The 55,492-nt window shown below is 35.4% G+C and carries 71 protein-coding genes, 1 pseudogene and 1 other annotated feature (2 of these 73 running past the window's edge); of the genes and pseudogenes, 19 read left to right on the top strand and 53 right to left on the bottom strand.

Annotated features, from left to right (window positions below):
- From NHG49_RS02525 to NHG49_RS02435, 19 genes are all read right to left on the bottom strand, one after another.
- Positions 1-147, bottom strand: partial view of a hypothetical protein gene (locus NHG49_RS02525; RefSeq protein ID WP_242289963.1) — the 5' portion only. Its footprint begins 24 nt before the window's first position; 147 of the gene's 171 nt are visible here — the first part of the coding sequence; its start codon is at positions 145-147; the stop codon falls past the left edge of the window.
- A gap of 106 nt (positions 148-253) precedes the next feature.
- A complete protein-coding gene (locus tag NHG49_RS02520) occupies positions 254-436 on the bottom strand; it encodes a hypothetical protein (protein WP_193635800.1) in 183 nt (60 codons plus the stop codon).
- Positions 437-456: 20 nt separating this feature from the next.
- Positions 457-579, bottom strand: coding sequence for a DUF3983 domain-containing protein (locus NHG49_RS02515; RefSeq protein ID WP_242289962.1), 123 nt, complete (start codon positions 577-579; stop codon positions 457-459).
- A 24-nt stretch (positions 580-603) separates the two neighbouring features.
- Positions 604-963 carry a hypothetical protein gene (locus NHG49_RS02510; RefSeq protein ID WP_258125502.1) on the bottom strand — a complete coding sequence of 120 codons (360 nt, stop codon included), beginning with the start codon at positions 961-963 and terminating at the stop codon, positions 604-606.
- A 104-nt stretch (positions 964-1,067) separates the two neighbouring features.
- The gene (locus tag NHG49_RS02505; RefSeq protein ID WP_258125501.1) at positions 1,068-1,322 is read right to left on the bottom strand and encodes a hypothetical protein; all 255 of its coding nucleotides are present in this window, start codon (positions 1,320-1,322) and stop codon (positions 1,068-1,070) included.
- A 43-nt stretch (positions 1,323-1,365) separates the two neighbouring features.
- Positions 1,366-1,665: a hypothetical protein gene (locus tag NHG49_RS02500; RefSeq protein WP_258125499.1), complete on the bottom strand. Its 300-nt coding sequence runs from the start codon at positions 1,663-1,665 to the stop codon at positions 1,366-1,368.
- A gap of 258 nt (positions 1,666-1,923) precedes the next feature.
- Positions 1,924-2,103 carry a hypothetical protein gene (locus tag NHG49_RS02495; protein WP_258125498.1) on the bottom strand — a complete coding sequence of 60 codons (180 nt, stop codon included), beginning with the start codon at positions 2,101-2,103 and terminating at the stop codon, positions 1,924-1,926.
- Between the two features lie 39 nt (positions 2,104-2,142).
- Complete coding sequence (locus tag NHG49_RS02490; RefSeq protein ID WP_258125497.1) at positions 2,143-2,598, bottom strand: nucleoside triphosphate pyrophosphohydrolase family protein; 456 nt, start codon at positions 2,596-2,598, stop codon at positions 2,143-2,145.
- Between the two features lie 17 nt (positions 2,599-2,615).
- Positions 2,616-2,867 (bottom strand): helix-turn-helix domain containing protein, encoded by a 252-nt coding sequence (locus NHG49_RS02485; RefSeq protein WP_258125496.1) that lies wholly within the window; start codon positions 2,865-2,867, stop codon positions 2,616-2,618.
- 25 nt (positions 2,868-2,892) lie between these two features.
- Positions 2,893-3,060, bottom strand: a complete 168-nt coding sequence (locus NHG49_RS02480) for a DUF3954 domain-containing protein (RefSeq protein WP_087985222.1) — start codon at positions 3,058-3,060, stop codon at positions 2,893-2,895.
- An 18-nt stretch (positions 3,061-3,078) separates the two neighbouring features.
- Complete coding sequence (locus NHG49_RS02475; RefSeq protein WP_258125495.1) at positions 3,079-3,438, bottom strand: cell division protein SepF; 360 nt, start codon at positions 3,436-3,438, stop codon at positions 3,079-3,081.
- Complete coding sequence (locus tag NHG49_RS02470) at positions 3,431-3,709, bottom strand: AbrB/MazE/SpoVT family DNA-binding domain-containing protein (RefSeq protein WP_258125494.1); 279 nt, start codon at positions 3,707-3,709, stop codon at positions 3,431-3,433. Before NHG49_RS02470 ends, NHG49_RS02475 begins: the two co-directional genes overlap by 8 nt.
- 16 nt (positions 3,710-3,725) lie before the next feature.
- Positions 3,726-3,920, bottom strand: coding sequence for a hypothetical protein (locus tag NHG49_RS02465; RefSeq protein ID WP_258125493.1), 195 nt, complete (start codon positions 3,918-3,920; stop codon positions 3,726-3,728).
- Positions 3,921-3,935: 15 nt separating this feature from the next.
- Positions 3,936-4,811, bottom strand: coding sequence for a P-loop NTPase family protein (locus tag NHG49_RS02460; RefSeq protein ID WP_258125492.1), 876 nt, complete (start codon positions 4,809-4,811; stop codon positions 3,936-3,938).
- Complete coding sequence (locus tag NHG49_RS02455; RefSeq protein WP_258125491.1) at positions 4,750-5,637, bottom strand: DnaD domain-containing protein; 888 nt, start codon at positions 5,635-5,637, stop codon at positions 4,750-4,752. Before NHG49_RS02455 ends, NHG49_RS02460 begins: the two co-directional genes overlap by 62 nt.
- A gap of 6 nt (positions 5,638-5,643) precedes the next feature.
- Positions 5,644-5,820, bottom strand: a complete 177-nt coding sequence (locus NHG49_RS02450; RefSeq protein WP_258125490.1) for a hypothetical protein — start codon at positions 5,818-5,820, stop codon at positions 5,644-5,646.
- A 29-nt stretch (positions 5,821-5,849) separates the two neighbouring features.
- Positions 5,850-6,014 carry a hypothetical protein gene (locus NHG49_RS02445; RefSeq protein WP_258125489.1) on the bottom strand — a complete coding sequence of 55 codons (165 nt, stop codon included), beginning with the start codon at positions 6,012-6,014 and terminating at the stop codon, positions 5,850-5,852.
- Positions 6,014-6,364, bottom strand: a complete 351-nt coding sequence (locus NHG49_RS02440) for a helix-turn-helix domain-containing protein (protein ID WP_258125488.1) — start codon at positions 6,362-6,364, stop codon at positions 6,014-6,016. Before NHG49_RS02440 ends, NHG49_RS02445 begins: the two co-directional genes overlap by 1 nt.
- Entirely contained in the window at positions 6,361-6,612 is a 252-nt protein-coding gene (locus tag NHG49_RS02435; protein WP_254915237.1) for a helix-turn-helix domain-containing protein, read from the bottom strand. Before NHG49_RS02435 ends, NHG49_RS02440 begins: the two co-directional genes overlap by 4 nt.
- A 212-nt stretch (positions 6,613-6,824) precedes the next feature.
- On the opposite strand from NHG49_RS02435, the gene NHG49_RS02430 reads away from it, so the two are divergent.
- Positions 6,825-7,178: a helix-turn-helix domain-containing protein gene (locus tag NHG49_RS02430; RefSeq protein WP_000172107.1), complete on the top strand. Its 354-nt coding sequence runs from the start codon at positions 6,825-6,827 to the stop codon at positions 7,176-7,178.
- Positions 7,179-7,196: 18 nt separating this feature from the next.
- On the opposite strand, the gene NHG49_RS02425 is transcribed toward NHG49_RS02430, so the two are convergent.
- The 3 genes from NHG49_RS02425 to NHG49_RS02415 all read right to left on the bottom strand — a co-directional run bounded on the left by NHG49_RS02425 (position 7,197) and on the right by NHG49_RS02415 (position 8,835).
- Positions 7,197-7,319: a hypothetical protein gene (locus NHG49_RS02425; RefSeq protein WP_000237931.1), complete on the bottom strand. Its 123-nt coding sequence runs from the start codon at positions 7,317-7,319 to the stop codon at positions 7,197-7,199.
- A 230-nt stretch (positions 7,320-7,549) separates the two neighbouring features.
- Positions 7,550-7,699: a hypothetical protein gene (locus NHG49_RS02420; protein ID WP_258126895.1), complete on the bottom strand. Its 150-nt coding sequence runs from the start codon at positions 7,697-7,699 to the stop codon at positions 7,550-7,552.
- Positions 7,696-8,835, bottom strand: a complete 1,140-nt coding sequence (locus tag NHG49_RS02415; RefSeq protein WP_258125487.1) for an AimR family lysis-lysogeny pheromone receptor — start codon at positions 8,833-8,835, stop codon at positions 7,696-7,698. Before NHG49_RS02415 ends, NHG49_RS02420 begins: the two co-directional genes overlap by 4 nt.
- A gap of 536 nt (positions 8,836-9,371) precedes the next feature.
- Here NHG49_RS02415 and NHG49_RS02410 point away from each other — a divergent pair.
- From NHG49_RS02410 to NHG49_RS02390, 5 genes are all read left to right on the top strand, one after another.
- Positions 9,372-9,725 (top strand): helix-turn-helix domain-containing protein, encoded by a 354-nt coding sequence (locus tag NHG49_RS02410; protein ID WP_258126818.1) that lies wholly within the window; start codon positions 9,372-9,374, stop codon positions 9,723-9,725.
- A gap of 188 nt (positions 9,726-9,913) precedes the next feature.
- Positions 9,914-10,258 carry a DUF4064 domain-containing protein gene (locus NHG49_RS02405; RefSeq protein ID WP_258125486.1) on the top strand — a complete coding sequence of 115 codons (345 nt, stop codon included), beginning with the start codon at positions 9,914-9,916 and terminating at the stop codon, positions 10,256-10,258.
- A gap of 134 nt (positions 10,259-10,392) precedes the next feature.
- Entirely contained in the window at positions 10,393-10,956 is a 564-nt protein-coding gene (locus tag NHG49_RS02400) for a DUF4352 domain-containing protein (protein ID WP_258125485.1), read from the top strand.
- Positions 10,957-11,352: 396 nt separating this feature from the next.
- Positions 11,353-11,862 (top strand): hypothetical protein, encoded by a 510-nt coding sequence (locus NHG49_RS02395; RefSeq protein ID WP_258125484.1) that lies wholly within the window; start codon positions 11,353-11,355, stop codon positions 11,860-11,862.
- A gap of 147 nt (positions 11,863-12,009) precedes the next feature.
- Positions 12,010-13,134, top strand: a complete 1,125-nt coding sequence (locus NHG49_RS02390; protein WP_258125483.1) for a site-specific integrase — start codon at positions 12,010-12,012, stop codon at positions 13,132-13,134.
- 60 nt (positions 13,135-13,194) lie between these two features.
- Here NHG49_RS02390 and rlmD read toward each other — a convergent pair whose 3' ends face one another.
- The 5 genes from rlmD to NHG49_RS02365 all read right to left on the bottom strand — a co-directional run bounded on the left by rlmD (position 13,195) and on the right by NHG49_RS02365 (position 18,326).
- The gene (rlmD, locus tag NHG49_RS02385; RefSeq protein ID WP_097907602.1) at positions 13,195-14,574 is read right to left on the bottom strand and encodes a 23S rRNA (uracil(1939)-C(5))-methyltransferase RlmD; all 1,380 of its coding nucleotides are present in this window, start codon (positions 14,572-14,574) and stop codon (positions 13,195-13,197) included.
- Positions 14,575-14,584: 10 nt separating this feature from the next.
- Positions 14,585-15,448, bottom strand: coding sequence for a DNA-3-methyladenine glycosylase family protein (locus tag NHG49_RS02380; RefSeq protein ID WP_149173994.1), 864 nt, complete (start codon positions 15,446-15,448; stop codon positions 14,585-14,587).
- Positions 15,449-15,507: 59 nt separating this feature from the next.
- Positions 15,508-16,290, bottom strand: a complete 783-nt coding sequence (gene pdaA / locus NHG49_RS02375) for a delta-lactam-biosynthetic de-N-acetylase (protein WP_064477249.1) — start codon at positions 16,288-16,290, stop codon at positions 15,508-15,510.
- A gap of 126 nt (positions 16,291-16,416) precedes the next feature.
- A complete protein-coding gene (gene fumA / locus NHG49_RS02370; RefSeq protein WP_088046941.1) occupies positions 16,417-17,937 on the bottom strand; it encodes a class I fumarate hydratase in 1,521 nt (506 codons plus the stop codon).
- Positions 17,938-18,143: 206 nt separating this feature from the next.
- The gene (locus NHG49_RS02365; protein ID WP_000513547.1) at positions 18,144-18,326 is read right to left on the bottom strand and encodes an SE1561 family protein; all 183 of its coding nucleotides are present in this window, start codon (positions 18,324-18,326) and stop codon (positions 18,144-18,146) included.
- A gap of 213 nt (positions 18,327-18,539) precedes the next feature.
- Between NHG49_RS02365 and yfkAB the strand changes: the two genes are divergently transcribed.
- The gene (gene yfkAB, locus NHG49_RS02360) at positions 18,540-19,667 is read left to right on the top strand and encodes a radical SAM/CxCxxxxC motif protein YfkAB (protein ID WP_000156029.1); all 1,128 of its coding nucleotides are present in this window, start codon (positions 18,540-18,542) and stop codon (positions 19,665-19,667) included.
- Positions 19,668-19,738: 71 nt separating this feature from the next.
- On the opposite strand, the gene NHG49_RS02355 is transcribed toward yfkAB, so the two are convergent.
- A complete protein-coding gene (locus NHG49_RS02355; protein ID WP_033662157.1) occupies positions 19,739-20,536 on the bottom strand; it encodes a YfkD famly protein in 798 nt (265 codons plus the stop codon).
- A gap of 81 nt (positions 20,537-20,617) precedes the next feature.
- On the bottom strand, positions 20,618-21,673 hold the full coding sequence (cax, locus tag NHG49_RS02350) for a calcium/proton exchanger (RefSeq protein WP_064477247.1): 1,056 nt from the start codon (positions 21,671-21,673) through the stop codon (positions 20,618-20,620).
- A 179-nt stretch (positions 21,674-21,852) separates the two neighbouring features.
- Here cax and NHG49_RS02345 point away from each other — a divergent pair, with 179 nt between their 5' ends.
- From NHG49_RS02345 to NHG49_RS02335, 3 genes are all read left to right on the top strand, one after another.
- The gene (locus NHG49_RS02345) at positions 21,853-22,269 is read left to right on the top strand and encodes a pyridoxamine 5'-phosphate oxidase family protein (RefSeq protein ID WP_048559739.1); all 417 of its coding nucleotides are present in this window, start codon (positions 21,853-21,855) and stop codon (positions 22,267-22,269) included.
- Positions 22,270-22,423: 154 nt separating this feature from the next.
- The gene (locus NHG49_RS02340) at positions 22,424-22,570 is read left to right on the top strand and encodes a BH0509 family protein (RefSeq protein ID WP_064477246.1); all 147 of its coding nucleotides are present in this window, start codon (positions 22,424-22,426) and stop codon (positions 22,568-22,570) included.
- A 156-nt stretch (positions 22,571-22,726) separates the two neighbouring features.
- Complete coding sequence (locus NHG49_RS02335; protein WP_000100307.1) at positions 22,727-23,155, top strand: EamA family transporter; 429 nt, start codon at positions 22,727-22,729, stop codon at positions 23,153-23,155.
- A gap of 11 nt (positions 23,156-23,166) precedes the next feature.
- On the opposite strand, the gene NHG49_RS02330 is transcribed toward NHG49_RS02335, so the two are convergent.
- The gene (locus NHG49_RS02330) at positions 23,167-23,760 is read right to left on the bottom strand and encodes a DedA family protein (RefSeq protein WP_048559737.1); all 594 of its coding nucleotides are present in this window, start codon (positions 23,758-23,760) and stop codon (positions 23,167-23,169) included.
- 429 nt (positions 23,761-24,189) lie between these two features.
- Here NHG49_RS02330 and NHG49_RS02325 point away from each other — a divergent pair, with 429 nt between their 5' ends.
- Complete coding sequence (locus NHG49_RS02325) at positions 24,190-26,952, top strand: tetratricopeptide repeat protein (protein WP_064477245.1); 2,763 nt, start codon at positions 24,190-24,192, stop codon at positions 26,950-26,952.
- A 41-nt stretch (positions 26,953-26,993) separates the two neighbouring features.
- Here the strand turns inward: NHG49_RS02325 and lepB are convergent, their stop codons facing one another.
- Positions 26,994-27,530, bottom strand: coding sequence for a signal peptidase I (lepB, locus tag NHG49_RS02320; RefSeq protein ID WP_064477244.1), 537 nt, complete (start codon positions 27,528-27,530; stop codon positions 26,994-26,996).
- 188 nt (positions 27,531-27,718) lie between these two features.
- Between lepB and NHG49_RS02315 the strand changes: the two are divergent.
- Positions 27,719-28,006 (top strand): annotated as a pseudogene (locus tag NHG49_RS02315) (hypothetical protein).
- 60 nt (positions 28,007-28,066) lie between these two features.
- On the opposite strand, the gene NHG49_RS02310 reads toward NHG49_RS02315, so the two are convergent.
- On the bottom strand, positions 28,067-28,747 hold the full coding sequence (locus NHG49_RS02310) for a lysoplasmalogenase (protein WP_064477243.1): 681 nt from the start codon (positions 28,745-28,747) through the stop codon (positions 28,067-28,069).
- A gap of 122 nt (positions 28,748-28,869) precedes the next feature.
- Positions 28,870-29,820, bottom strand: coding sequence for a DMT family transporter (locus NHG49_RS02305; RefSeq protein WP_064477242.1), 951 nt, complete (start codon positions 29,818-29,820; stop codon positions 28,870-28,872).
- A 269-nt stretch (positions 29,821-30,089) separates the two neighbouring features.
- Between NHG49_RS02305 and NHG49_RS02300 the strand changes: the two genes are divergently transcribed.
- Positions 30,090-32,015 carry a heavy metal translocating P-type ATPase gene (locus NHG49_RS02300; protein WP_258125481.1) on the top strand — a complete coding sequence of 642 codons (1,926 nt, stop codon included), beginning with the start codon at positions 30,090-30,092 and terminating at the stop codon, positions 32,013-32,015.
- A gap of 184 nt (positions 32,016-32,199) precedes the next feature.
- On the opposite strand, the gene NHG49_RS02295 is transcribed toward NHG49_RS02300, so the two are convergent.
- The 3 genes from NHG49_RS02295 to NHG49_RS02285 are packed head-to-tail and all read right to left on the bottom strand — an operon-like array spanning position 32,200 to position 34,109.
- Positions 32,200-33,069, bottom strand: coding sequence for a YihY/virulence factor BrkB family protein (locus NHG49_RS02295; RefSeq protein ID WP_001226522.1), 870 nt, complete (start codon positions 33,067-33,069; stop codon positions 32,200-32,202).
- A gap of 6 nt (positions 33,070-33,075) precedes the next feature.
- Positions 33,076-33,591, bottom strand: coding sequence for a DUF4075 domain-containing protein (locus NHG49_RS02290; protein WP_016133535.1), 516 nt, complete (start codon positions 33,589-33,591; stop codon positions 33,076-33,078).
- A 53-nt stretch (positions 33,592-33,644) separates the two neighbouring features.
- Entirely contained in the window at positions 33,645-34,109 is a 465-nt protein-coding gene (locus NHG49_RS02285; RefSeq protein WP_000250910.1) for a low molecular weight protein-tyrosine-phosphatase, read from the bottom strand.
- Positions 34,110-34,283: 174 nt separating this feature from the next.
- Between NHG49_RS02285 and NHG49_RS02280 the strand changes: the two genes are divergently transcribed.
- On the top strand, positions 34,284-34,508 hold the full coding sequence (locus NHG49_RS02280) for a DUF1128 domain-containing protein (RefSeq protein ID WP_000366197.1): 225 nt from the start codon (positions 34,284-34,286) through the stop codon (positions 34,506-34,508).
- 192 nt (positions 34,509-34,700) lie between these two features.
- Positions 34,701-37,367 carry a cation-translocating P-type ATPase gene (locus NHG49_RS02275; RefSeq protein ID WP_064477240.1) on the top strand — a complete coding sequence of 889 codons (2,667 nt, stop codon included), beginning with the start codon at positions 34,701-34,703 and terminating at the stop codon, positions 37,365-37,367.
- Between the two features lie 82 nt (positions 37,368-37,449).
- Here the strand turns inward: NHG49_RS02275 and NHG49_RS02270 are convergent, their stop codons facing one another.
- The 7 genes from NHG49_RS02270 to NHG49_RS02240 all read right to left on the bottom strand — a co-directional run bounded on the left by NHG49_RS02270 (position 37,450) and on the right by NHG49_RS02240 (position 44,031).
- A complete protein-coding gene (locus NHG49_RS02270) occupies positions 37,450-38,532 on the bottom strand; it encodes a toxic anion resistance protein (RefSeq protein ID WP_001064414.1) in 1,083 nt (360 codons plus the stop codon).
- Positions 38,533-38,550: 18 nt separating this feature from the next.
- The gene (locus tag NHG49_RS02265; protein ID WP_064477239.1) at positions 38,551-40,182 is read right to left on the bottom strand and encodes a YceG family protein; all 1,632 of its coding nucleotides are present in this window, start codon (positions 40,180-40,182) and stop codon (positions 38,551-38,553) included.
- Positions 40,183-40,293: 111 nt separating this feature from the next.
- Positions 40,294-41,085 carry a TerC family protein gene (locus NHG49_RS02260; protein WP_064477238.1) on the bottom strand — a complete coding sequence of 264 codons (792 nt, stop codon included), beginning with the start codon at positions 41,083-41,085 and terminating at the stop codon, positions 40,294-40,296.
- Positions 41,086-41,158: 73 nt separating this feature from the next.
- Complete coding sequence (locus tag NHG49_RS02255; RefSeq protein ID WP_048559725.1) at positions 41,159-41,737, bottom strand: TerD family protein; 579 nt, start codon at positions 41,735-41,737, stop codon at positions 41,159-41,161.
- An 82-nt stretch (positions 41,738-41,819) separates the two neighbouring features.
- The gene (locus tag NHG49_RS02250) at positions 41,820-42,404 is read right to left on the bottom strand and encodes a TerD family protein (protein ID WP_000146727.1); all 585 of its coding nucleotides are present in this window, start codon (positions 42,402-42,404) and stop codon (positions 41,820-41,822) included.
- A 23-nt stretch (positions 42,405-42,427) separates the two neighbouring features.
- Positions 42,428-43,024 (bottom strand): TerD family protein, encoded by a 597-nt coding sequence (locus NHG49_RS02245; RefSeq protein WP_064477237.1) that lies wholly within the window; start codon positions 43,022-43,024, stop codon positions 42,428-42,430.
- 137 nt (positions 43,025-43,161) lie between these two features.
- Positions 43,162-44,031, bottom strand: coding sequence for an ROK family protein (locus NHG49_RS02240; RefSeq protein WP_064477236.1), 870 nt, complete (start codon positions 44,029-44,031; stop codon positions 43,162-43,164).
- A gap of 307 nt (positions 44,032-44,338) precedes the next feature.
- Here NHG49_RS02240 and NHG49_RS02235 point away from each other — a divergent pair, with 307 nt between their 5' ends.
- On the top strand, positions 44,339-45,421 hold the full coding sequence (locus NHG49_RS02235) for a cell wall anchor protein (RefSeq protein WP_258125479.1): 1,083 nt from the start codon (positions 44,339-44,341) through the stop codon (positions 45,419-45,421).
- A gap of 114 nt (positions 45,422-45,535) precedes the next feature.
- Here the strand turns inward: NHG49_RS02235 and proS are convergent, their stop codons facing one another.
- Both proS and NHG49_RS02225 read right to left on the bottom strand, forming a co-directional pair.
- Entirely contained in the window at positions 45,536-46,966 is a 1,431-nt protein-coding gene (gene proS / locus NHG49_RS02230; protein ID WP_098110756.1) for a proline--tRNA ligase, read from the bottom strand.
- Between the two features lie 46 nt (positions 46,967-47,012).
- Positions 47,013-47,219 (bottom strand) — a binding site (T-box leader).
- A gap of 93 nt (positions 47,220-47,312) precedes the next feature.
- Entirely contained in the window at positions 47,313-47,606 is a 294-nt protein-coding gene (locus NHG49_RS02225) for a YesK-like family protein (protein WP_064477233.1), read from the bottom strand.
- A gap of 154 nt (positions 47,607-47,760) precedes the next feature.
- Between NHG49_RS02225 and NHG49_RS02220 the strand changes: the two genes are divergently transcribed.
- Positions 47,761-49,074 (top strand): alkaline phosphatase family protein, encoded by a 1,314-nt coding sequence (locus NHG49_RS02220; RefSeq protein WP_098110757.1) that lies wholly within the window; start codon positions 47,761-47,763, stop codon positions 49,072-49,074.
- A 108-nt stretch (positions 49,075-49,182) separates the two neighbouring features.
- Positions 49,183-50,466, top strand: coding sequence for an MFS transporter (locus tag NHG49_RS02215; protein WP_000738835.1), 1,284 nt, complete (start codon positions 49,183-49,185; stop codon positions 50,464-50,466).
- Positions 50,467-50,510: 44 nt separating this feature from the next.
- Here the strand turns inward: NHG49_RS02215 and NHG49_RS02210 are convergent, their stop codons facing one another.
- From NHG49_RS02210 to NHG49_RS02175, 8 genes are all read right to left on the bottom strand, one after another.
- The gene (locus NHG49_RS02210) at positions 50,511-50,783 is read right to left on the bottom strand and encodes a hypothetical protein (RefSeq protein ID WP_064477231.1); all 273 of its coding nucleotides are present in this window, start codon (positions 50,781-50,783) and stop codon (positions 50,511-50,513) included.
- 12 nt (positions 50,784-50,795) lie between these two features.
- A complete protein-coding gene (locus NHG49_RS02205; protein WP_002070345.1) occupies positions 50,796-51,047 on the bottom strand; it encodes a helix-turn-helix transcriptional regulator in 252 nt (83 codons plus the stop codon).
- Positions 51,048-51,118: 71 nt separating this feature from the next.
- Positions 51,119-52,336 carry an MFS transporter gene (locus NHG49_RS02200; RefSeq protein WP_149173996.1) on the bottom strand — a complete coding sequence of 406 codons (1,218 nt, stop codon included), beginning with the start codon at positions 52,334-52,336 and terminating at the stop codon, positions 51,119-51,121.
- Positions 52,337-52,402: 66 nt separating this feature from the next.
- Complete coding sequence (locus NHG49_RS02195; protein ID WP_258125478.1) at positions 52,403-52,984, bottom strand: TetR/AcrR family transcriptional regulator; 582 nt, start codon at positions 52,982-52,984, stop codon at positions 52,403-52,405.
- An 80-nt stretch (positions 52,985-53,064) separates the two neighbouring features.
- Complete coding sequence (locus NHG49_RS02190; RefSeq protein ID WP_000817976.1) at positions 53,065-53,208, bottom strand: hypothetical protein; 144 nt, start codon at positions 53,206-53,208, stop codon at positions 53,065-53,067.
- Between the two features lie 127 nt (positions 53,209-53,335).
- Positions 53,336-53,587 carry a hypothetical protein gene (locus NHG49_RS02185; protein WP_064477228.1) on the bottom strand — a complete coding sequence of 84 codons (252 nt, stop codon included), beginning with the start codon at positions 53,585-53,587 and terminating at the stop codon, positions 53,336-53,338.
- A 13-nt stretch (positions 53,588-53,600) separates the two neighbouring features.
- Positions 53,601-53,915, bottom strand: a complete 315-nt coding sequence (locus tag NHG49_RS02180; RefSeq protein WP_064477227.1) for a thioredoxin family protein — start codon at positions 53,913-53,915, stop codon at positions 53,601-53,603.
- A gap of 10 nt (positions 53,916-53,925) precedes the next feature.
- Entirely contained in the window at positions 53,926-54,297 is a 372-nt protein-coding gene (locus NHG49_RS02175; RefSeq protein WP_088046931.1) for a DnaJ family domain-containing protein, read from the bottom strand.
- Positions 54,298-54,669: 372 nt separating this feature from the next.
- On the opposite strand from NHG49_RS02175, the gene NHG49_RS02170 reads away from it, so the two are divergent.
- Positions 54,670-55,492, top strand: the 5' portion of a protein-coding gene (locus NHG49_RS02170; RefSeq protein WP_098110761.1) for a glycosyl hydrolase family 18 protein. The gene runs 1,202 nt beyond the window's last position; only the first 823 of its 2,025 coding nucleotides appear in the window; the start codon lies at positions 54,670-54,672; its stop codon lies beyond the right edge, outside the window.

Here is a 55,492-nt window from a genome sequence, read left to right as displayed (position 1 = left end):
TCTGCGTTCATAACGTGGTCCATGAATCCCCATTAAATCTTCAATATCACGAGTGCTTAACTTCTCTTTTCGTTTTTTCTTAGTTTTCTTTTTTGCTTGATTCGATTGCTTTTTCCACTCGCGTAATTGATCTTTTAGTCCCTTCATATTTCCCCATCTCCCTTTTCAAAATAAAAAGGACACCTATTCCTAAAACAGCTGTAATTGCCGCTTTAATGAATTGGTGTCCTCTAGTTTTCTAGCCGGACTATATTTATTTGTTTTTAGCCTTCTTGCTTCCCTTATAAAATCCATACCGATGATCGACCTCTGAAATAAAAATTACAAGTACCATAACAAGTCCTGCTTGTATGAAGCTTTTTGTGTTACTAAAGGTCACAAACATAATGATTAAGTAAAGAGCCCAATACATTCCGAAAAACTGTTTACTATTCATTTTCTATTCCTCCAGTATTGCTATTTTATAATTCCAGCTTGTACAAAAATGTTTCTCCAAGCTTTATTAACTTGATGCTTCTCCACTTCTTTTGTGCGACGAGCAATTGCTTTTCTAATTTTTCTTTTCTTCGAAGCTTTCATTCTCCCAACCTCGCTTTAAAAGGATTATTTTGTTAAAATGATTTCTTTAATTCTTTTAAGCTTGTCTAGGTTGTTATCATTTAATGCTTCTCGATCAATACCGATACTTGCTCTTCTACGTGTATTCAATGCTTCAATATAACAAGCGTGATTATTTTCGGTGTCTTTAGCTAACATTTGAATGCCTTGGAAAGAGGCATCGCATACATATCTAGTGTTTTCGAACAACTCCTTCCAATTTTGCTCGAGATATAATTTCATGTAATTCTCTATATCCTCACCACAAGAAATATCTATTTCTACTTCAAATTGGTCATCCATTGTCATTACAAGAAAAAGCATATTTGCTCTAACCTCATTTAAGTTACCGATGTTTTCTTTCATTTCTCTTCCCCCCTGAATAAAACTCAATATTCCGTCAATACTGTAGATGACACGGTAATCTTTTCTCCTTGTTCCCCCTTGGAGAACCGAGCAGTTAGCTTTTGCTAGCTGCTCTTTTGATTTGCATCCCAACCATGGATGCAGTAGTTATATAACTTTCCATCAATATGCTCTGTACGTCCGTTGTATTTAGCTTTTGTCCCACAAACTTCATTAACTTCTAGAACACTACTTCTTGCTGTGAAAATATCATCTGAGCTTGCGAGGTAAATATAGAAATGTCCTAATCCTGCGTTACGTACCATCGCTTTTCCTTTGCAATCTTTCTTCAGTTTATTTCTTAGTGTTTCAATATACATTTATCACACCACTTTTCTACAAAATGAAATTTTTATTAAGAAATTAGTCATTCCACTTAAAACGGATGTAATGTTCGTAGTAAGATCCGCCTAAAATATTTTTCTTTTCTTCTTCCTTAAATTCAACCTTCACACCGTCCAGCAATTCTTGTAACTTTTCTATAAATATTTTTGAACACATCATATGCCGATTTGGATGCTCATTATGGATTTTATATCTATGACCTGAATATCCGCTTTCGGCACTTTTAGTTATTACGCTTTCCATTTCTTCCGCAAATTCCAATACCTTTTCATCGATGGCTTTTTCTTGGAGTTCCTTTAAATTCCCTACAAGAGACATATCCATTCCCCCTTTTCTACTAAAATGAAGTTTTTATACTAATTTCCTTCATCTCTCATAATCCAATTCAATCTCATAAGCACCTGGTCCAAGATACCCATTTGATTATTAACACCATCACGATATTCCTCACTATGAATTCTTGAAAAACCATTCTGGATCCGTTTTAAACCTGATTTCCTTCGTTCCAAATCAGTGATAAGTTGCTTAACTTCTTCCGACTTCAAACCGCACATCCTTTCTATTCAAATAACGCTTTTATTCACTTATGACTTTTACAATATCCCAACTATATTTCCATTCATTATAATCAGGGTCTTTTTCCCTTTGTAATTTAGCTACTTGTTCTTTTGCTATTTCCTTTGTTGGGCAAACGCACTCTATATCAAAGTAAGCTTCATCCGTATAATGTCTTAATGTAACTACATACATATTCATCTCTCATTCCTCTTTTCTTAACAAAATTCAAATTTGGTCTTACTTCACATCCACACGCTTTTGACTAGCTTCTCTGCTAAATCCATCTGGGTATCTTTTTGCCAACTTAGAGATATTCATTTGAGCGATATCTTCTAATGTATATCCCATCTCGTGGGCCATAATGGAGATATAGTACATGATGTCCCCTAACTCTAATGCCAACTTATGAGTATTCCCGTTCTCTTCTCCTGGACAATGCGCCGGATCAAATCCATGACCATGAAAGATAGCTTTTTTTACGATATCAGCAACCTCACCAGCTTCTCCCGTAAGCCCTAATGCTGCATTTAAAACGCGTCCACCGAAATCATTATTTGCATTCCATGTACGTAATGTTGCTTCCTGATATTGATCTAATTCACAGATTTGATTGATATCCATTACAGCTTGTCCTCCCTTTGATTCACTAACTAATTTAGTTGTTGCATATACACCGTTTCCCATTGCTTTCATTTTGTTTTCCCCTCTCTTTAACAAATTCCTAATCCTATCGGACGATTTTCAATTAAATACTTATCAGCCTGATCTATTATAAGGAGCGCAACCTCCGCTTGGTGTCTCCTTAACGCTTTTGCCATCTTCGGTAAGCTCATACCTTGACTCCACATTTCACGAAAACGTACTACATCTCTTTCATCCCAAATGAAGTTAGCTTCTTCTAAAGCGATGTAAATTTTCAATCTTGATTCCTTCATCGCCTCATGATTTCTTGCTACACTCATAAGCGAACCTACTTTCTAAAAATGATTATTTTATCTTTTCAGTAAACTTAGTATCCACACGATCAACTTTACCGTTTACCCAAACCGCGACTTGCTCACCAAATCCGCTCATTGGTGGATTTACTGCTGTTACAGTTCCGTCCTTCACTATTAAAAGCTTGTTGCTGCTAACATCAATTTCTATTTTTTTCATATGTCCCTCTCCCTTTTACTACCGCATGTACTCAACAACATCAGGTTTAAAGCCGCTTCCTAAGTAAACCCTTACCGGAATAGCTTCTTTTTTATCCCTTGCTGCCTTACACAACTCTTCAGCTGTATCCCAATTGAAAAACTTATCTACAGCTCTTTGAAATCTCCAAATTGCCATTACATATTGTTCAAAGATGTCATAACGATCATCTTGTTTAGTTGTGCGTGGTAATTCATCTGTACCCTTTGCATTTCTCGGAACTTGGACACGTACATCTGCATATGTAACGCGTCCCATTCCTCTTTTTACATTTGCTTTCATTACATCAAACTCGCAAATCGCTGGCTCTACATCGAAAATATTCAATTGTTTAGGCATGTTCCTTCACACTCTTTTCAAGAGAATTAAGTAACTCAAGTGCCCCTTCCTTACTCAAAAACATTCTGCCACCTAACAATTCGATGTTGGAATCAGATACTTCACCAGTTACAAAGCATGACTTTTCTTGTTTTCTTAAAACGACATTTTCCCCATCAACATGAAAGTCTATTGCTGTTCCTTCAGCAATCCCCAAAGTTCTGCGCAACTCTACCGGAATTACTACACGCCCTAGCTCGTCCACTTTTCTTGCAACACCTGTGTTTTTCATACCTTGCTCCCCCTTGTTAACTAGCTTTTTGTTGTTTTTTTCTTTCTAATTCTTGTTTCATTGATTCAAATTGTATTAACCATGCTTGCCAACGCTTATCGTTTTCTGCTTGCTGTTGCTTTGCTACTTCACAATTACAACCGTTCGTTTCGATTACACCTGGATACGTTTCTTTACGGATAATTCCTGTATCATGACATAATACACACATGCTTATTCCTCCTTATTAGAAACCTAAATTAGCAAGCCTTTGATCAGCTGTCGTAAATTTCAATACCTTTGAATCACCTAGTAAACGACTAACTGTTTTAGCATCGTATTTATTAAAAAGTTGTTTTCCAGTAAAGTTCGTTGTTGTAAATGTACTCATTCCTTGTCTAGCATTTGATACCGCATATAACAGCCGTTGTATGAAATCGGAAGCTTGTCTATTTGAATCTGTTGAACCACTTTCTGCCCCAAGATCATCTAATACTACAAAATCAGCTTGTCCAATTAATTGAACGAAATATTGAAGTGTATATTTACTGCTCTTATCATCGAAAGAATCCATAATCATTCTTGTTATCGCTTCTAATTCAACGTATAAGCAACTTTTCATAAGATGGTAATTTTCTTCTCCCTGACTGATATCCCAGAAATATTGATTTAATTCATGAAGCATACTGTATGCTAGGAAACTTTTCGCCGTCCCTTGATTTCCTGTAAATACAACTTTTCTAATTTCCCCGTTCTTTAAATCCTCCAAAGTCTCTTCTACAGCCTTCTTGTGACTAATCGTTTCATCACAACCGATTCTGTAATCAGATAATCTTGAAAGAGGAATTTTCTTATTTGTAATAACACTTGCCTTTTCCAACATGTTAAATTTCTGTAAACGGCTAATCTTCTTATAATGAGCATTAGCTTGTTCTTCCAAAACCTTGTTGTTTTGTTCAACTACACATCTAGGGCAAACAACTTGTCCTTTGTATTCAATCATTTGAACTGGCTTAATGATTTTTTGTCCACCTATTTCATAAGAGTGATTCATACATTGATCAGAATGGTAAGTCACCTTCGATTCCAGGGATTCTGCTAGCTTTTTCATTGGTGTTGCCATTTCTATTCGCTCCTTTTTTACCTTTGTTTTTAAACTCTATTTCTGCTGCATTCACATCAGCTAAATTACGAATGTTTTTGTTAACCCACTGTTTTAAAATACCCTCCGCATAATTCCACTTCTTCTGCTGTTTCAAAGCACGTTCCATAGCTGCTTGTACAAGTTCTTCGTTTGTATCATTTACCCATTGCGAAATACTTTCAGCTATGAATGAATTTAAAATACCGAAATTATTTTCGTAGAAAGAGAAGATGCTACTACTACTTACATTCTCTGTAGTAATCCTTGTAGTAATCTCTGTATTTGTCTTTACTTTGAAGTCAGGAGACTCCTTACTTGTAAGTGAGGAGGGTGTTGACTTAGAAGTACCCACCCTATTTACTTCTAAGTAACCAGGGTCTTCTTTTATTGTTTGATACATACTAGAAATTTTCTTGATTTCTGTTGGTACAGGTTCTACAAACATTACGTTATTTAAAATTTTCCCATCAGCATTAATAGTCCTGAACTCGACCTTTATAAGTAGCATATCCGTTAATAAATCACATGCTCTTTTGACTTGTAATTTTGTAAATCCAAAAGTATCCGCTAACTGTCGATAGTTTTTTTGTAATTTATCAGCTTTAAATTTTTTCTTGTAAGTTACTTTTCCATTTATTTCATCACGGATAACTGTTGGTCTATACCAGTAAACAATTTCACTCAAAACCATAATTGCTACAATGTGAGGCTTACCATTACTAAAAGTGATGTAATTAAACCATTCATGATCTACCACATTGCCTTTGAAATTTAACCCACCAATTTCAGTTACTATATTTGACATAAACATTTACCTCCTTATACAAACCGCCACATATGCTTGTCCACTTTCGATAATTCGTTGAATTTCATAATGCGGATAACCAACATTGAAATACTGTTCAATCATTTTCTTTAATTCATCCTTGTTCTCTGCTAAGTCCCAGAATTTATTAGGTAATAGCACTTGATATTCGTTTAAATCCATGTACTATACCCCTACTTTCCGTGATATACTTATAACAAGTTGTTTTTTCTTAAGGACCCACTGCCATGGGTCTTTTTATTTTGTTTCACATCACTCCAAGCCCATTTTTTTATTGGCTCATAAGTGATGTAAAGCAACCATGAACCACCTGTGATTGAAAATCCGAATATAGCTAATGCTGTTAAATCTTCCATTATGCTGACACCCCCTTCTCTAACCAATTAAAGAATGCATCCCTTGGAACTACTTTTTTTCTCCCTAGTTTCACTAAAGGGAAACCCTTTTGATCCATAATCTCGTAAGCTGTTCTTTTCGCTACTCCTAATATTTCTTCTAGGTGTGTCACGTTTAACATAATTGGATAATCCTTTGTACTATCATTAGTGACTGGAATGCTATCTAGCTTTTCTACAGTTGTTTGCCTTTCATCTTCTTTATTGAAACGAAGTAACTCAATCGCCTCCCAAAATTCTTCATCGCTCCATCCTTTTTGAGCTGAAAACTTTGTGACTGCTAACGCTATTTGAACTGTTGAATTTTTCATGATTCTTCATCCTCTCTTTTTATGTCGTCAATTTGACGAATATCATTCAAAAAAATTTCTTCAATAGTTACCCCTAGGCTTTCCGCTAATTTTGGAATTTTATCAGCGTTTAGTTTGCGCTGACCATTTTCAATATAAGAGATAGCCGAAGAACCGCTAAAACCAAGCATTCTTGCTAATTCCCCCTGAGTTATTTTCTTTTTTTTACGTATATCACGTATTCTCATGCCTATAGACAAATGTTTCACCTCCAAGTCGTCATTTTGACGATTTGTTATTTTTATTATATGTCGTCATTTTGAAGAAGTAAACATGTTTTTTGTCATTTTGTTATATTTTTTTTATCAATTTGATAAAAAACAGTGTAAAGTCGTCAGAAAGTATATATACTGTAATTAACAACAATTCGAATGTAATGTAAAACACACATAGAAATTTTTTTATAAAGGGGAATAAATTTATGACTCTAGGAGAAAGATTGAGAGCCTGCCGTGAAAAAAGCGGCTACACACAAACGTATATAACTGAAAAACTAGAAATACACCGTGGGACTCTATCTAGTTACGAATCCGGGAGACGAAAACCAGACTATGATACTTTATCTAAACTAGCTGATATTTATAAAGTATCTGTAGATTTTCTACTAGGAAGATCCACTGATGAAAGATTAACTGCAGAACAAGATAAACAAGCAACAGCAATGGGGAAAAAGATTGAACAACTAATCTCTAAACTATCAGAAGAAGAACAGAAAAAAGCTTGGGAACAGTTAGAAATGTATGTACAGTATCAACAAAACAAAGAACAAAAATAAAAAAGCTAACCTCTATGGTTAGTCTTTTTTATTTTTAAACACATCGTCTAGTAAATGTTTTAATTGCTCCTCAGTATTAGGAGTATTTCCCTCTAATAACAACTTAACTGCTGCTTCTTTTGCTACTTGCTCTTTTACCATTGTAATTTCCCCCTACACCCTCTGTATATTTTGTTTGTAATTTAATATTTTTTTAGAATTTCACTTTATAGCAGATTATAATAACCATTAAATTCTTTATAAGAATAATAATTGGAAAAAAATAGGTGTCGATTTTTTATCACTTAGCTAAAAACCAACATTCCCCAAAAAGTACGAAAGGACGCTGCGATGTACGCAACGTCCCTTTTTTATTATTTATATTTTTAATATTAATGTCCACCCGGTTCAACCATCATATATTGCACTTGATTTTCAACTGGTTGTTCTTTAATTTCCTTAGTTGTTGCTCCAACATTTACTGATAGAGTGAACGCACTCATAATACATAAAATTGCCATACTTAATTTTTTCATCCTCATCCCACTCTCTCTTCTGTTCTAGCTAATATACGCTTTACAGCATTAGCATAATGATAATTTCCAACACGTTCAAAACGCTTCAAAGCTTCTCTTAATCCCAGTATATCATTGTTAATTCTGGAAATATAGTACATTATGAACGGAGATACAAATTTTCGTTCTTTGGCTAGTTCTTCAAACATTTTTAAAGCTTTTTCTTTATCACCATATAAACCTTCATAATAAGCTATTTCAGATGTATCAATAGATGTAAAGTCTATTTTGTCGAGATTGAACCCGTTATCAATATAAAGAAAGGCTAGTGTGGATTGAAACGATTTATACTTTCTACCATTTTTAGAAATGCCATTGTCTTCTAAATACTTTAGACTTTCTAACAAGTACTTTTCAGCCTTAAGTACGTCTGTAAATAAAAAACTCTCACCAAGGCAACATAATGCTGTTGCTTTTATAACTGGCACTTCGATATCAGAATTCAATATTTCTTCACACTTCTTTCGGCAAACCGCCACATCTTCATTAAAAAGATTAATATAAGCAATTCGATCATTATAATGCATCTCTAGACAAGATTTTATGAATCCTTTGTTTATCTCGTTAAGGTTTTTTTCTACTTTATCAGTATAAGGAAGCATTGCTCTATAATTAAAAATATCATACATTGAAAAACTGTAGAGCATATTAACTAAAACTTGAATTTCTGAATCACTAGAAAAAGATATTTCATCCATTTCGTCGATCATTAACTGTCCACGTTTTTTATTTTGATTTCTAAGGTTATATAATTCATAAATTTTAAAGTATTTTATTAACTTTTTATTTTTTTGATGCTTCTCTATCAATTTGTCTATAACCTCGTATTCACCAATTCCTTGGCAATAGCATAGAGCTTTACGAATATTTAAATCTCCCCTACACAACATGATGAACTCGTTTAAAATACTTTTTCTTTCTTCCGTATCCTCAAAAAGAATCGAAACTACTGGTAAAAATTTATCAAATTTCATTTCTGATGTTTTACCACTTACTGCATCCGTTATAACAACTCGATCTACTCCAGTTTTTCGTTCAATATCCGGAAATGTTAATTCTCTTCTATCAGCTTGTTTTTTAATACGATTCATCAACTTCTTCATTTTTGCTCCTCCTATTTGGAACAAAGACGCTTCGCTTTTTCTCAAATTAAACAATAGGAAAATCATACCATAGTAATGATTTAGTATTATCGGCATGTTATAATGTAAGTGTTACTCGTGTAGTAACCGAAAAGAGACTTATGGCAGATGTTCCCCCTCGTGAGTCGGGCGAACGGTGTAAGAGTGGGCCAAATCACTCTTACACACGCTGTGAGTCTTTTTTTCGTTCCGCTTATTTCATTATCATAATAACACAAATTTCCCAAAATTCGGTCATGCAATTATCAGACAAGTGTTGAGAAAGTTAAAAAACCGTTCTACAACAATGTTTCTCGTATTCAACGGAACAGAATATGCAATTCTACATATTTTCATTTTAAGAATCCATATGAATATTTTACCACTAACCAGCAAAAATAGGAACATAAGTTCTTGTTTTTATTCATTTTTATATCATTCAACAATCACAACATGTAATAATGATTGTTTCACAATCATATATAGTATGTTGAATGCTTAAAGACTATACTCGAATTATGAAAGCGTTAGAAGTATTTGGTCAAAATTTAAAGAAGCTTAGAAAATCTAGAGATTTAACACAAGAACAGCTCGGTGAACAACTAAACCTCAGTCGCAATCAGATAAATAATTATGAGAATGCAATGTTTGAGCCGAGCATGGAAACACTTCTTCAAATCAGCTCCTTTTTTGATGTATCGTTAGACCTACTATGTAATGGGTATAGCAATACAAACGACAAGATGTTACGCAATACTCTCGAAGAAGTTCAACAAACGTATGCGGCGTTAGATGAACCTCGAAGAGAGCGTTTCTGCAAACAACTCGTATTTTATTCTAAAGTCTTAGCCGAGACTGACGAGTTGTTATGATTTGATTGTAGAAGAAATGTTTTCCAATTTCAAATTGTAAAATATTCATTTTTTTACAATTTGAGAAAGAGAGCTATTTAGCTCTCTTTTTTTATTTGTTCTTTCGACAAAATATGACAGAATAGTTGTAACTGTTTCTGTTATGATGTTCTAGAAATCTTACATTTTACATAACTGGAGAGATTATAATGAAAAGAACAACTGAATTTGTATTAGGTCTTATTGGTGGTATTTTTGGTATTATTTGCGCATTTATCGCTTTAATGATCGGTGGGATGGGTGCTGCCTTTGAAGCTGAAGGAGCAAATACGATCATCGGATTAGGTTGGGGTGCTGTAGGCCTATCAACCTTAGGAATCGTTGGTTCTGTTATGGTAAAAAATAAAGCGAAAGTTGGCGGCATTATGATGACTGTTGCTGCTATCGGTGGATTTATTTGTATATCTGCATTTTACTTATTACCAGGAATATTATTGTTAATCGGTGGATTAATGGGTATCTTCCGTAAAGACAAAGCTGCTGTATCAGCTTAATTACACATTATGTTAAATAAAAATAGAGGGCGAAGCTCTCTTTTTTTGTATATTCAAAATATCTTGTACTCAAATACTGGAAATTTTGATACTATTTTATTATTAAAATCTAATATATAAGGGGAGAAATACGGGTGGAAGTTGAAAAGAAATCAAAGGTTTGGGAGTATATCGGATGGGGGAGCTTCATTTTAGTCGGTTCTTTCTTATTTTTTTGTGCTTTGATACTAGTATTTGGTGATCCGAAAACTAAATACCAAGCTCAAGAGGTTACAACTGAAGGGCAAAAAGTTAAAGATGCTGAAAAAGATACTAAAAAGGAATATTCGATTGGCGAGACTATTAAAATGGGTGATCACAGATTGACTGTAACTGATGTGAAAAAATCTTCTGGTGGAGAATACGATAAACCAAAACAAGGCTATGAATACGTATTGGTAGCAGTAAATATCTATAATGGCGGTAAAGACGATATCTCATACAATCCGTTTGATTTTGAAATGAGGAATAGTCAAGGTAATATCACCAGAGCCGTACCGTCGATAATTAACCAAAATACACAATTAAGCGCTGGTCAACTTGCACCAAATGGACAAGTAGCAGGAACTGTTGTATTTGAACAACCTATAGGGGAGAAATTAAAATTACAATTCACGCCTAATTTCTGGAGTAAGAAAAAGATTATCATTAATCTTTAAAATAAAAAAGCACAAGGAAAGGGAATCCCATGTGCAATAATAACTTAGGTAATTCCACAATAACATGAAAGCCCCCATATTTAGGGCTTTTCTTTTTGGTTAAAATACTGATTTTGTATAAAAAAATAAGCCCACAAATTAAGTGGACCTAGAAGTATGGATACATATATTTTAACATAAAGACACTTAAATGAATTTATTTAAGTGTCTTTATGTTAAAATATAATAAATTATTTAAATAATACATTAATAATATGTGAAGATAGTCTATTTATTTTATAATTTTTTACCTTTATATTATTTTAAATTTTTAAAATTTTAAAAGTTTCGTATAACCTTAAAATATCTGGTTAACATTATAATCGTAACTACAAAACTAAAAAGGAGTGTATTTTAATGTCAATTGAAATCACAGATCATGTTGTAAATTATTTAGCTCAAAATTTTGTTGGCAGAGAAGTATTTGAACATGACAAAGAAATAGATAAACATAAAAATGCTCTTGGTATTGGTGATCGAACTAACGCTTCTGGAGACGCTAAAATAACTGCCGCTTCAGATCATAATGGAAAAATAGAAAAAGAAAAAATGTTTAGTGGTTATGGTTATCAAGCAGAATTGAATGTATCATATAGATACGAGAGTCATACAAGTTCAGAAAAATATTCAATCCCTGGGGGCGCATTAATCGATCATCCTTGGGGTAATCTACATCCTTCTGGAGAAATAGAATTTCATATTCATGCTGGTGAGGATAGTAACTGGAAAGTTGAAATATCTCGTATGACTTTTGATACTGGTGATGACAGACCAAACTCATTTATTAGGGATTATGTCGCTGTTAAGTTCCGTGATGTTATGGAAGAACTTCTAAAAGAAGCGGTAAGCAGCTCACCGAATCCTTAACTAAGCCAGCTAAACTTGTTTTGCAAGAAGAAATCAGGCTAAATAATATTGTAATAAAAAAGACGCTCACTGAGTGTCTTTTTCCTTTTTCTAATACTGGAATTATTTGTGATATTCGAATACTATTGATTCAAGGAGGTATGGATAATGAAAGGATATTTTAGAAAACGTGGTGAAAAGTGGTCATTTACAATTGATATTGGACGTGATCCTCTTACTGGAAAAAGGAAACAAAAAACAGCATCAGGCTTTAAAACAAAGAAAGAAGCCGAACGTGCATGCAATGAGCTTATCCACCAATTTAACACTGGAAGTCTAGTTGATGATAAGAATTTCACTCTTAGTGAGTATTTACAAGAATGGCTAGAAAACACAGCGAAGCAAAGAGTAAGGGAAACTACATTCACCAATTATAAAAGAGCTGTAAATAGTCGAATTATACCTGTGCTTGGTTCGCACAAATTAAAGGATCTAAAGCCCTTACACGGACAACGATTTGTTAAATCCTTAATTGATGAAGGGTTGTCACCTGCATATATTGAATATATTTTCATTGTTTTAAAAGGATCATTAGAAGATGCTGTTAGATGGGAACTTCTGTTTAAAAACCCATTTCAACATGTGGAAATACCTCGACCACGAAAAGTGGTCAATGCTACGTGGTCAATTGAAGAAACAAAAAAATTCTTAAATCGTACAAAGTTTGAAAATGTAATCTATTATCATCTTTTCTTATTAGCATTAAATACAGGTATGAGACGTGGCGAAATACTTGGTCTGAAGTGGAAGAATTTCGATTTGAATGAAGGTAAAATAAGCGTTACAGAAACACTTATTTATGATGAAAATGGATTTAGATTCACGGAACCCAAAACACACGGGTCAAAACGTTTAATTTCTATCGATCAAAACTTATGTAAAGAATTTAAGTCTTATAAAGCTAAACAAAATGAGTTCAAATTATTATTTGGGCAGTCATACGAGGATAATGATTTAGTTTTTGCTAAAGAAACTGGACAGCCAATATTACCACGAACTATGACGACTACTTTTAATCAATTTATAAAAAAAGCCGATGTACCTCAAATTAGGTTTCACGACTTACGACATACACATGCAACAATTTTATTGAAGCTGGGTATTAATCCGAAAATCGTAAGTGAGCGTTTGGGACACAGTTCAATTAAGACCACATTAGACACTTACAGTCATGTTACTATAGATATGCAAGAAAGTGCTGTTTTAAAGCTAAGTGAGGCGTTAAAATCATAAAAAAATTGTTGATGTGGTCAGAATGTGGTCAAACCCATCAACAATCTTATTAAAACCCCTTTATTTCAGCGTTAATTTAACCACGTTCTCAACATGAGCTGTATGTGGGAACATATCAACTGGTTGTACATATTCCACTTCATAACTCTTCATTAATGCTTGTACATCACGTGCTAATGAAGAAGGATTACAAGATACGTAAACAACTTGTTTTGGTTTCACTTTTAAAATTGTTTCCAGTAATTTATCATCGCAACCTGTACGAGGTGGATCGACAACAATTACATCTGGACGCCATCCTTCTTTTACCCATTTCGGTAACCATTGTTCAGCTTTACCTGCTTCATATTTCGTATTTGTAAATCCGTGACGCTTCGCATTTTTTCTTGCATCTTCAATCGCTTCTGGAATTACATCCATACCACGTACTTCCGCTGCATCATTTGCAAGCCAAAGACCGATTGTACCAACACCACAATACGCATCTACAATTTTCTCATCGCCTGTTAAAGCAGCTGCTTTTTTCGCTTCATCGTATAAAACAACTGTTTGTTCTGGATTTAACTGGAAGAATGCACGTGCTGATAATTCAAATGATAAATCACCTAGTGTTTCTTGAATTACTTCTTTTCCAGCTAATTTAAATGTTTTATCACCGAAAATAACAGATGTTTTACGCCAGTTTACGTTTTGCATAATTGATTTAACAGCTGGCATCTGTTTTTGTACTTCTGCGATAAATTGATCTTTATTTGGTAATTCTTCTTTTGTTGTAATAAGTGTAACTTGTACTTCCCCTGTTTGAACTGCAGTACGTGTCACAATTGTGCGTACTAAACCTTTTTGTTTTTTCTCATTGTAAATAGAAACATTTAATTTTTCTAATATACGTCTTACAACTTTTGTCGCTTCATTCGTTGCTTTATGTTGAATCATACAGTGAGCAATATCAATTAACTGATGTGAGTTTTGCTTATACAGCCCTGTAATAACCTTTTCGTCTTTACGTCCCACTTGTAATTGACTCTTATTACGATAATGCCATGGGTTTTCCATACCAAGCGTTGGACGAATTTTTTCTTCCAAACTGTTGTTCATATACTTCTCGAATGCTTGTACAACGATATCACGCTTTTGATTTAATTGTTCTTTATAATCTAAATGTTGCAGCTGACAACCGCCACACTCTTCATATACCGGACATGGTGCTTTCACACGATGTGGTGAAGCTTTACGAACTTTTTTCACTTTCGCTTCAGCGAAGCCACGCTGAATTTTCGTTGTTTCAGCAACAACTTCTTCTCCTGGTAATGCCCCTGGAATGAAAACAACTTGTCTCTTAAAATAACCAACGCCTTCTCCGTTAATCCCAAGACGTTTAATTGTCACAGGAAACGTTTGACCAACTTCCAACTTACTCTCATGTTGCTTTTGTATCATTATTACACCTCTACTCTATACTTTTCCATAAATATAACGCTGCATAACTGCAGTATGGTTCACACTCTTGTTTCACTTTTTCTAAAAATGCATCATCAGGTTTATCATCTAATTGAAATACACCTTGCACTGCACGCTGAATCCCAATGTCCGCTTTCGGAAACATATTTTTCCGTCCAAGCCCAAACATTAAAAAATTTTGCACTGTCCATGTACCAATCCCCCTAATTGGTAACAATTGTGCGGAAACCTCTTCATCCGCCCTGGTTTCTATACTCGCTAAATTTAATGTACCGCTGACAATACTTCGACCTAACCCTACTATATATTCAGCCTTTCGCTGACTAAACTTCTGCTCTCTCAATTCTTCTATTGAAATATTTGCTAATATTTCTGGAGTGGGGAAAAAGAATACACCGTTCTTCTCTGTTCCATACCGTTTCACAAACTGTTCTGTTAACACAGTAGCAAATTTCAAATTTATTTGTTGATGAATGATACAGCGAAGAAGACAAGCAAAATAATCAAACTCTAAAATAATTGGAGTATAAGCATATGTTTCAAATAGTGGACGTAATGATGTGTTTAAAAAATGATTTTGTATATCTTGAAACGGTTCATTCCAATGAAAAATGGCCCTCATTCGTTTCATGACTTTCTCCGGATCTCCTGCCTGACTAGAGATCCAAAACTGTGGATTTTGAACAGTACCAATCCCTTGCAAGCGAACAACAATCTGTTCCTCGTCTATACAAAGCGGGACATAAATGACTTTCTCATCTAATTGAATGACGTTAAGAGGATCAAAAGATAAACGTTTTAATACTTCTTCAAAATGATACGGATACTCTAACGTAACATGTTCGCTCCACATACGTTTCCCCATCCTTTTTACACATCATTATAGCATGAGAAAACCGCAAGCATACATGCTTACGGTTGATTGCTTTTTACTAAGTCATCTAGACTTTTAAAATGATACCCTTTCTCGCGCAAATCATCAATGATTTTCGCAAGTGCTTCTGCATTATCTTTTGATATTGCATGAAGTAATAAAACAGATCCTGGATGAATCATCGTCATTACATTATTATGTGCATATTGCCATCCTCTTTGCTCGTCCACTTTCCAATCCAAAAATGCAAGTGACCAAAATACATTATAATAGCCCATTTCTTTCGTAAGAGCCAATGTTCTTTCACTAAATACGCCGCGCGGCGGACGTACATATTTTACTTCTTTTTGCCCCGTTACTTTTTTAATCTCTTCCGTTACACTCGTTAATTCTTCACGAAGTTTCGCATCATTTACCGTTGTAAAATCAGGATGACTCCACGAATGGTTTCCAATAATATGTCCTTCATCCTTCATTCTTAATAACAAATCTTTTTGTGTTTTTATATAATGACCCGTTACAAAGAAAGTTGCCGGTACTTTTTTCTCTTTTAATACGTCTAAGATTTTCCCTGTGTATCCATTCTCGTACCCATTATCGAATGTTAAATAAATATCTTTTTTCTTTGTATCCCCTAAATAAAACCCACCATTTTTTTGTAGTAATTCTGTATATAGCTTCCCTGCATCTGGTACTGTTTCATTTTTAGGACGCGGGATTCCCCAGTTATGTGGAGTATTTGTATAAGCTAATGTTGAAACTGGAACAAGTGCCATCATAATTGAAAAAATGAGACCGATATATAACCATTTATATTTCATAAATAGTCTCCTTTCCATATATAATCGTACTTGTAGTTTCTGTTGCCGTGCATTCTTTCATGCTGAACATGTTTTTCTATATATACCAAAAAAATGCATCTCGAATGATTCGAGATGCATTTTTGTTTACTTAAATACTGGCTCTTTAAAGCTAGCTAATTTTTCAAGTGATGTTTTATCAACATCTGCATGTAAGCTATTACCATGAGAATCCATCGTTACAACCGCTTTAAATCCTTCGATACGTAAATGCCACATTGCCTCTGGAATACCAAATTGTAAGAAATCAACATCTTTCACTTCTTTAATACATTCAGCATAATATTGCGCTGCACCGCCAATTGCATTTAAATATACACCACCATGCTCTTCTAAAGCCGCTAATGTTTTCGCACCCATACCACCTTTTCCAATGACAGCACGAATACCGAATTTCTTCATAATATCGCCTTGGTACGGTTCTTCACGAATACTTGTCGTTGGACCTGCCGCTTTAATTTGCCAGTTTTCATTTTCATCTTTCACGACAACTGGACCACAGTGATAAATAACTTGTCCTTTTAAATCTACTGGACAATCGTTATCCATTAAATGCTTATGGATTGCGTCACGACCTGTATACATCATGCCATTAATTGTTACAACATCACCAACGCGAAGTTCTCGAATTTGCTCTTCTGTAATTGGTGCTTGTAATACAATCTCACGTTGCTCTGTTTTTTCTTGCGCTTCTTGCTGAAGTGTATCCTCACCTTCTTGATATAGCCAGTCCATAATTTCACCTGTTTCAGGATCGATTGTTACGCCAAGGCGGCGATATGCCCAGCAATTATACGCAACAGATACGTAGAAACTAGCGGGCAGACGATTATACACGCCAATTTTACAACCAAGTAAAGTCGTTTCTCCGCCAAATCCCATCGTACCAATGCCAAGCTTATTCGCATTTTCTAATACGTACTCTTCAAGTTTTTGTAACTCTGGTACTGGATTGACATCATCTAATGTACGGAATAATTGATTTTTTGCTAATTCGTAACCTGATGTGCGGTCTCCCCCGATACCAACACCAATTACACCTGCACTACAACCTTGACCTTGCGCTTGATATACAGCATGAAGAAGGCATTTACGAATTCCTTCTAAATCACGACCAGCGCGTCCAAGTCCTTCTAATTCACACGGTAAGCTATACTGTATATTTTTATTCTCACAGCCACCACCCTTTAGAATTAAGCGTGCATCAATATAATCTTTTTCCCATTGTTCAAACTTAATAACCGGTGTACCTGGTCCTAAATTATTTCCACTATTGTCTCCAAAAAGAGAATCAACAGAATTGGGACGAAGTTTACCATCTTTTGTCGCCCGCTCAAGCGCATTATAGATAGCTTCCTTCAACTTTAATTGATTCACACCAACTGGTGTATAAATTTTAAACGTTGGCATCCCTGTATCTTGGCAAATTGGCGAGATGTTATCATCAGCCATTTTAATATTATTCGTAATTGTGCCAAGTGCCATCGCAGAACGAGTCCCTGAATTTTCTCGTTCTTTCGCTTGTTGAATCGCACGACGAACATCTTTCGGTAAGTTCGTTGACGTTTCAACAATTAGTTGATACATGCTTTCTTGAAGCTTTTCCATTGTTACTTCCCCCTCAATTGTGAACGCTACCAAAACGTTATGAGCTGAAAATTCCATTGTTATGCTCTTCAGCTTTTTATTTGTTTCACGCTATTAAAGCATAAATGAAATTTTTCACAACTTGATTATACCTTTTTTTCTACCGTCCTTCTATTATCCATACAGAAAAAGGCTGCCAATTTTGCATTGGCAGCCTTTTTAATATATTATTCGTCTTTTTTAAATTGCTCACATTTTAATTCTAATTCATCTAACATCGCAAGAAGACGATCTACATCCTCTAACTCTACTTCTTCAGGTTCAATTGTATCAATTACTTCAATGAACATATTTAAACGTTCTTTTAAATATACTAGTTGTGAATCTTTATCTTCAATTGCTTTTCCCATGAAGGCACTCTCCTTTTAATTCGAGTTGCTTTTATTATACCGCAAAAATGATTGCTATGGGCATGAAATTTCATCAATTTTATCACAGTCATTCATTCAAATGTAAGCCCTCTCTCTTTTTTCACAAAAAAGTTTCACTTTATAAAAAGTACATATTCTTCTATTATAGAGAATGGACAAATTGTTATTTCAATAGTCAAAGGAGTATTTCATATGACGATATCACAAAAAATGAAGCCGATTACTCCTTCTTACGATCCATGGGAAGCGTATATGGACCTTGAAGAGTACGGCAAACTACTATTAACAAACGTTGAGTTTACAACGACAACGTTATGCAATATGCGTTGCGAGCATTGTGCTGTTGGTTACACATTACAGCCGAAAGATCCAAATCCGCTTCCGATGGAGCTTTTATTAAAAAGATTAGATGAGATTCCTCATTTACGTTCTTTAAGTATTACTGGCGGAGAACCAATGCTTTCAAAGAAATCCGTCGACAACTATGTAACACCACTCTTAAAATACGCCCATGAACGAGGCGTTCGCACTCAAATCAACTCAAACTTAACTATAGATTTAGCACGTTACGAACAAATTATTCCTTATCTAGACGTATTGCATATATCCCATAACTGGGGAACAATTGATGACTTCGTTGAAGGTGGATTTGCAATGATGGAACGTAAACCTACTTATGAACAACGTGCAAAACTATTTGAACGAATGATTACAAATAGTAAAGCTCTATCAGATGCAGGTGTACTCGTATCAGCTGAAACAATGTTAAACAAAAGAACTCTACCACATATTGAACATATTCATCGTCAAATTGTCGAAGAGATGGGCTGTAAACGTCATGAAGTTCACCCGATGTATCCGAGTGATTTTGCGAGCAATCTAGAGATTTTAACAAAAGCTGAAATTCGTGATGCAATTGAGCATTTACTAGAAATTCGCGATGAAAATGTATGGATGTTATTTGGAACTTTACCTTTCTACGCTTGTAGCGATGACGAGCGAGACATTGCCACATTTAAGAAATTACAAGAAAGCAAAAATGTAACAGTTCGTAACGATCCAGATGGTCGTTCTCGTTTAAACGTCAACATTTTCGATGGAAATATTATTGTAACTGATTTCGGTGACGTTCCCCTTCTAGGTAACGTACAAACAAACACACTACAAGAAGCGTATGACAAATGGAGTGCTTCAAAAACAGCACAATCATTAAGCTGTCACTGTCCTGCAGTAAAATGCCTTGGACCAAATGTTCTTGTAAAAAATAGCTACTATCCGACAGAAGATTTCTTATCAAAAACAGCAAACATAACATTTTAAAGTTGAACCAATTGCCCACAACTAGCGGGATAAATAAAAACGTCAGCTTATAAGCTGACGTTTTTTTCATATTATTGCGAGTGAGAAGATGAAATGAATTTAAAATATAAATGATCATGAATTGGAATCGCCGCTCCAATTCCTTGTGAGGTAATATTTTTCACTACAAGCCTCTTTTGATTTCCTTTTAACACAAGGTACACTTCTCCAAACGTTACTTTTCCTTTTTCATTTACTGCTGGTGTATAAGCGTATAAATATCCAAGTTGACTCGGACTAATATTATACACACGCTCATGTCCAGTACCATAACCAATGGTCGTTTTAAATGAAAGCGGCAATTGTACTTTTTCAAGTGCTTTGAGAAGCATCATTTTTTTCACATCCGCAGTATTTTTCATATCTGCTGTTAAATCACCTTCAACCGTCTTTTGCGTTTCTTGCTTATAGCGTAGCGGATATAAGCGATCCCCTCCGCGATTATCGTACACATTACGATTTACTTGTTTATATTCCCAATTAATCGATGTATCAACCGATTCATAATTTAAAGCCCATTGACCTAAATAAATCTTCGCTCGGTACCCTACCGCAAGCGGAGCATTCGAAATTGTCGTTTCATTAAACATTCGAATTAAGTCCGGATTTTCAATTTTAATATTTGCTGTTTTCAATAGTTCTTGAGCAAACTTACTCGGTTGTAAGCGCGGCAAATCTTGCGCATCATTTGGAAACGTATTGTCTTTAGAAATATTTAAAACAGATGAAGGCATTTTTGTTTCTACCGTTGTCTTTGCAAAACTCATGTTAGGAAATAATAGAATAAACGAGACCATAGTTGAAAGACATATGCTGTATACTCGTTTCACCTGTCTGGCTCCTTCCTACGTAAAGGTATATATACTACTTTGTTTATTGTTTTCTCTCAATACAATTGTTATGCCTATTTTTCATAATAAATAAAAACCAATTCCCATAATGACATACGCTGCTAATAACGTACCGCCTTCAAACCAATTTGTATCTCCATCATTTGAAATTGCAATTGTTAAGAAAACAGCTGTAATCATAGAAACAAGTTCTGGTATTGTAAATACTAAAGGCATCCTTTGCGTGAATAACATAGAAAGCAGTACTAATACAGGAGCAACAAACATGGCAATTTGTAACGTAGAACCGACTGCAATTTCAACTGCAATATTTACTTTATTTTTATACGCCATAATAATTGCAGATGCATGTTCCGCTGCATTCCCAACAATTGCAACGATAATAACTCCTATAAATAACTCTGACCAACCAAATGACTTTGCAACTGTCTCAAATGTATGCACGAGCGCCTCTGACACATACGCTACCGCAATTGTCGCTATTGCTAAAATGAGTAGTGCTTTACCTTTCGACCACTCTGGTTCTTCCTCATGAGCGACTTCATCACTTTTATGCTGATATACACCACGATGCGTAACTAACTTAAATAGCAATGCAGCAAGGTACATAATAATCATAATAATAGACACACCGATACTTAATTGATACGTCTTTCCAGCATCCATCTTCATTGAAAAAATCTCTGGAATAACAAAAGCTACTACTACAGCAAAGATTAATAAAGCTGAATTATGCCTTGCATCATACACATTAAAACTTTGTCTTTTGTATTTAAGCCCTCCTATAAAGAAGGATAGCCCTCCTACTAATAATAAATTTCCAAGTACAGAACCCGTTAATGAGGCTAACACCACTTCAATTAATCCCGCCTGAAGTGCAAAAATGGAAATGATCAGTTCAACAGCATTACCGAAAGTAGCATTTAATAATCCGCCTATTCTAGGTCCAGAGACAATTGCCAAACTTTCTGTCGCTCTGCCCATAAAGCCTGCTAATGCGATAATCGTAATACAATACACAGCGAACATAATTGTTTGAGGCCAATGAAGCGTTTTTCCAAGTACAGAAAGTGGTACCCCGATTAGCGCTACTATAAGAAATATTTTATTAAACATGCTTTTCATCCTTCCATCGTATGTATTTCTCCTCGATATTATTATTATTCTTCTCCTAACTTGTCCGATTTCATCACAATTACGTTTAAAAAATCGGATTGAAGAAAACAGTATAAAAGATATTCAAATTATCTTGTTTAAACGGAGAAAACAATAAATTATGAACAGGGGTTAAAAGCATGCATTTAAAAGAAAAAATTGAAACTATTATTTGTGGTCAACGAACTGGTGTATTATCTACTGTACGTGAAAATAAACCTCATAGCGCCTTTATGATGTTTTTCCACGAAGATTTTGTGTTATATGTTGCAACAGATCGGAAATCAAAAAAGATAACAGACATTGAAAACAATCCAAATGTCCATGTACTACTTGGACGAGAAGGAAAAAAATTAGATGAAGATTATATTGAAGTTGAAGGCTTAGCTTCCATCGAGGAAGACTCCACATTAAAAAACAAGTTTTGGAATAATAGCTTAAAACGCTGGTTACTTGGTCCTGAAGACCCTAATTACGTATTAATAAAAATCAATCCTGACACAATTTATTACATCGATGGTGCTGGTACGACGGAGCCCGAGTTTTTACGACTATAAAACAAAACAAGCCCCCTTTAGGTGGGCTTGTTTTGTCGAAAAGTTCTTCTAAAAAAAACAATAAAATAGGTGGAACTTTCTAAAGATTCTGTTATATAATAGCAGTAACTTAAATAAACTGTATTAAAACAGATTGAGGGGAGAAATAAAATTGATGAAAAGAGAAGAACGCAAAAACATGATTGAGTTTATTGAAAAGAAAAAAGGGATTGAGCGTGATGAATTATTGTTTATGACAGACGATGAAGTAGAACATATTTATAATGTAACGTACTTTTTCTATGAGGAAATTGCAGAGTAGTATAATAGTCCCCACCTTATTAGCAACATAAGGTGGGGATTATTTCGTTATTTATTCCGCTATTTACGGGGCGGTAAAATCCCACTGATTAAAGTTTCATTTTATACGTGAGAATGGTTTTCATGTATAATAATGTAAGATTGGAGGAATTTTACTATGAGTTCATGGCTCTTATTCGCACTATTATCAGCAATTGCTGCTGCCCTTGTATCTATTTTTGGAAAGATTGGTTTAGATGGAATCGATGCCAATGTTGCAACAACGGTTCGTTCTATTATTATGGCATTATTTATGGTGGGCGTTATTATTATCCAAGGTAAATTTCAAAATATCGGCGATGTACTGCTAAATAAAAAAGCACTGCTCTTTATCACATTAAGTGGGGTTGCAGGTGCTTCGTCATGGCTATTTTATTTTCTTGCCCTCAAAACAGGGAAAGTTTCACAAGTGGCTCCTGTCGATAAATTAAGCGTCGTATTTTCTATCATTCTCGCGATGATTATACTCGGTGAAAAGTTAAACTTTATGACTGGCGTTGGTGTAGTCTTTATTACAGCTGGTGTATTATTTATTGCTTTCAGCTAAAAAAACCGCTATTAGCGGTTTTTCTTTTTCTTTATATAAAACCATACAATACATGTAACAACTACTGAAATGCATAAAATCCATATTCCGTAATGATGTAGACTATACTCAACGAAACGCCACTTCTCTCCTAACTTCCAGCCAAGTCCAATAAAAACACTTATCCAAATAAGCGCACCACCGTAAGCGTACAAACAAAAACGCCAAAGTGTTAAATTCGACATCCCAGCAAAATAGGCTGTTAAATGACGTACTCCCGGGATAAAGTAACCAATCATTAAAAGAAAGGGGCCATACTTTTCAAATAAAATATGCGTTTTTTCAATGTGATGTTCTTTAATTCTAATCTTCGGTCCATATTTTTTTAAAACAGGGAGTCCAAGTTTTAAACCTAATATGTAGCTTAATGTAATACCTAACATCGCACCAGCCATCCCGCTTAAAAAAGCAGCAGTTCCTGACATAACTCCTTTAGAAACATTATAACCAACGAAAGTCAATAAAAACTCGTCTGGTATCGGTAATCCAACAATTCCACCGGCCAACGCTATAATAATTCCAAAATACCCATAATGCGCGATTAACTCGCCAATATGTTGTTCCATTCGGAAAACACATCCTATGCACGATCGTTATTCCACATTGTGCCCTTTCTATCTTCCAGACAAACATGGTATACATATTCACTATACATTGTTTTTATAATGAACTCTACTTCTATCCATTCCTTTAGCAGGAAGAAAGTGAACCATTAATTGTGCGCCGAACTCCCTCCTACTTCCCTTATATTCACCGATTTTTGAAGCGCTAGTCTTACTACCCACAAATGGCGGGATTAAAAAATAAAAATTCATATGCTTGTTTTTTTGTTACAATAAAGGAAAGTTACTTTTCGCAACGGTTTAACTCTCAGGAAAAATGATATATCCAGCAAAAACATAGTTTGGTCGATATAATGCAACTTCTACCTATTAAAAGAACATACACCCTTTACATACAACATCATTTTTCTAAATTATACAGGGGGAACGAACATGACCATTGAAAATCAATTTATCCAAAAGGTTTACTATAAAACATTTTTAACAGAAGAAACTTCTACTCCAGTATCAGAAGTACTCGGTGAAGCATATATAAATGAATCCACAAATGAATTCTCCAACATTTCTAATATCCGCTTTGCTCAAGGTGAATTTTATTACCAAAATAAAGACTTTGAAGCAGCGATATTTAAATGGGAGAAAGTAAATAACGAACTTGCACTTTGGGCAACCAAAAATATTGCAGATTCTTATTTTGAACTAGGATTCTTGCCAAAAGCAGAAGAAATTTATCAATCTATTCAAACGGAAGATACAGCTCTTACAATGGAAGTTTCCTTACAACTTCTTTCTCTTTACATCGAACAAGATCGTTTAGGTCTAGCATTTAAGACGATTAGTGAGGCTGTTGCATTTCAACCTGACTATCCAAATATTACTGCAATCGCTCGCTCATTCTATGAAAAACAAAAAGATTGGAATAATGCTATCGAGCTTGCCGTTCAAGAAGGAATTCGAACAAAATCGTTACACTGGTTCGATACTTTAATCAATTATGTGAATCAAGGATTCACGAAACAAATCAAACCAGAATATTTCTATGAATCTTTAAAAGCTTTATATGCCATTGATCAAGTCCAATTTAAAGAACTTGTTATTGCGCTTTGGAACAGCTATCAAAATGAAAACTTGCATCTACCTTGGGTTCAAACAATAAATCATTTATTCTTACATATTGAAACAGACAACAATGACGATTGGCATGAAATTGTTGAACGCTATCAAAATACGTACTTTGAGTTAATTACTGGTGAGCATTTCATGCATGAAATGCAGGGACTTGTACCAGATTTATTAACAAATTGGTTTAGTTTAACGAAAGCAAAAGATGCCCTATTTGTCTCTGCTGCAGTGTTAGCATGGAATGAAGTTTCACCTACAACTTTAGAGTCATTACTCGTAAAAAGTGCTGGAGCCCTACTTTCTAATTCAACAGCTGAAACAAATGTAAATATGGAAACAGTTTCTCATTTATTCGAAACGATTGCTGTATGGGCTGAAAAAAATGATGTGGATTTAAGTCATCAATTTACGTTACTCGTTCACGAACTGTGTGATTTAAATGTTACACAATTACTAATAGCGGGAACTAGTGACCATGATAAATCATCATTCATCAATTCAATATTAGGAGAGAACATCTTAACTAAGACCTTAACAACTCCTATTCTATTTAAAGATGATAGCCAAACTGAAATAACAGAATTCACTGCGCTAGATGTACACAATATACCGAACTTTGATGAATTCCATCAAATAATGGCTACATCTTCCCAGTCAGAACTTGAGAAAAAATGTATAGAAATTAAGTTACCGAGTAGATTTTTAAGAAAAAATAAGTTTGCATTTCTTGTTACACCATCCATTCAAGGGCAAGTGGATAAAAACAGCTCATATTTTGAATACTTACAAGCAGCAGATAGCCTTATTTACGTATTAAATTCTGCTTCACCATTACATGGTGAAGAACTTGATACATTACTTTATTTACGGGAACAAGTGCCAAATTTACAAATTCATTTCGTATTACACACAAATAATACGACCAATAATGAAAAACTAATGAGTAAGATTAAAGTCCATTTCCCAAATGCACAGTTCTTCCCATACTCTCCTTCACAAGAGAGTAGCCAACAACTTGGGGACGTGACAGAGTCTATTCTTTCTAATTTGGCAGAACGTAACATGGAACAAGAACGTATAGAAAAACTAATATGGTTTACTCAAAAGACAATCGCATACCTTGTAAATGAACGTGTGGAGTTAGAAAATACATTAGTGAAATCAGTACGCTGGAATAAACATATCTCAGTTAAATTAAATGGATTTATTAACAACCTTACTGCTCTTGAAAAAGATAAAATTCGTTCTATTACAGAATCTTATCTTTTAACGAAAGAAGAAATCACACGAGATATCCATTCTCAAATCCCTGAATTATTACAGAGTTGTTCTGACCTTGTTCAAGAAGATAGCGACTTCAAATTAGTTCATGAAGAATTAAATACTGCGATGAACGAACGAGTTCAAAAACATGTACAACAAGTGCTTCTTCCTAAATTTACTGGTTCTATTCAAGAGTGGATTGAAACAGCTCATAATGAATTTATTCAAGCTCAATCTTATTTAGATGAAATGAGTGAAACGTTTAATAAATTATATAAAGAAGAACGCATGAAACTTCCTTGCGATTTCAAATTACTAGATGATTGGCATCGAGATGTTGTACGTATGACAAATCGAATTACAGTATCGAACATCAATATTTTATTACGCTTTACACCGACACAATTTTTCTTAAAGAGTGCGGGAAAACTATTTGGTAACATGCAAAAAAATCAATCTATGCTCGCAAACAAATATAAACAATACATTGAAACGGAAGATTATACGGAAATTGCTCAAACAATCTCAAAACAATTCTTCCTTCAATTTGAAGTATTTGAAGGCGCATTAGAACGAGATATCATGATGTTCTTTAAAGATCCACTTAGCATACTGAAACAAAATGTAGAATCAGCTCAACTTGAAATACAGGAAGACGAGCAAACATTAGCAACGTTAAGAAGCAACCCAGAAACTTATCACGATCCGTTAGCATTCTTTAAACTGCAACTATTGCAGCACAAATTCGTTTTAAGTACGAACAAAAACAATGAAAACATCTATGAATTTAATGAGTCTCCTACGATTTAACATAAAAAACCAAGCAAATGAAATTTGCTTGGTTTTTTACTTTAATTCATTATTTTCATATGTTCAAATGGATAATAAATCGCCGCTAATTCTCCCAATACATCTTCTCTATCAATAAGTCCCAAACCATTTCTACTATCTCTGCTTATTAAGCGATTATCCCCCATAACAAAAATCTTATTTTTAGGAATTGTAATTGGTCCAAAGTCCTCTGTTAAATTCATAAGTTTTTTTTCAGCTTGTTTTTTATTACTATACAAATACGCTTCCTGTATCACTTCATGATTCACATATAATTGATCATTTCTCACCTCAATGACATCACCAGGCAAACCAATAACCCTTTTCACATAAAAATTATCCGTCTTCACAACAATAATATCTTCTCGCCCATAACTTTCAAATTGCTTTGCTAACTTATTAACAATCAGCTTATCCCCATCTTGTAACGTTGGCTTCATGGATGCTCCTTTTACAGTCGTAGGAAAAAACAAAAAGATTTTTGCCAAAAACACCAACAAACATGCAATTGCAATTGTTCCAAAGAATTCACGCAAACGTTTTTTCTTTTGCATCATTCCACCATCTCATCATCTTTTTACTTTTATTATAAGGACTTCAACTGTATAATTTCCACAAAATTCTGAATTGCAAAATCGTAATATTAAAAACTTTTAAATAATAATATTCAAAAATATATTATCTACATATAATATATCTTACACTTATTATTTTATATTTATATTTACTTAAGAGGACTTTTTCTATGAAAGTTATGCTTAAAAATGAAAATACCGGCCAAATTAAACAAGCAAAAATTGGTTTTAGTTGGACTGTATTTTTCTTTGGTTTCTTCCCTGCTATATTCCATGGAGATTGGAAATGATTTTTAATTATTTTAATCGCTAGCATGTTTACGTTCGGATTCTCTAACCTAGTCTTCTGCTTTATTTACAACAAGCTTTACATCAATGATTTATTAGCTCAAGGTTATAAAGCAGCTGATAAATATAGCCTTTCTGCTCTACAACAAAAAAACATCGTAGCATCGTAGCATAGTAACAAAAAAAGATACTCTCAAAATAGTCTATCCACTATTTTTGAGAGTATCTTTTTATATTCCCACATATACAATACACATTTGAGCCGCTACATATGTAAACCAAATCCAAAGTGGTTCATACTTTAATTTGCGCCCTCCAATATCTGTCACGCCTATAACAAAATCAGAAATCACAAATAGTAAACCACCAAAAGCCGGTATCCACCATATTCCTGTATTCTCATAGTATAGGGCGAATGCAAAGCAAGCCATTCCTCCAACCCACAATCCGTAAATTAGAGCTCCTATCGTAAACAATTTATCTTGTTTATCATTTCGTATAAAAAAGAACCATCCTATAATTAGAAAGAGTCCGTATACGAGTAAACCAATCCAAAAACCATTCCATGAGATGCCTGTTTGCAAAAATGCTTTTACATAAAAACAATGCGCAAGCGCGAAAGTAATCATCCCTCCAATTAATCGATGACCAATTGGAATCAAACCTGCCATAAATAAATCTCCTACAGTTGATAACGTCATACCTAGTGCAACCCACGTACTATACGCTACTGATGGATCTTGTAACCATATCCAAATTGCACTTGCTGTTAAAGAAAAGCTAAGAATAAGACGTACTGCTAAAGGTAACGGCATATTATTTCTTGTCTTTTTTGTCTGTCCTATTGCATACATTGCACCAATTAAAAAAAGAATGATTTGCCCAATTAACACCATGTAAAGTAGATTCATAACATGTTCTCCTCAATAAATGCTTTTTGTATCTTTTTTCGTTACACCTAGTCTATTATCCTTTTTCTATATAAAAAAAGAAGAACAGTACTGTTCTTCCATTGTAATCGTTTTCCTGTTATCTATGCTACTTGTTTTGCGTTCGCCCTTTTCTGCTTAGCTGTCGTCCGATTCACCACGATAATTCCCGCGGCTACACATGCCAAACCGAATAATACAAATGAATGAATTGCTTCTCCTAAAATCATGCTCGATAATAACACACCAAATACAGGTATAAAGAACATGTACATTGATACTTTTCCAACCTTGTTATACTTCATAATTGTATTCCAAATGCAAAAGCCTGCTGCGGATAAGAAAGATAAATAGATAAGCATAAATATTGCATGTACACTAAATGTAAATGGCATTACTCCAACTTGCAGAGCTCCTATACATAATAGCCCGATAGAACCAAAAATCATTTGGTATGCTGTCATATAACCAACATCTAATGTTTTGCTACCTTCTTTCGCCAATATGTTTCCATATGAATACAACATTGCTGCACTAAGAAGTAATAAGCTACCAATTCCGAAATGGAATGACAAACTACCATCACTCGGTACATTTACTAAAATGACACCACAAAAGCCGATAGAGACCCCAATTATTTTTCTCATATTGAGCGCATCATCTTTATATAAAAAGTGCGCAAGTAAAATTTGAAAGAATGATGATGTTCCTGAAATGATAGCTCCTTCAATGCCAGAACTATAACTCATTCCAATATAAAAACATATATATTGAAGAAATGTTTGAAATAAACCAATTTGTACTAACTGCTTCCCCGTTCCTTTTTTGAAGCTCATATCTTTTCCTAACACTTTAAAGAATAATAAGAGCATGACTCCAGATAAAAAGAAACGATAACCAGCAAATAATATTTGCTCCCCAACTTCTTGTGGCTGAATTCCAAGTTCAGCGTAACTTAATTTAATAAATGGGAATGCGCTCCCCCACAAAAAAGTCGCTACTATTGCAGCAATTAGTACGCCAATCGGATGGGTAAAAAATTTCTCTGTCTTCACTTGTTGTCTTCCTTTCCGATCTTTTTATGAACAATATTCATATATACCAAAGGAAGTGTGAAAACACAAGTTTTCAGTTTATACGCAAACAAAACATATCATCTAACGAAAAAATATGCTATACTATAGAATAATTACAATATAATAACTATTAAAATCAGGTTCAACAGAAATGCTGCTATCCATTATGGATGGCAGCTTTCGTCGTTTTATAGGGGTTTCGATTTTGATTCTTTTTCTCAATAAGAATTTGGAAGGAGCGAGTAGTAATGAACTCAGAAGTAAAAACATTACAAGTACAAAAATCTATTTCTCATCCCTCTTTATGGGATACATTAAAGAAACATCATGAACTTATATTTGCAATCGCATCTGGTATTTTCATTTTAGCTGGTTGGTTATTCACAAAGAACGATGCAATGAATGTAGGCATTACTTGCTATATCCTTGCTTATATAGTTGGTGGATATGCAAAAGCGAAAGAAGGTATTGAAGATACCATTGAAGAGAAAGAGCTAAATGTCGAAATGCTCATGCTCTTTGCTGCTATCGGTGCTGCAATCATTGGCTACTGGGCAGAAGGTGCAATTTTAATCTTTATCTTCGCACTAAGCGGTGCGATGGAATCTTATACATTGAGTAAAAGTCAAAAAGAAATTTCAGCGCTTCTTGATTTACAACCTGAAGAAGCATTACGTATTTCAAATGGAATCGAAGAACGTGTTCCTGTTGGACGATTACAAATTAAAGACATTATTTTAATTAAGCCAGGTGAGCGCGTTCCTGCTGACGGTACGATTCATAACGGTGAAACAAATATCGATGAAGCAGCAATTACTGGAGAACCTATTCCAAATGAAAAAAAACATGGCGATGAAGTATTTGCCGGTACTGTAAATTTACGCGGTGCTATCGAAGTTAAAATTACGAAGCCGAGCGATCAAACATTATTCCAAAAGATTATCCGTCTCGTCCAAAGTGCACAAAGTGAAAAATCACCATCACAACTATTCATCGAAAAATTCGAAGGAACATACGTAAAAGGTGTACTACTCGTTGTTGCGCTTATGATGTTCGTTCCCCATTTTTTACTGGACTGGAGCTGGAATGAAACGTTTTATCGCGCTATGATCTTACTTGTAGTCGCATCTCCTTGTGCACTCGTTGCTGCCATTACACCAGCAACGTTATCTGCAATTTCTAACGGAGCAAGAAATGGAATTCTCTTTAAAGGTGGCATACATTTAGAACGCCTCGCTTCAGTAAAAGCGATCGCCTTTGATAAAACAGGAACATTAACAGAAGGAAAACCTACCGTAACAGATGTATATGTTCGAGAAAGTATGACAGAAAAAGAAGTACTTTCTATTACAGCATCAATTGAAAGTCACTCTACACACCCTTTAGCTGAATCTATCGTTAAATATGCACAACATGCGTATGACATTGCATTAACAAAACCAGAAAATGTTGAAGATGTAACTGGTTTTGGACTCAAAGGAATATTTGAAAACAAAGCTTATAAAATAGGTAAAGCTGATTTAATCGGTGAAGAAACAAAGACATTTCATAATGGTATTTCTGCCTCCCTTGAAAAAGAAGGTAAAACTGTCGTTTATATTAGTGATGAGAAAGGCATTCTTGGACTTATCGCTTTAAAAGATACGCTTCGCCAAGAAACAATAGCTGCTATTCGTGAATTACAAAGCATTGGTGTCGAAGCAATTATGATTACTGGAGATAATGAAGAAACGGCAAAAGCAATTGCCTCTGAAAGTAATATAAAGGAATATTACGCATCATGCTTACCAGAAACAAAAGTTGAAACGATTAAAAAGCTAAAAGAAAAATATGGGACAGTAGCAATGGTCGGAGATGGTATAAATGATGCTCCTGCACTCGCTACTGCCAGCATTGGTGTAGCAATGGGTGAAGGAACAGACGTAGCTTTAGAGACTGCAGACGTTGTACTTATGAAGAACGAATTATCCCGCCTTTCCCAAGCAATCCGTTTATCAAAACGAATGAACCGTATTGTAAAACAAAACGTAATCTTTTCACTAGCTGTAATTGCAATGCTGATTTGTTCAAACTTCTTACAATTTTTAGCTCTTCCATTCGGTGTTATTGGGCATGAAGGAAGTACGATTCTTGTCATTTTAAATGGCTTACGATTATTAAAAGGAAACAAATAAAAACGGGCCCCTCATAGAGGACCCGTTTTTTTAATGGTAGCTATTATGCCCGTTCGCACTACTACTCGTTTTATGCTTTGGATGCGAACTGCTCTTTTGTTTATTGTTATTTTTGTTGTTGTGGTTCTTTTTATTATTACTCATGAAATATCCCCCCTGTTCCCTATTATTATGGAACAAGAGGTCATTTTTCATTACGGGAATTATTGTCACCCGTCCTATAATGATGGAGTAAACCATTAATTTCACCGCCAAGTAAAATTACCCATCCAGTTAAGTAAAACCATAACATTAAAATAATGATACCACCGAGACCACCATATGTATTGGCGTAATTCGCAAACTTATCTACATAATAAGCAAATGAGTACGATACCACAATCCATCCTACAGTAGCAAATGTTGCTCCTGAAATGACTTCTCTTCTTTTTAACTTTCGATCTGGTGCAAATGTATATAAGAAACTAAACAAGGCAAATAGTACGAAGAAACTCGCTACTAAGCGTGTAATGCTCCATACGAAAGAGAAACTATCTGATAAACCGAGTGCTTTAAACACGGCTGCTCCAATAACTTGTCCGAATACCGGGACAATTAAAGCAAAGACAATCATAAAAATGATAGCTAATGTAAACACAATTGATAACGCTCTTGTTGTAATAAAAGAACGTGTTTCTTTCACGTCATAGGCGCGGTTAAAAGCATTCATAACCGCATTAACACCATTTGAGGCAAACCATAACATGGATAATAAACCAAATGATAATAAACCACCATTTTGCTGATTTACAACTTTATCTACATTTACCTCAATTAAGTTCATTGCATCATCTGGTACATAAACCTCTAATAAACTAAGCACATCCTCTGTTTGAATGGGAATAAATCCAAGAAGCGTAATTAAGAAAACGAGCCCAGGAAAAATTGCAAGCAAGAAGAAATAAGCGAGCTGTGCTGCCAAGCCCGCTACATCATCGCGCATCGTTCGGTCATATAAGTCTTTACCAAACGAATAAGTACGATGTCTCCTCACCTTTTCTAAAATTTTTCTCATATATGTTTAAACGCTTTTCTTCTCTTCTTTATCTTGCTTCAACTCAATGTACGCTTCAGTTTTTTTTTCCTCTACATTTGAGTCTTTCATAAATAGTTCACGCGCTTCTTTCATACCGCCATCTTCAGCAACTACTGGCTCTTCTTCTGCTTTCAGCTCATCTACCTTTGAAGATACAGCTTGAATTTCAATCGTTTCTGGCTTCTCTGCTGGCTCAACCTTTTTCTTACTAAAAATTTCTTTCGTTTCTTTTAACGTCTCTACAACAGACGGCGTCAATTTTTTAATTTCTGCTACTTTCGCTTTTACTACATTGAAGTCAGCGAGTTCGCGTCCTTTATCTGTAACAGTTTGCACTTTTTCTTTTATCTTCGCATTTTCACCGATTTCAATCATCTTTGTTTTTGCTTTTTCCGCAGTATTTTTTACTTTTTCACGGTTTTCCTTCTTCAACATAGATACAGCTACACCTGCAGCTACACCAATCGCAATGTTTCGAGCAATATTATTTTTCTTTGCCATATTCCTTCACCCTTTCATTTCTTATATTAGAAAGTATTTCTTTCTAAGCTTCCTCATATTCCTTGTTCATTTCGAATGAAAGCTAATAGCTTTGCACACCCTTCTGTTACAAGGTCATATACTTCTTGGAAATTCCCTGTATAGTAAGGGTCGGGAACGTCTGTCCAGCCACCGTCTGGAACAAAATCGGACAGTCTACCAATATAGCCTCCAGTTTTACCTAAACTTTTTAAATCTGCTATATTCTTGTTGTCCATGGCAATAATATAATCAAACTTTGTTAAGTCTTCTTTTTCTACTTGCCTTGCTTTAATTCCTTCAAAAGTGACTGCATTTTCTTTTAAAATTTTTTGTGTTCCTTTATGTGGCGGATGGCCAACATGCCAATCTCCAGTTCCTGCAGAATCAATGACAATTTTCTCCTCGAGTCCCTCTTTTACGACAAGATCTCGAAAAATCGCTTCTGCCATCGGTGAACGGCAAATGTTCCCAAGACAAACAAACAATACTTGAACCATATATTTGTTTCTTCCCTTCTTGGTGCATTTCTTAATATATACTTATAGTATAAACAACCAATTATTAATTATAAAGGAAATCCCTACTAATTTAATAGGATTGAAAAGATTCATTAACGAAAATGATAAAAAATGTTAAGATATCCTTATGTTATTTTAAAGGGGGACACTTCGGTGGATTTATCCGTAAAGTCAGAAGAAAACGTTGAATATATGGTCGAAGCTATTAAAGAAAAATTACGTATGGTTAATGCTGGAGCGATGAGAGCTGCTAGCTTTAATGAAGAAATGTACGAAGACTTACGTGACATTTATGAGCATGTTATGAAACGTGAAACATTCAGCATCAGTGAAATGCAAGCTATTACAGAAGAATTAGGTACATTAATTAAAAAGTAAAAAAAGCCTCGTTATATGAGGCTTCTTTTTATTTCCAACAAATTCATGACAACTCTTCTCTTCCCTTCAACTAACTGTAAAATATTGTACAATAGAAGTAGAACCTCACCTTAGATTTTTTCTCCATACATACTACTCACAAATAATAGCAACACTACCATTGCTAACTGTTTTTACTGGAGGTGCTTACTTATGAGCAATTGGTACAGTAAGACGAAAGATCAAACATTAATCGACCTAGAAACAAACGAACAACACGGTTTAACAGATGAAATTGTAAGTGAACGTTTAAAGCAATACGGCTCCAATGAATTAGCTACAAAACAAAAACGCACGTTATGGCAGCGTATTTTCGCCCAAATTAATGACGTCCTCGTATATGTCCTTATTATTGCTGCCCTTATTTCTGCCTTTGTAGGTGAATGGGCTGATGCAAGTATTATCGCGCTCGTTGTAGTTTTAAACGCTGTTATCGGTGTCGTCCAAGAATCAAAAGCAGAACAAGCTTTAGAGGCATTGAAAAAGATGGCGACACCTAAAGCTATCGTCAAGCGAAATGGTGAACTAAAAGAAATCCCATCTGAACAAGTCGTTCCAGGTGATATTGTCATGCTGGATGCAGGACGTTATATCCCATGTGATTTACGGCTTATCGAAACCGCAAATTTGAAAGTTGAAGAATCTGCTCTAACTGGTGAATCTGTCCCTGTTGATAAAGATGCAATCTACCATCCTTCTATGCAAAGTGATGAGCAAGTACCACTGGGTGATCAAAAAAACATGGCCTTTATGTCAACGCTAGTAACATACGGACGCGGAGTCGGTGTCGCTGTTGAAACTGGAATGAACTCACAAATTGGTAAGATCGCTACCCTCTTACATGAAGCAGACGATGATATGACACCACTTCAAAAGAGCTTAGCACAAGTCGGAAAGTATTTAGGCTTTGTCGCTGTATCTATTTGCGTCATTATGTTTATCATCGGTTTTTTACAGGGACGAGATACGTTAGAAATGTTTATGACTGCTATTAGTTTAGCCGTTGCAGCTATTCCAGAAGGCTTGCCAGCTATCGTTTCCATCGTTCTTGCAATTGGTGTGCAGCGAATGATTAAACAAAATGTTATCATTCGTAAACTACCAGCTGTTGAAGCTCTCGGTTCTGTCACAATTATTTGTTCAGATAAAACAGGTACGTTAACGCAAAATAAAATGACCGTTACTCACTTTTATAGTGATAACACATACGACCACTTAGAAAACTTAAATGTAAATAATGATGTACAACGTCTATTGTTAGAAAATATGGTGCTATGCAACGATGCTTCTTACGGTTCCGACTCACAAACAGGGGACCCTACAGAAATCGCCCTTCTTGTTGCCGGAAACACTTTTAATATGCAAAAAGATCATTTAGAAAAGATACATGAACGCGTTAACGAACTGCCTTTCGATTCGGATCGTAAAATGATGTCAACCGTTCATACATACGATGAAAGCTACTGTAGCATGACGAAAGGTGCCATTGATAAACTCTTACCTCGATGTACCCACATATTTAAAAACGGTAAGATCGAGGTTCTAACAGATGCTGATAAAAATCAAATATTAGAAACTGCCGGGTCAATGTCTCAAGAGGCTTTAAGAGTACTTTCATTCGCATTTAAACAATACAATTCAAACGATGTGGATATAGATCATCTTGAAGAAAACCTCATCTTTATTGGTCTTGTCGGTATGATCGATCCACCGCGAACTGAAGTAAAAGATTCCATTACAGAATGTAAAAAAGCAGGTATTCGCACAGTTATGATTACTGGTGATCATAAAGATACCGCCTTTGCAATTGCCAAAGAACTTGGTATTGCCAAAGAAATATCTGAAATTATGATTGGAACTGAATTAGATAACATTCCAGATACAGAACTAGCAAATAAAATTAATCACTTAAATGTATTCGCCAGAGTCTCTCCAGAGCATAAAGTAAAAATCGTAAAAGCATTACGTGCAAAAGGAAATATCGTTTCTATGACTGGTGATGGTGTCAATGATGCTCCATCTTTAAAGCAGGCTGATGTTGGCGTAGCGATGGGCATTACAGGAACAGACGTTGCAAAAGGAGCAGCGGATGTAGTGTTAACAGATGATAATTTCTCATCTATCGTGAAAGCTGTTGAGGAAGGTAGAAATATTTATCGTAACATAAAAAAATCAATTCTCTTCCTACTCTCTTGTAACTTTGGAGAAATTATCGCTTTATTTTTAGCGATTTTACTCGGCTGGGCAACACCACTACGCCCTATTCACATTTTGTGGGTCAATTTGATTACAGATACACTACCTGCATTATCACTTGGGGTTGATCCTGAAGATCCAGATGTGATGAAAGAAAAACCACGACATGCGAAAGAAAGCTTATTTAGTGGTAGCGTTCCTTTTCTTATTTTCAATGGGGCTGTCATTGGACTTTTAACGCTAACAGCCTTTATCATCGGGGCAAAATTCTATACCGGAGATACAAATTTATTTCCTCTTTTCCCAGAGAAAATTGATGAAGATGCTCTATTACACGCTCAAACAATGGCATTTGTCGTTCTTAGTTTTTCTCAGCTCGTTCATTCATTTAACTTGCGTTCAAGAACGAAATCCATTTTTTCAATTGGGATTTTTACAAATAAATATTTAGTCTTCTCCCTTCTTATCGGTGTTCTTATGCAAGTTTGTATTATCTCCATCCCACCTCTTGCAAATATATTCGGTGTACATGCATTAACGATGCGAGATTGGGGATTTGTTCTCTTATTAAGTATTATTCCACTTGTTGTGAATGAGATCATTAAATTAGTAAAGAGAAACTAAAAGGCAATGAGGATTATTCCTCATTGCCTTTTCACCTATTTCACTATTTGTGGGAGATGTCCCCGCCGATTAAAGTTTCACTTTATCCTTGTAATTCTTTTTTTATGTTCTCTGTTAACGTAGCCATACGCTTGCGGCTTTCCTCACGCTCACGTTTATTTTGCTCTTCAATTTGTTGTGTTTCTTGCATACCTCTTGAAATAATGTTCCAAGTTTCCTCAAGTGTTTCCATCTTAATACTAGAAGAACCTGATAATCTCGCTACTTCCACACTTTGCGTTGCGATATTTTGTGCATTCTTCTTAAGTAATTCATTTGTGCGGCGATCAAGTTCAGCCATAGAATCTGCAACAAGCTTTTGACGTTTCGCATTTACCGCTTGAATAATACCATTTTTAAAGATAGGAATCGTTGTAATAAATGCTGTATTGATTTTACCAATTAATTTATTATTACCACGTTGAACCATACGAATTTGTGGTGCTGTAAGTAGCGCAACCATACGTGCTTTTTCTAAATCATCAATACGCTGCTCTAAAATTTCAACAGAGTTTTTCAGTGATTCTAATTCAATACCTGCTAATTGGTCATTGTTACGCACACGTTCTTCGTACATTGGAACCAACTCTGTATTTAAACGCTCTAATAACATTTCCCCTGCTACTACATACTTTTCTAAGTCTAAATAATATTTTAAATTTTGCTCATATAAACCATCTAACGTACCGATTGATTTTTTCATTTCATCTTGATACTTTGTAATTTCTACGTATACTTTATCCATTTCGCGACCCATTGTTTGGTACTTACTAAAGATTTGTTCAATCATTTTATCAGCTTTTTTGAACATACGTGAGAAGAAACCGCTTTTCTCTTCCGCAAAGTCTTTGCTATCGAATCTATCCATAATTTTACCAAGCTGTTTTAATAATTCTCCAGAGTCTTCTATTTTTGATAAAGACATTGTATGTAAAATTTGATCAGCGAAACGTGAAATTTCCATAGATGGTTCTTTTCCAAGTTCAATTAATTCTAATTGATCTTTAATATCTACCGAATTATAAATACGTTGCACATCTGCATCTTGTCTAAGTTGTAAGCGAACATCTTGTGCTGTTTGCTCATTTAATTCTGTTTTCGAATCTAGTACGACTGGGTTATTCATATGGTATTCTCCCTTTCCTTATAAAAATGGACGAAATAGTCCTTTTATTGTTTGTGATAAATTTTTATAGGCTGATGAACTATGAAACTCAAGATCGAAATTAACTTCTTCAAGCCAATGCGAATCAAATGCTGCTGCATCAATATACGGTTCAATATCATTTCGTCCCGTTGGATTGAAGTGGAATACATCTACTCCTATTTGATTTAAAAATAGTAATAAAACAGCATCCGAACGGCTTAATTCTCCGCTCTTCTCATTATTAAATATAACAATTTTAGGTACTTCTTGCGAGTAATCAAATTTCTCAAGTTGCTCTAAAATGTTCGGTGGTATTTGAGAAAGCTGTGCGAAAACATACAGTGCTACATCTTGTTTCGTCTCTTTCGCAATGGGTTTACACATTTCACTTTCGCACGTATGGATGATCGCCTCTGCAATACCATGTTGCAATCCTTCTGGCAAACGTTTATGTGGCCACCAATGACTGTTCATAATTAAATCAGGGTGTAATTTCCCCCCGCGGTCTAACGCATCTCGGTAATGATATTGGAAATTCGCTTTTTGTTCTTTCGTAAACGGGAATGTATTAATTAATAAACTGTTATCAAACGATGTAACAGCCTTTAATCGCTGAAAATATTCTTTATCATTTTTTGAGACACCTGATATTTTCGCAAATAAAGAAGGGATATAAATGTGTTTATTTTCAACAAAGAATGTTGGACGCACAAATGCCTTTTCTTTCGTAATTAAAAAGAGTTCATCATACGTTGTTTTGAGCGTACGAGCTACAGGCGTATAGGAACGAAATTGCCATGGCTTGTACAGCAGTGAGTTATCGTGGTGAAGTACTTGTTCAATTTCTTTTGAAGCCTGATACGCTACTGTCGCAACTCGCTCACGGCGGCGATCTGGAAATGGTTCAAGAGAAATCCGACTTGGATAAGACACAACAAAACTTCTTCCTTCCTCATCAACATTCTCAAATCCATCTTTTCCTTCTGGGTGATAATAAAGTACATCGCAACCGAGCATAATAAGAAAGTATAAGAAATATATACGGCTTTCCTGTGCATCACCGTACCAAATGATGCGTGGCATTTGTTTCTTATAATTAATCGTAGAGAACCACTTCGCTACGTAATTGTCACTTAACTTAATCATATCGATTAAGAAACGACGGAATCCTTCTGTTTTTAATGATTGGTTATGTTGTTTTTCATACAATTTCAATACAGAAATAAACGTCGTATGTATATAATGCTGTAAGTCAGGATTGTCTACTTGTGGTAATAGTTGTTTTCCAGACAGATGGGCGACAAGCCTATTTACTGTAAGGCCATTCGGTGCTTCTTGATGTAATGTAAAAACCTCTTGGATATGGCGCAGTTTTTCGGGATCAATCACCTTATTTAAATTTTGTTCATGCAAAACCACAATCCCTTTTACTTCACTATAATCAAATAGCTCATTGAAATATTCATCTACATCATTAGGAACACCAAGAATACGAGTTGCTATATAACTAAACTTCATCTCATTCTCTGTCAGTTCATATTGTGGGCGTTTTTCTAAAAGCGCTTCAAATTGCTTTAAATCTGATTCGTCTTTTAATGCACATGGTTGAAGTGTAAAACGTGAAAACACAACAGTTCACCTCCAAAAACATTTACTTTTTTTTATAAAGTCTCTCTTCTATTATAAACTATTTTTAGTTATAAAAAATGGGCGCTCGCATAACGAGCAAACCCATTTCAATTATTTATGATTATTTTTAGTAGCTGCAACTTCTTCTTTAGCTTGTCCAGAATTCTTCATGTAGTGAAGTATAAACGTTGCTCCAAATGCTACAACTAAAATAATAAAGAATAGCGTATGGCTTACTTCAATATGAATAACAGACAATAACATTTTTGCTGCAATAATTAAGATTAAAATATATGCTGTCGTTTCAAGTTCTGGAATACGCTCTAACAATTTTAAGAATACGCCAGCGATACCGCGCATCATTAAAATACCAAGCATTCCGCCTAATAATAGAATCCAAACTTGATTTGATACACCAAATGCAGCAAGTACGCTATCTACAGAGAACGCGATATCCATTAATTCCACCATCGCAACTGTTCCCCAAAAGACACCAAACATTCTGAAGAGAATACTGTTTTGGTTCATACCATGAGCTTCCTCTTCTTCTGCGTTACCTTTTCTTTTATCAATGAAGTATTTAACCGAAAGCCAAGCTAAGTAAAGTGCACCTAACACTTTTACCCACGCTAATTTAATTAAGAACATTCCAATTCCAATCGCAATAAAACGGAATACATAAGCTCCAATAAGTCCATAGAATAATGCTTTTTTACGCTTTTCTTCCGGAAGGTGTTTTACCATTACCGCTAATACAAGTGCGTTATCAGCAGATAACAACCCTTCAAGTACAACAAGTGTACCTATTAATCCCCAAGATACTGGATCTTGCAACACTCTAATCCACATGTCCAAGTCGAAAAACTGAGCATACGTATCAAGGATTCCTTGCAAAATACTCATCTTACCTTTATCCCCTATTCTTTGCTAGATTTATAGAAAGGTCAAAAAAAGGAAACGAATATCGTTTCCCTTCTTATGCATCCAAGCCATACGCTCTTACAAGCGCACCTAATCCACCTTGGAAACCGCTTCCTACTGCATTAAACTTCCACTGTCCATTATGACGGTATAATTCACAAAAGACAACTGCTGTTTCGATGGAGAAATCTTCCCCTAAATCAAAACGAAGAACTTCTTCATTCGTTTCTTCATTTGCTAAACGAACGAATGCGTTTCCAACTTGTCCAAAGTTTTGATTACGGCCTTCTCCATCATAAATTGTAACTGTAATAGCAATTCTGTGCACATCTGCCGGAACTTTCTTCAAGTCTACAACAAGTTGTTCATCATCGCCTTCACCTTCACCTGTGCGGTTATCTCCTGTATGTAGAACAGATTCACAAGGAGACTGTAAATTATTATAGAAAATAAAATCAGTTTCCTTCGTACATTTTCCATTCGCATCTAATAGGAATGCTGATGCATCTAAATCGAAATCTGATCCACCGTCATAAGATTTAATATCCCATCCAAGACCAATTACTGCTTTTGTTAAGCCAGGGCTTGTCTTACCTAAATCAATCTTCTGTCCTTTTTGCAATTGAATAACCATTTACATTCACCTCTATATTTTATATCTTAAAAAATATACCCATCAGTAAACATATGTTTCACCGATGGATATATAAAATCTATTACTCTACATCTAAACCGAAATTATTACATAGAGACGCTAATCCGCCCTGGAACCCACTTCCGATTGCATTGAACTTCCAGTCACCTGCATGACGGTATAATTCCCCTACTACAACAGCTGTTTCAATAGAGAAATCTTCTCCTAAATCGTAACGAATTAACTCTGCATTCTTTTCTTCATCTAAAATACGTACGAAAGAGTTAGAAACTTGTCCGAAGTTTTGGCTACGACCTTCTCCATCGTAAATTGTGATTGAGAAACAAATACGCTCGATATGTGCAGGTACATTTTTTAAATCTACTTTAATCGATTCGTCATCGCCTTCACCTTCGCCAGTTCGGTTATCTCCTAAATGCTCGACAGCACCATTCGCACCTTTTGGATTATTATAGAAGACGAAATCCTCTGCACCTGAAACTTTACCGTTAGCACCTACTAAGAAAATACTAACATCTAAATCGAAATCGTTTTGTCCGTCATAACGATTCGTATCCCAACCAAGTCCTACAAGAACTTTTGAAAGACCTGGATTTGTTTTTGTTAAGTCTACCTTTTGTCCTTTTTTCAATGAAATTGATGCCATATTCAATTCCTCCTCGGTTTATTTTATTGATAACGTGATACAATCTCACTTAAGTTTTTATCTTGTGTGCCTTCTCCAACAGCTGAAAACTTCCATTCACTTCCGTGGCGATACATTTCACCTGCAATTAGAGTCGTTTTGCCAGCATAATTATCCGATAAATTATAGCGTGCTAATTCTTCACCAGTTTGCGGGTTTTGAATACGAATATATGCATTACGAATCATCCCGAAATCTTGACGACGATTTACACAGTCATAAATATTTACAACGAATACTAAACGATTAATACGGCTCGGAACTTTATGTAATTCTACGAAAATTGTTTCGTCGTCACCAGCGCCTTCACCTGTTAAATTATCTCCTGAATGAATAATACTACCACAAGTAGAAAGTTTGTTTCCGAAGTAAACTAAATCGTTTTTGTTTAAAAAGCGATCCCCTTCTAACATAACAACAGATGCATCACAATCTACACTTGGTTTACTTCCAAATAATGAAGACAGAAACCCACCTGATTGTCCAATTGGATCCCAGCCTAAGCCAACCTGTAGTTTTGCTACTTTTGGTTGTCCTTTCGTTAAATCGATCTTTTGACCTTTTTCTAAAATAATAGGCATGAAGTTTCTTCCTTTCTACAAAGCATTTTCCAAATCGGAAAATATTGTATTCTTCCCTTATATTGTAGCATTATTTACCTAGTGATAAAAAGGATAAATTCTCAGTTATATGAAAACATTCATATAACTTATTTATGCTAATGTAAGAAGTGGTAAATAGCACCAACCATTCCTGCACAATTTCCGTTTTGTGCAAGTTCAATCTCACAATTATTATAAATCTCTTTATTTAAATATTTTTCTACTTCTCTTTTTACTTCTTTTAAGAACTGATTTCCCCTACCAGTAATTCCTCCACCTATAACAATCATTTCTGGATTAAAAATATAAGCAAGGTTACTAATTCCAATCGCTAAATGTTTAAAGAAAACCTCAACTGCTTGCGTAACTTCTCTATCTCCTTTATCATACAGTTCGAAAATCGTTTTTCCATTCCAATCACTTTCACCTTTATATTTTCGCACAAGACGAATTAACCCTGAAATGGAAGCGACCTCTTCAAACTGCTTTCCTTCTATTAACATATTTCCCCATTCACCAGCACTAAAAGAATGTCCTCTGTATAACTCTCCATCTATAAATATCGCTCCTCCAATACCAGTTCCAAGAGTAAGCATAATAAAATTTCTTTTTCCGTTTCCAATACCTTTCCACTTCTCACCCAAAGCTGCACAATTCACATCATTTTCAACGGATACAGGAACTTGTAATCCCCCTTGCAATCTATCAATAATAGGAATAGTCGCGTAGTTCGGAATATGCTCCGCCCCTCCCGTTACAACCCCTTTATGAATATTAACAATTCCCGCAGTACTAATGCCAATTCCCGAAATCGTATGTTCATTCATTAATTTTCGGGATAGAAGAATAAGTTTTTGAATGATTTGTTCCCCACCCAAATGAATTTCTGTTGGAACTGTTTTATGCTTTAGTACTGTCCCTGTTTCTGAAACAATTCCATATTTAATTTGTGTACCACCAATATCAAATGCAATATATTCTTTCATCTGCTGTCACTTCCTCTACTGTAATGAGTGTAAAATTCTCACTGCTCCACTATTTATAAAGTGAAACTTTAATCAGTGGGGTTTTGTTCATCCCCCACCTAAATTCTTTGCTTTCGCTGAATTTTCAGGTGGGGATCTTACTACCCGTCAAATAGCGGGATAAAGAGTTTACATTAACTCTTTTCTCTCTTCAAAAACACACCACCTTTTTCTATATATAGTTTTTTTTGCATAAAACTCTTTTTCCTAAGAAATATTACAAAGGGATGTATTTTAGATGGAATATTAATTTCTTAGGAGGAAAACAATGACGAAAATCTTCATTTTAGCATCAACACTCTCTTTATCTTTTTTTAGCGGTTTAAATATCGGTAATGCAACAACGGAAAACTTCTCTCCAGCAGCAAACGCAATTGTACAAAATAACGATCATTTAGCAGAAGGCAACTCAAAAGATAATAATAAGCCACCAGGAAACAGTGGTTCTCAGGACGATAGTGGTTCTGGTGGCAATGGTTCCGGTGGTAACGGTTCTGATGGCAGTGGTTCTGGTGGTAATGGTTCCGGTGGTAATGGTTCTGGTGGCAACGGTTCTGATGGCAGTGGTTCTGATGGCAGTGGTTCTGGTGGCAATGGCTCCGGCGGTAACGGTTCTGGTGGTAACGGTTCTGATGGCAATGGTTCCGGTGGTAACGGTTCTGGTGGCAACGGTTCTGGCGGTAACAGTTCTGATGGCAACGGTTCTGGTGGCAACGGTTCTGGTGGCAACGGTTCTGGTGGCAATGGTTCTGGTGGCAATGGTTCCGGTGGTAACGGTTCTGGCGGCAATGGTTCTGGTGGTAACGGCTCTGGCGGCAATGGTTCTGGCGGTAACGGTTCTGATGGCAACGGTTCTGGCGGCAGTGGTTCTGGTGGCAATGGCTCCGGCGGTAGCGGTTCTGATGGCAGTGGCTCTGGTGGCAACGGTTCTGGCGGCAGTGGCTCTGGTGGCAGTGGTTCTGGTGGCAATGGCTCCGGCGGCAACGGTTCCGGTGGCAGTGGTTCTGGTGGCAATGGCTCCGGCGGCAACGGTTCCGGTGGTAACGGTTCTGGTGGCAGCGGTTCTGGTGGTAACGGTTCTGGCGGCAACGGTTCTCAAGGTGGTAACCGTGTTAAAGGCGATAGCAGTTCTCAAGGTGGGAATGGCTCACAAGGCGGCAACCGCGTTAAAAGCGATAGCAGTTCTCAAGGTGGCAACGGATCCCAAGGTGGGAATGTAAAAGATAATGTGAAAAAAGAAGGCGATAAGTTACCTAATACGGCAACGCATTATCCTGCATCTATTTTAATGGGACTTTCAACATTCCTAATCGGTATGTTACTATTTATTCGCCGTAAAAACGCAAAATAAAAACACATCCTTCCATCTAAAACATACATGAAACAAATTGCAAAACTAAAAAGGACTTTGGATTGCATTTTATTATGCAGCCCAAAGTCCTTTTTATCATCTATCAAAAAAGCATTAATACGCTTTTCCCCAATACACCATTTGTTTAGCTTCTTTACCACAATAAATACATTGGTCAGCTAAATGCTCTTGCTCAAAAGGCATACAGCGAGAAGATACTCCAACTTCTTCTTTTAGCTTCTCTTCACAAGCTAATTCTCCGCACCACATTGCCTTAATAAATCCTTGCTTTTCATCAGCTACTTTTTTCATCTCTTCGAAATTCGTCGCACTATACGTATTCTCATCGCGGAATACTTTTGCCTTATTAAATAAAGAATTATGAATTTCCTCAAGTAGTGCTGGAATACGTTTTTCCAATTGATTCATTGATATAAATTCTTTTTCTTTCGTATCTCTTCTAACAAGTACAACTTGATTCTTTTCAATATCTTTAGGACCAACTTCTAATCGAATTGGAATGCCCTTCATTTCATACTCATTAAATTTCCAGCCTGGTGTTTTATTACTAGCATCTATTTTTACTCGTGCAACCTTTTGAATATGTTCTTGTAACTCTGTTGCTTTCGCTAAAACTCCTTCTTTATGCTGAGCAATCGGCACAATAACAACTTGTACTGGTGCGACTTTAGGAGGCATTACAAGACCATTATTATCGCTATGAACCATAATAAGTCCACCTATCATTCTTGTTGATACACCCCAAGATGTTTGGTGTACATATTGCCACTTACCGTTGCGATCTAAAAATTTAATATCAAATGCTTCAGAGAAATTCGTTCCAAAGTTATGGGATGTTCCTGTTTGAAGTGCTTTCCCATCATGCATTAAACTTTCGATCGTATAAGTTGCCTTTGCTCCTGCAAACTTTTCTTTTTCTGTTTTTTGCCCTTTAATTACTGGTATCGCTAAGTAATCTTCACAGAAAGAAGCATATAGATTTAAAATATGTAACGTTTCAGCTTGCGATTCTTCTGCTGTTTCATGAATTGTATGACCCTCTTGCCATAAGAATTCCGTTGTACGAAGGAATGGTCTCGTTGTTTTCTCCCAACGAACTACTGAACACCACTGATTATATAACTTTGGCAAATCATTATAGGATTGCACAATTTTTGAAAAATGCTCACAAAATAAAGTTTCAGATGTAGGGCGTACACAAAGTCTCTCCGCTAACTTTTCATCCCCACCATGTGTCACCCATGCTACTTCAGGAGCAAATCCTTCTACATGATCCTTCTCTTTTTGCAATAAACTTTCTGGAATAAACATTGGCATATACACATTTTCATGACCAGTTGCTTTTAACTTCTCATCCATAACTTTCTGCATATTTTCCCATAAGGCATAACCGTACGGGCGTAGAATCATACATCCTTTTACACTTGAATAATCAACAAGTTCTGCTTTTTTTACAATATCTGTGTACCACTGTGCAAAGTCCTCTTCCATCTTCGTAATCGCTTGTACTTGTTCTTTTGCCATAGTCAGTCTTCCTCCTTTTGAAAATACAAAAAAGCCCGTGTCCCTAAATAGGGACCGAGCTTTGCCGGCGTTACCACCCTGATTCATGCACAAAAATTGCGCATGCTCTCTTTTTGATAACGGGAAATTCCCGCTGCATATGCAGAACGCAAAGGTAGGTTCCATATCGCCTTTTTAAGAATCTTTCAGCCTGACGGATTCTCTCTCTGCTAAAAAGATTGAACATGTACTAGTCCTTTTTCATCGTTATAACGAAATAAATTTGTTGATTATCATAATATAAATTCTTTTTTAAAACAATAGCTAATTTTCTCATCTTTATATATTCTTTTCATTTTCTGCAGTTTTATACGTAGCTTTTTCGCGAGATTTTTACAAGTTGATGTGCAATCATACCGATAAGTGTACCAAGTAGAACGAAGAAACCAATAAATCCATATCCCATTCCTTCCCATCCACCAATCACCATCATTGTAACGGGAAAAGATGCTAAACACAGAAGTATTAAACTAAGTGCAAATATAATATCGAACTGTTTGTTTGGAAACCGTTTCTTTAGTAAATACGAAATAGCAAATACAAGGATAATCGTAATTCCGCCAATGATGTAAAAGATACTAAATCCATCTAGCCACTCCATAGTATTCCCTCCTTCCATTCATTCCCTTATACTTAATTACATGTTTAATTTTTCTGAAAATAAATAATAAATTTTTACCTAGAAATATATTTTTATTACTAGGTATTAATAGTAATATATAAGAATAGGTTTTATATAATCAGGAGGGAACTTTATGGATAAAGCATTAACAAATCACGTCATTATTTTATCTTTCGATTGCTTATCAGCTTTAGATTTTCCTATATTACAAAAACTTCCTAATTTCCAAACATTAATAAATAAGGGCGCGATTGCGAGAAAAGTGGAACCTATTTATCCTTCTGTAACATATCCAAGTCACTCAACAATCGTTACTGGAAACTACCCTAATAAACATGGTGTAGTTAGCAATACGTTACTTCAACCTGGACGCGAGTCACCAGATTGGCATTGGTACCGAAAATCCATTAAAGGAACAACGTTATACGATGAAGCACGTAAAGCAAATTTAACGACAGCTGCCCTTCTATGGCCTGTTACCGGCAGAGCAAATATTGATTACAATTTACCAGAAATCTTTCCAAATAGACCGTGGCAAAATCAAATCTTAGTTTCATTATTTAGCGGTAGCCCGCTATATCAATTAGATTTAAATCAGCGCTTCGGCCATATACGAAATGGGCTGTCACAACCTGAACTCGATGATTTCGTACTTGCTTCTGCTGTGCATACAATCCAGACGAAGAAGCCTAATGTCATGTTTGTACATTTCACCGATTTAGACACTCAAAGACACTATCACGGCTTTGAATCTAACGAAACAATAGCTGCTATCTATAGACATGATGAACGGCTAGGAAAAATTATTCAAGCTTTAAAAGACAGTGACCTATACGAAGAAAGTACAATTATCGCTCTCGGTGATCATAGCGCCTTAAGTGAAAACAAAGCCATTCAATTAAATGTACTATTTCATCAAAAAGGGCTTATATCTATAAATTCAAAAGGAAAATTAGTAGACTGGAAGGTCTATTGCCAAAGTTGCGACGGCTCTGCCTATGTATATGTGAAGGACAAAAATGATACGGATACAATTCAAAAAGTACAACTACTACTTGAAGAGTTACTTCAAAATAAACAAAACGGTATTGAATTTATGCTTCATGATGAAGCTGCAAAAGACTGCGGTGCAGATGGTAATTGTTTATTTATGTTGGAAGCACAAGAAGGATATTATTTCACTGAAAACTATACAGGCGATTTTATAAAAGAAATTACTGAAAAAGATGTTACGCCTAGTAAAAAATATACATTTGGTACGCATGGATACTCTCCAACAAAACCTAACTATGAAACAATTTTTATCGCTGCTGGGAAAGGGATAAAAAGCGGCGTTACCATTCCGTATATGAGACTTATTGATGAAGGTCCAACTATCGCTAGACTACTCGGTTTACACTTAGGTGAAACAGACGGATCAATTGTAGAGGATTTACTTCAATTGTAAAGAACTGTGTATATATGTAAAAGTTATGTAAAAATCATCACTGTTTCTCTTTTTATAATTTTTATTTTTGTACACTGTTAGTAGAACAAATTTAAGGGGGAACATTATATGAAAAAAATGTCCAGACAAGAAAAAAGCTGGATATTATACGATTGGGCGAATTCGGTATATTCGCTCGTCATTACCACTGCATTATTTCCAATTTACTTTAAAGCAGCTGCAAAAGAAGCCGGACTATCTGGTGCAACTTCAACGGCATATTGGGGATATGCGAACTCTTTCGCTACACTTTTAATTTCTATACTTGCTCCTATTCTCGGCACAGTTGCTGATTATAAAGGATTTAAAAAACGATTTTTCACATTCTTCTTTGGACTCGGTATCGTATTTACAAGTATGCTAGCAGTCGTCCCAACATCTCAGTGGTACTTATTACTAGGCTGCTATATGCTCGCATTAGTCGGTTTTGCGGGAGCAAACATTTTTTATGATGCATTTTTAGTAGATGTTACCTCTAAAGATAGAATGGACCGAATTTCTACAAGGGGCTTTGCATTAGGTTATATTGGGAGCACAATTCCTTTTATCGGTTGTATCGCTCTTATTATTCTTGCTCAAAAAGGAACTATCCCTTTATCAGTCGGCATTGCTAGTCAAATTTCGTTCGCAATAACAGCTCTTTGGTGGGGATTATTTACAATTCCAATGTTAAAAAATGTAGAGCAAACACATTACATTGAACGTCATCCAAGACCAATTGCAATGAGCTTCAAACGCCTTGCTGATACTTTTAAAAATATTAAAGAATATAAAACTGTATTTATGTTCCTAATCGCTTACTTCTTCTACATTGACGGGGTCGATACAATTATTACTATGTCTACCGCTTACGGAACAGATCTCGGTATTAGTGCAACGAATCTATTAATCATCTTATTTGTCACACAAATTGTAGCTTGTCCATTCGCCTTATTATACGGAAAGTTATCAGAAACATTTACAGGTAAAAAAATGCTATACGTCGGCATTATTATTTATATCATTATCTGCATATATGCTTATTTCTTAAAAACGACACTCGATTTCTGGATTTTAGCAATGTTAGTTGCCACTTCTCAAGGTGGTATTCAAGCACTTAGTCGTTCCTATTTTGCAAAACTGGTACCAAAAGAATCTGCAAATGAATTCTTCGGATTTTATAATATCTTTGGTAAATTCGCGGCAATTATGGGGCCAGTATTAGTCGGTGTTACAACGCAATTAACAGGAAAAACCAACGCTGGTGTCCTTAGTATTATTGTACTGTTCGTTATCGGTGGATTCTTACTAACTAGGGTTCCCGAAAATGATACATCCGTTACACCACCTAGTCCAAAAACTAAAACGCTATAAAGAAAAGATCCTCTTCTCATGAGAAGAGGATCTTTTCTTTAGTTTTAGCGATAACGTCTTACAATTAAAAATTCTACAGCCGGCTTTACAACTATCGCAGCGCATAACGCAAACAAAAGAGGTATGTTATGAAAATCAACCCATTTATTAAAACCTACCGATGCCAAACTTTTAAACATATAATGTAATGCGATGCTACAAATAAATAGTGCATACCAGTTTACTTGAAGTTCAGTTAACCAATAATAAAGTGCAAACACTAACGTACTTATAGCTACTAATGCCGTAACTACAAGACTTATTTTCTCTTTCCCCAACAACTACTCCCCCTACAGCTTGTACAAAAATAGTTTATCAACAGTTGTTCCTAATACTTCAGCTAAACGGAATGCTAACGCTAAGCTTGGATCATATTTATTATTCTCAATTGCATTTATCGTCTGTCTAGAAACTTTACACTTATCAGCCAATGCACCTTGTGAAATATTGTTTTCAGTGCGTAATTCATAGATTTGATTTTTCACACCATTTCTCCTAACCTGTAAAATCGTTTTTACATCATCAGTATATAGTTGGGGCATATCATTGTCAAAAGATTGCCGCAAGAAAAGGGAGCAATTCTGCTCCCTTACAATAGCTATTTCGAAACTAATCAATTCGTCATTTCCTCTCGATTCACAATATCTTCTTTCTTTATTTGCATACGTAAAACCGGACCTATTGCTAACAAAATAAGTGACATTGCTATACAAAATACAGTAACTAGTGAGGTCATCTCCTTCAATCCTCCAGCTAGTGAAGTTCCGATTAACATTGCCCCCATAAACAGTGGTAAAATTGTTCCATTTACTCTTCCAATCATATTTTCTGGTACAAGTTGAATCATAAGCGTACCGACGACTATATTAACACAAGCTAAACAAATACCTGTTCCAAACCTCATGAAACTAGTAATCCAAAATGATGTAGATAGCCCTTCTACTAAAAATGACATTGCTAATATGCTCATACCGAATACAAACATCTTTTTCGGGTTCACTTTTGAAGCGAAAACTGCAGCAACAATACCACCGATTAACATACCGATTCCATCAGCTGCGGCTAAATATTGAACTGCTTCCTTTTCCATTCCAAGGCGCTCTATTACAAGAAATACCTCTAATGGATTCGTTAGTCCAACAGCTAAGCCCATAACGGTGAAAGTAATCGTAATCATACGTAAATTTTTCGTGTGAAGAACGTATTTCCATCCTTCTTTTATATCATTTTTTAATGAACCTCTCGCCACTTGCTCTTGTTCCACCCATTTTGGTAAAAATGAAAGGGCTATAGCAGATAACAAAAATAAAATGATTAAGCTATATAGTGACGTAAATAAACCAAGTTGTGTGTACACAAGCGATCCTACTACTGGCCCAAAAATCAGAAATAATGACTGTAACGTTTGGTTAAATGCAATCGCATTTGCTACCTGCTCTTCTTTTACGTAGCGCTTAAATATACGCGAAGATGATGGCTGAGAAAACTGACCTACAATCGCGGAAATGAGTGTTGCAAAAAATATAGCCTGCCAATAATCCAGCTTTAACAACAAGACAATTCCTATAATAGACAGTACGCTTAATACGTCTCCAGCAACCATCGTTCTTTTCGGATTCCAGCGATCAGCTAGTGCACCACCGATAAACGAGAAAATAAAAATAGGTGCATATTCCATAACCGATAACAACGAAACTGAAACTGGATCATTATTCGTTCGCTCCATTATGAAATATAAAAGAGCCATATTTCTGATCCAAATTGCAAATTGTTGTAAAATATCAGATGCCATAACGAGCATAAATGCTCGGTTTTTAAATAAAGCGTTCATTTTCATTCCCCTTTCATAAACCGACCGTTCGGTCTAATTTATTTTGTAAGAAAAGCAACTGACCTATTATTCAGCTGCCATTCCTTTTAACAATACATCTATTGCCTTTTTATAAATACGTTGCAGTTCTTTATAATCTAACTCGTAGTAAAGTACTCCAAGCCCTGATAATAATCCATTCACAATATACATAAGATCGCGCGTATTCTCTTCACGAAACTCTCCAGACTGTATGCCTGCTTCAATTAGTTTCTCAAACATAACATATGATTCTCTAGTTAAAGCTAACAGTTCATCCAGAATTTCTTTACTTACAACTTGGCTCATAGAGAATTCCTCTATTGCATTTGAAATGGGTTGCTGTATGTCCTCTACATAATATTCCGCGAGACCATATAGTTTTGCAGTACTCGTACTATACAACTTCTCTTTTTCATTCCATTTTTCAAGCCAATCATACGTATGCTGTTTTACTACAAATAAAAATAATTCTTCTTTACTTTTAAAGTGATAATAAATGCTTCCTTTACTTCGCTCTGTAATTTCACAAATCTCTTCCATAGATGTAGCTGCATAACCCTTCTGTGAAAACAGACTTTCTGCTTTATAAGCAATTTCTTTCTTTATCTCTTCTGTACTTCTTCTCATATTTACACCTCTTTAAACCGACCGTTCAGTCTAATAATAACAAATAAAAAACCTCTATCGCAAGAGGCTATATTCCTTATTTAAGAAAACGTACTTTCAAACCACGTTCGAATCATATGTATTATTCCAATTTTAAATCCTAATTTAACAAGAAATACGCCTCCCGCAGCTAATAAAAATAACATTACTTTCCCCTTATTTTTCACTTTCGGTTCCCTTTTCATTTCTATTCCCCTTATTACATTAAAAATATTAATCAAACGTTTGTTTAACTGTTTTTATGCATATGTAAGCCAACTAATCAAACGTTTGTTTAAAAAGAAATACGCCCCCCTATAGGGCGTATTCTCATCAATCACCGCCGCCTCCACCACCGCAGCTACCTCCACTATCTCCACCAAAAGAACCTCCGCAATCATGTGAACCTCCATCGTGCGAGCCATCATTATCCGATCCAGCAAAGAAAAATAATGGTGATGAGCTGTTGGATGAATTATGAATGTTATTTTGTTTTGTAAGATTTACCTTCTTTTTGTTTGATCGAACTGCTGTTACGATTGTTCCAACTACAACAAATAATAATATGACAATAATAAATTCCATATAAAAGCCTCCCTTAATCTTTGAATAATTGAATGGTTCTTTCTAGATTTTCAAGTGAAATGAAGCGCGATTCACGAAGAATTTCTTTTCCATTATAAAATAATAAAACTGTTGGTCCTGTAAATACTGCATATCGCCCTGCGATCTCTTGCATGTCTTGTAGTAATATTTCTACTTTCTCTACGTAATCATAATTCTCTAATACGCAATTTACTTTTCTTAACATAACATCACAAACACCACAATTTTCCGTTTTAATAAACAGCAGTACTAATTGTTGTCCTTCAATATATGTCGCTAATTCTTCTATCGTTTCAAATGTATTCATCTTATCCCTCTTAGCGTAATTTACGAAATACTTTACCCTGATACATACGAAAAGCTGAACTATCTTTAATCTTTCTCTTTTCCATTACCTGCTGAAAACGCAGCGTTTTTGCTGTTAACTCTTCTTGTAATTCTTTTCTCTCTACTTCATCATAACAGCATGCAATTAAGTTTTCTATTTTTAATATATCTTTTTGTAGTTCCATTTCTGGTGGAATCATACCCGCATTTTTTAAGATTTTATAACTCATTCTAAGTTCTGGAGGTACCATTGAAAGGTCTTCTAATTGTAGTGGTTTTCCTTTTCCCGGAATATGATCAAGGTCTCCATTCCGTATTGCTTGTCGAATTTTTTCTTCAGCAATGTTCAAAAAGACATCCACACCATTCGCTCCTTTACATATTTTTACTATTATTTTACATGATATTTTCTCATCTTGCTACGCTATTACAAATTGACTGTATACAATTTTTTCTCAAATTTAATTACAAGGAGCCTTTTCCTCCCTAATCAATATTTTATTTTCATGTGTAGTCTGTGTTAGAGCCATTTCATATTGAGAAAATCTTTCCGAATCAAATAAAGCGTTTACACTAAATCTTACATTTGCTACGATTTAATCACCCCCAGCTCCCTTGTATAGACTTCGTGATGTCTGATCATTTTTATCTAGACGTTTCATACGTCTAGATTCACTTTGGTTTACTGGCGTACGCCTTTAAATATATCTTTTATTTTGAAAGGAGAAATGACTATGAGCTCCAAAAAATTCACATTGCTATTACTATCTCTACTACTCTTCTTACCTCTTTTTCTCACAAACTTTATTACTCCAAATGTTGCATTAGCAAATTCACCAAAGCAAGGTCAAAAAATTGTTGGGTATTTTCCTTCATGGGGTATTTACGGACGCAATTATCAAGTTGCAGACATTGATGCATCCAAGCTAACTCATTTAAACTATGCTTTCGCTGATATTTGCTGGAATGGAAAACATGGAAACCCTTCTACTCACCCTGATAATCCGAATAAACAAACGTGGAACTGTAAAGAGTCTGGTGTACCACTGCAAAATAAAGAGGTCCCTAATGGTACTCTCGTACTCGGTGAACCATGGGCTGATGTCACAAAATCTTATCCGGGATCAGGTACAACTTGGGAAGATTGTGATAAATACGCCCGCTGTGGAAATTTCGGAGAACTGAAACGATTAAAAGCTAAGTTTCCTCACTTAAAAACAATTATTTCCGTTGGTGGCTGGACTTGGTCTAACCGTTTTTCTGATATGGCCGCTGATGAAAAAACAAGAAAAGTATTCGCTGAATCTACAGTAGCTTTTCTTCGCGAATATGGATTTGACGGCGTTGATTTAGACTGGGAATATCCGGGTGTAGAAACGATTCCTGGTGGTAGTTATCGTCCTGAAGATAAGCAAAACTTCACCCTACTCCTTCAAGATGTTCGAAATGCATTAACGAAAGCTGGTGCAGAAGATGGTAAACAATACTTACTAACAATCGCATCAGGTGCAAGCCAACGTTATGCTGATCATACAGAGCTAAAGAAAATCTCTCAAA

It is taken from the genome of Bacillus sp. IBL03825 (genome assembly GCF_024712505.1).
GTDB lineage: Bacteria > Bacillota > Bacilli > Bacillales > Bacillaceae_G > Bacillus_A > Bacillus_A wiedmannii.
The sequence above is the reverse complement of the archived record's forward strand: the minus strand, read 5'-3'. Positions and strand labels throughout refer to the sequence as shown.

Bases quoted from the DNA above. Each gene is read 5' to 3' on its own strand.
- NHG49_RS02520 (WP_193635800.1), bottom strand. From the start codon at position 436: ATGAATAGTAAACAGTTTTTCGGAATGTATTGGGCTCTTTACTTAATC.
- NHG49_RS02515 (WP_242289962.1), bottom strand. From the start codon at position 579: ATGAAAGCTTCGAAGAAAAGAAAAATTAGAAAAGCAATTGCTCGTCGC.
- NHG49_RS02510 (WP_258125502.1), bottom strand. From the start codon at position 963: ATGAAAGAAAACATCGGTAACTTAAATGAGGTTAGAGCAAATATGCTT.
- NHG49_RS02505 (WP_258125501.1), bottom strand. From the start codon at position 1,322: ATGTATATTGAAACACTAAGAAATAAACTGAAGAAAGATTGCAAAGGA.
- NHG49_RS02500 (WP_258125499.1), bottom strand. From the start codon at position 1,665: ATGTCTCTTGTAGGGAATTTAAAGGAACTCCAAGAAAAAGCCATCGAT.
- NHG49_RS02495 (WP_258125498.1), bottom strand. From the start codon at position 2,103: ATGAATATGTATGTAGTTACATTAAGACATTATACGGATGAAGCTTAC.
- NHG49_RS02490 (WP_258125497.1), bottom strand. From the start codon at position 2,598: ATGAAAGCAATGGGAAACGGTGTATATGCAACAACTAAATTAGTTAGT.
- NHG49_RS02485 (WP_258125496.1), bottom strand. From the start codon at position 2,867: ATGAGTGTAGCAAGAAATCATGAGGCGATGAAGGAATCAAGATTGAAA.
- NHG49_RS02480 (WP_087985222.1), bottom strand. From the start codon at position 3,060: ATGAAAAAAATAGAAATTGATGTTAGCAGCAACAAGCTTTTAATAGTG.
- NHG49_RS02475 (WP_258125495.1), bottom strand. From the start codon at position 3,438: ATGCCTAAACAATTGAATATTTTCGATGTAGAGCCAGCGATTTGCGAG.
- NHG49_RS02470 (WP_258125494.1), bottom strand. From the start codon at position 3,709: ATGAAAAACACAGGTGTTGCAAGAAAAGTGGACGAGCTAGGGCGTGTA.
- NHG49_RS02465 (WP_258125493.1), bottom strand. From the start codon at position 3,920: ATGTGTGTATTATGTCATGATACAGGAATTATCCGTAAAGAAACGTAT.
- NHG49_RS02460 (WP_258125492.1), bottom strand. From the start codon at position 4,811: ATGGCAACACCAATGAAAAAGCTAGCAGAATCCCTGGAATCGAAGGTG.
- NHG49_RS02455 (WP_258125491.1), bottom strand. From the start codon at position 5,637: ATGTCAAATATAGTAACTGAAATTGGTGGGTTAAATTTCAAAGGCAAT.
- NHG49_RS02450 (WP_258125490.1), bottom strand. From the start codon at position 5,820: ATGGATTTAAACGAATATCAAGTGCTATTACCTAATAAATTCTGGGAC.
- NHG49_RS02445 (WP_258125489.1), bottom strand. From the start codon at position 6,014: ATGGAAGATTTAACAGCATTAGCTATATTCGGATTTTCAATCACAGGT.
- NHG49_RS02440 (WP_258125488.1), bottom strand. From the start codon at position 6,364: ATGAAAAATTCAACAGTTCAAATAGCGTTAGCAGTCACAAAGTTTTCA.
- NHG49_RS02430 (WP_000172107.1), top strand. From the start codon at position 6,825: ATGACTCTAGGAGAAAGATTGAGAGCCTGCCGTGAAAAAAGCGGCTAC.
- NHG49_RS02425 (WP_000237931.1), bottom strand. From the start codon at position 7,319: ATGGTAAAAGAGCAAGTAGCAAAAGAAGCAGCAGTTAAGTTGTTATTA.
- NHG49_RS02420 (WP_258126895.1), bottom strand. From the start codon at position 7,699: ATGAGGATGAAAAAATTAAGTATGGCAATTTTATGTATTATGAGTGCG.
- NHG49_RS02415 (WP_258125487.1), bottom strand. From the start codon at position 8,835: ATGAAGAAGTTGATGAATCGTATTAAAAAACAAGCTGATAGAAGAGAA.
- NHG49_RS02410 (WP_258126818.1), top strand. From the start codon at position 9,372: ATGAAAGCGTTAGAAGTATTTGGTCAAAATTTAAAGAAGCTTAGAAAA.
- NHG49_RS02405 (WP_258125486.1), top strand. From the start codon at position 9,914: ATGAAAAGAACAACTGAATTTGTATTAGGTCTTATTGGTGGTATTTTT.
- NHG49_RS02395 (WP_258125484.1), top strand. From the start codon at position 11,353: ATGTCAATTGAAATCACAGATCATGTTGTAAATTATTTAGCTCAAAAT.
- NHG49_RS02390 (WP_258125483.1), top strand. From the start codon at position 12,010: ATGAAAGGATATTTTAGAAAACGTGGTGAAAAGTGGTCATTTACAATT.
- rlmD (WP_097907602.1), bottom strand. From the start codon at position 14,574: ATGATACAAAAGCAACATGAGAGTAAGTTGGAAGTTGGTCAAACGTTT.
- NHG49_RS02380 (WP_149173994.1), bottom strand. From the start codon at position 15,448: ATGTGGAGCGAACATGTTACGTTAGAGTATCCGTATCATTTTGAAGAA.
- pdaA (WP_064477249.1), bottom strand. From the start codon at position 16,290: ATGAAATATAAATGGTTATATATCGGTCTCATTTTTTCAATTATGATG.
- fumA (WP_088046941.1), bottom strand. From the start codon at position 17,937: ATGGAAAAGCTTCAAGAAAGCATGTATCAACTAATTGTTGAAACGTCA.
- NHG49_RS02365 (WP_000513547.1), bottom strand. From the start codon at position 18,326: ATGGGAAAAGCAATTGAAGATAAAGATTCACAACTAGTATATTTAAAA.
- yfkAB (WP_000156029.1), top strand. From the start codon at position 18,540: ATGACGATATCACAAAAAATGAAGCCGATTACTCCTTCTTACGATCCA.
- cax (WP_064477247.1), bottom strand. From the start codon at position 21,673: ATGTTTAATAAAATATTTCTTATAGTAGCGCTAATCGGGGTACCACTT.
- NHG49_RS02345 (WP_048559739.1), top strand. From the start codon at position 21,853: ATGCATTTAAAAGAAAAAATTGAAACTATTATTTGTGGTCAACGAACT.
- NHG49_RS02340 (WP_064477246.1), top strand. From the start codon at position 22,424: ATGAAAAGAGAAGAACGCAAAAACATGATTGAGTTTATTGAAAAGAAA.
- NHG49_RS02335 (WP_000100307.1), top strand. From the start codon at position 22,727: ATGAGTTCATGGCTCTTATTCGCACTATTATCAGCAATTGCTGCTGCC.
- NHG49_RS02330 (WP_048559737.1), bottom strand. From the start codon at position 23,760: ATGGAACAACATATTGGCGAGTTAATCGCGCATTATGGGTATTTTGGA.
- NHG49_RS02325 (WP_064477245.1), top strand. From the start codon at position 24,190: ATGACCATTGAAAATCAATTTATCCAAAAGGTTTACTATAAAACATTT.
- lepB (WP_064477244.1), bottom strand. From the start codon at position 27,530: ATGATGCAAAAGAAAAAACGTTTGCGTGAATTCTTTGGAACAATTGCA.
- NHG49_RS02310 (WP_064477243.1), bottom strand. From the start codon at position 28,747: ATGAATCTACTTTACATGGTGTTAATTGGGCAAATCATTCTTTTTTTA.
- NHG49_RS02300 (WP_258125481.1), top strand. From the start codon at position 30,090: ATGAACTCAGAAGTAAAAACATTACAAGTACAAAAATCTATTTCTCAT.
- NHG49_RS02295 (WP_001226522.1), bottom strand. From the start codon at position 33,069: ATGAGAAAAATTTTAGAAAAGGTGAGGAGACATCGTACTTATTCGTTT.
- NHG49_RS02290 (WP_016133535.1), bottom strand. From the start codon at position 33,591: ATGGCAAAGAAAAATAATATTGCTCGAAACATTGCGATTGGTGTAGCT.
- NHG49_RS02285 (WP_000250910.1), bottom strand. From the start codon at position 34,109: ATGGTTCAAGTATTGTTTGTTTGTCTTGGGAACATTTGCCGTTCACCG.
- NHG49_RS02275 (WP_064477240.1), top strand. From the start codon at position 34,701: ATGAGCAATTGGTACAGTAAGACGAAAGATCAAACATTAATCGACCTA.
- NHG49_RS02270 (WP_001064414.1), bottom strand. From the start codon at position 38,532: ATGAATAACCCAGTCGTACTAGATTCGAAAACAGAATTAAATGAGCAA.
- NHG49_RS02260 (WP_064477238.1), bottom strand. From the start codon at position 41,085: ATGAGTATTTTGCAAGGAATCCTTGATACGTATGCTCAGTTTTTCGAC.
- NHG49_RS02255 (WP_048559725.1), bottom strand. From the start codon at position 41,737: ATGGTTATTCAATTGCAAAAAGGACAGAAGATTGATTTAGGTAAGACA.
- NHG49_RS02250 (WP_000146727.1), bottom strand. From the start codon at position 42,404: ATGGCATCAATTTCATTGAAAAAAGGACAAAAGGTAGACTTAACAAAA.
- NHG49_RS02245 (WP_064477237.1), bottom strand. From the start codon at position 43,024: ATGCCTATTATTTTAGAAAAAGGTCAAAAGATCGATTTAACGAAAGGA.
- NHG49_RS02240 (WP_064477236.1), bottom strand. From the start codon at position 44,031: ATGAAAGAATATATTGCATTTGATATTGGTGGTACACAAATTAAATAT.
- NHG49_RS02235 (WP_258125479.1), top strand. From the start codon at position 44,339: ATGACGAAAATCTTCATTTTAGCATCAACACTCTCTTTATCTTTTTTT.
- proS (WP_098110756.1), bottom strand. From the start codon at position 46,966: ATGGCAAAAGAACAAGTACAAGCGATTACGAAGATGGAAGAGGACTTT.
- NHG49_RS02225 (WP_064477233.1), bottom strand. From the start codon at position 47,606: ATGGAGTGGCTAGATGGATTTAGTATCTTTTACATCATTGGCGGAATT.
- NHG49_RS02220 (WP_098110757.1), top strand. From the start codon at position 47,761: ATGGATAAAGCATTAACAAATCACGTCATTATTTTATCTTTCGATTGC.
- NHG49_RS02215 (WP_000738835.1), top strand. From the start codon at position 49,183: ATGAAAAAAATGTCCAGACAAGAAAAAAGCTGGATATTATACGATTGG.
- NHG49_RS02205 (WP_002070345.1), bottom strand. From the start codon at position 51,047: ATGCCCCAACTATATACTGATGATGTAAAAACGATTTTACAGGTTAGG.
- NHG49_RS02200 (WP_149173996.1), bottom strand. From the start codon at position 52,336: ATGAACGCTTTATTTAAAAACCGAGCATTTATGCTCGTTATGGCATCT.
- NHG49_RS02195 (WP_258125478.1), bottom strand. From the start codon at position 52,984: ATGAGAAGAAGTACAGAAGAGATAAAGAAAGAAATTGCTTATAAAGCA.
- NHG49_RS02190 (WP_000817976.1), bottom strand. From the start codon at position 53,208: ATGAAAAGGGAACCGAAAGTGAAAAATAAGGGGAAAGTAATGTTATTT.
- NHG49_RS02185 (WP_064477228.1), bottom strand. From the start codon at position 53,587: ATGGAATTTATTATTGTCATATTATTATTTGTTGTAGTTGGAACAATC.
- NHG49_RS02180 (WP_064477227.1), bottom strand. From the start codon at position 53,915: ATGAATACATTTGAAACGATAGAAGAATTAGCGACATATATTGAAGGA.